59 protein-coding genes, 2 tRNA genes and 1 pseudogene (2 of these 62 running past the window's edge) are annotated in these 55317 nt (G+C 66.9%); 35 read left to right on the top strand and 27 right to left on the bottom strand.

From position 1 onward, the window contains the following. The 5 genes and pseudogenes from AB0P21_RS09075 to proB form a co-directional block, all read left to right on the top strand. Positions 1-507: the 3' end of an Rne/Rng family ribonuclease gene (locus AB0P21_RS09075; RefSeq protein WP_363695059.1), read on the top strand. It extends 2859 nt beyond the left edge of the window; 507 of the gene's 3366 nt are visible here — the last part of the coding sequence; its start codon lies beyond the left edge, outside the window; the stop codon is at positions 505-507. Positions 508-637: 130 nt separating this feature from the next. Continuing rightward, complete coding sequence (gene rplU, locus AB0P21_RS09070) at positions 638-955, top strand: 50S ribosomal protein L21 (protein WP_270139142.1); 318 nt, start codon at positions 638-640, stop codon at positions 953-955. A 12-nt stretch (positions 956-967) separates the two neighbouring features. Further along, positions 968-1228, top strand: a complete 261-nt coding sequence (gene rpmA, locus AB0P21_RS09065; protein ID WP_020388387.1) for a 50S ribosomal protein L27 — start codon at positions 968-970, stop codon at positions 1226-1228. 124 nt (positions 1229-1352) lie between these two features. Next, a pseudogene (gene obgE / locus AB0P21_RS09060) lies at positions 1353-2783 on the top strand (GTPase ObgE); the annotation flags it as partial. Between the two features lie 287 nt (positions 2784-3070). Further along, a complete protein-coding gene (gene proB / locus AB0P21_RS09055; RefSeq protein WP_363696465.1) occupies positions 3071-4183 on the top strand; it encodes a glutamate 5-kinase in 1113 nt (370 codons plus the stop codon). Between the two features lie 487 nt (positions 4184-4670). On the opposite strand, the gene AB0P21_RS09050 is transcribed toward proB, so the two are convergent. Further along, entirely contained in the window at positions 4671-5756 is a 1086-nt protein-coding gene (locus AB0P21_RS09050) for a family 43 glycosylhydrolase (protein WP_363695057.1), read from the bottom strand. Positions 5757-5864: 108 nt separating this feature from the next. Here AB0P21_RS09050 and AB0P21_RS09045 point away from each other — a divergent pair, with 108 nt between their 5' ends. Further along, complete coding sequence (locus AB0P21_RS09045; protein ID WP_363695056.1) at positions 5865-7175, top strand: glutamate-5-semialdehyde dehydrogenase; 1311 nt, start codon at positions 5865-5867, stop codon at positions 7173-7175. A gap of 49 nt (positions 7176-7224) precedes the next feature. Here AB0P21_RS09045 and AB0P21_RS09040 read toward each other — a convergent pair whose 3' ends face one another. Continuing rightward, on the bottom strand, positions 7225-7914 hold the full coding sequence (locus AB0P21_RS09040; RefSeq protein WP_363695055.1) for a 4'-phosphopantetheinyl transferase superfamily protein: 690 nt from the start codon (positions 7912-7914) through the stop codon (positions 7225-7227). Beyond that, the gene (locus tag AB0P21_RS09035; RefSeq protein ID WP_363695054.1) at positions 7911-8783 is read right to left on the bottom strand and encodes a winged helix-turn-helix transcriptional regulator; all 873 of its coding nucleotides are present in this window, start codon (positions 8781-8783) and stop codon (positions 7911-7913) included. Before AB0P21_RS09035 ends, AB0P21_RS09040 begins: the two co-directional genes overlap by 4 nt. A gap of 80 nt (positions 8784-8863) precedes the next feature. Here AB0P21_RS09035 and AB0P21_RS09030 point away from each other — a divergent pair, with 80 nt between their 5' ends. Continuing rightward, positions 8864-10102, top strand: a complete 1239-nt coding sequence (locus AB0P21_RS09030) for an MFS transporter (protein ID WP_363695053.1) — start codon at positions 8864-8866, stop codon at positions 10100-10102. On the opposite strand, the gene AB0P21_RS09025 is transcribed toward AB0P21_RS09030, so the two are convergent. Further along, the gene (locus AB0P21_RS09025) at positions 10023-10472 is read right to left on the bottom strand and encodes an Lrp/AsnC family transcriptional regulator (RefSeq protein WP_363695052.1); all 450 of its coding nucleotides are present in this window, start codon (positions 10470-10472) and stop codon (positions 10023-10025) included. The genes AB0P21_RS09030 and AB0P21_RS09025 overlap by 80 nt on opposite strands. 141 nt (positions 10473-10613) lie before the next feature. On the opposite strand from AB0P21_RS09025, the gene AB0P21_RS09020 reads away from it, so the two are divergent. The 7 genes from AB0P21_RS09020 (at position 10614) to AB0P21_RS08990 (ending at position 13575) form a co-directional block, all read left to right on the top strand. Next, positions 10614-10742 (top strand): hypothetical protein, encoded by a 129-nt coding sequence (locus AB0P21_RS09020; RefSeq protein ID WP_363695051.1) that lies wholly within the window; start codon positions 10614-10616, stop codon positions 10740-10742. Positions 10743-10824: 82 nt separating this feature from the next. Next, entirely contained in the window at positions 10825-10983 is a 159-nt protein-coding gene (locus tag AB0P21_RS09015; RefSeq protein ID WP_363695050.1) for a hypothetical protein, read from the top strand. An 18-nt stretch (positions 10984-11001) separates the two neighbouring features. Beyond that, complete coding sequence (gene nadD / locus AB0P21_RS09010) at positions 11002-11622, top strand: nicotinate-nucleotide adenylyltransferase (protein WP_363695049.1); 621 nt, start codon at positions 11002-11004, stop codon at positions 11620-11622. Between the two features lie 27 nt (positions 11623-11649). Beyond that, a complete protein-coding gene (gene rsfS, locus AB0P21_RS09005) occupies positions 11650-12156 on the top strand; it encodes a ribosome silencing factor (protein ID WP_363695048.1) in 507 nt (168 codons plus the stop codon). After that, positions 12153-12797 (top strand): histidine phosphatase family protein, encoded by a 645-nt coding sequence (locus AB0P21_RS09000; RefSeq protein WP_363695047.1) that lies wholly within the window; start codon positions 12153-12155, stop codon positions 12795-12797. Before rsfS ends, AB0P21_RS09000 begins: the two co-directional genes overlap by 4 nt. 364 nt (positions 12798-13161) lie before the next feature. Beyond that, positions 13162-13234: transfer RNA gene (locus tag AB0P21_RS08995), tRNA-Ala, on the top strand. A gap of 146 nt (positions 13235-13380) precedes the next feature. Beyond that, entirely contained in the window at positions 13381-13575 is a 195-nt protein-coding gene (locus tag AB0P21_RS08990) for a hypothetical protein (RefSeq protein ID WP_363695045.1), read from the top strand. A gap of 2182 nt (positions 13576-15757) precedes the next feature. Here AB0P21_RS08990 and AB0P21_RS08985 read toward each other — a convergent pair. Continuing rightward, the gene (locus AB0P21_RS08985) at positions 15758-16165 is read right to left on the bottom strand and encodes a hypothetical protein (protein WP_363695044.1); all 408 of its coding nucleotides are present in this window, start codon (positions 16163-16165) and stop codon (positions 15758-15760) included. Between the two features lie 392 nt (positions 16166-16557). Here AB0P21_RS08985 and AB0P21_RS08980 point away from each other — a divergent pair, with 392 nt between their 5' ends. Next, positions 16558-17289 carry a VOC family protein gene (locus AB0P21_RS08980; protein ID WP_363695042.1) on the top strand — a complete coding sequence of 244 codons (732 nt, stop codon included), beginning with the start codon at positions 16558-16560 and terminating at the stop codon, positions 17287-17289. A gap of 68 nt (positions 17290-17357) precedes the next feature. Next, positions 17358-18353, top strand: coding sequence for a DUF4037 domain-containing protein (locus tag AB0P21_RS08975; protein WP_363695041.1), 996 nt, complete (start codon positions 17358-17360; stop codon positions 18351-18353). Here the strand turns inward: AB0P21_RS08975 and AB0P21_RS08970 are convergent. Beyond that, the gene (locus AB0P21_RS08970) at positions 18336-19541 is read right to left on the bottom strand and encodes a hypothetical protein (protein WP_363695039.1); all 1206 of its coding nucleotides are present in this window, start codon (positions 19539-19541) and stop codon (positions 18336-18338) included. The two genes, AB0P21_RS08975 and AB0P21_RS08970, sit on opposite strands and share 18 nt — an antisense overlap. A 45-nt stretch (positions 19542-19586) precedes the next feature. Beyond that, complete coding sequence (locus AB0P21_RS08965; protein WP_363695037.1) at positions 19587-20222, bottom strand: histidine phosphatase family protein; 636 nt, start codon at positions 20220-20222, stop codon at positions 19587-19589. A gap of 89 nt (positions 20223-20311) precedes the next feature. Between AB0P21_RS08965 and AB0P21_RS08960 the strand changes: the two genes are divergently transcribed. After that, positions 20312-20629 carry a hypothetical protein gene (locus AB0P21_RS08960; RefSeq protein WP_363695036.1) on the top strand — a complete coding sequence of 106 codons (318 nt, stop codon included), beginning with the start codon at positions 20312-20314 and terminating at the stop codon, positions 20627-20629. 3 nt (positions 20630-20632) lie between these two features. Here the strand turns inward: AB0P21_RS08960 and AB0P21_RS08955 are convergent, their stop codons facing one another. Further along, positions 20633-21028: a helix-turn-helix domain-containing protein gene (locus AB0P21_RS08955; RefSeq protein WP_363695034.1), complete on the bottom strand. Its 396-nt coding sequence runs from the start codon at positions 21026-21028 to the stop codon at positions 20633-20635. Between the two features lie 59 nt (positions 21029-21087). On the opposite strand from AB0P21_RS08955, the gene AB0P21_RS08950 reads away from it, so the two are divergent. Then, positions 21088-21879 (top strand): alpha/beta hydrolase, encoded by a 792-nt coding sequence (locus AB0P21_RS08950; protein ID WP_363695032.1) that lies wholly within the window; start codon positions 21088-21090, stop codon positions 21877-21879. A gap of 40 nt (positions 21880-21919) precedes the next feature. Here the strand turns inward: AB0P21_RS08950 and AB0P21_RS08945 are convergent, their stop codons facing one another. The 4 genes from AB0P21_RS08945 to AB0P21_RS08930 all read right to left on the bottom strand — a co-directional run bounded on the left by AB0P21_RS08945 (position 21920) and on the right by AB0P21_RS08930 (position 24787). Beyond that, a complete protein-coding gene (locus AB0P21_RS08945; protein WP_363695030.1) occupies positions 21920-22276 on the bottom strand; it encodes a putative quinol monooxygenase in 357 nt (118 codons plus the stop codon). After that, on the bottom strand, positions 22273-23028 hold the full coding sequence (locus AB0P21_RS08940) for an MBL fold metallo-hydrolase (RefSeq protein ID WP_363695028.1): 756 nt from the start codon (positions 23026-23028) through the stop codon (positions 22273-22275). The genes AB0P21_RS08945 and AB0P21_RS08940 overlap by 4 nt, the downstream gene beginning before the upstream one ends. A gap of 29 nt (positions 23029-23057) precedes the next feature. Beyond that, complete coding sequence (locus AB0P21_RS08935; protein ID WP_363695026.1) at positions 23058-23852, bottom strand: alpha/beta hydrolase; 795 nt, start codon at positions 23850-23852, stop codon at positions 23058-23060. 71 nt (positions 23853-23923) lie between these two features. Continuing rightward, positions 23924-24787 carry a sigma-70 family RNA polymerase sigma factor gene (locus tag AB0P21_RS08930; protein WP_363695025.1) on the bottom strand — a complete coding sequence of 288 codons (864 nt, stop codon included), beginning with the start codon at positions 24785-24787 and terminating at the stop codon, positions 23924-23926. 81 nt (positions 24788-24868) lie between these two features. On the opposite strand from AB0P21_RS08930, the gene AB0P21_RS08925 reads away from it, so the two are divergent. From AB0P21_RS08925 to AB0P21_RS08915, 3 genes are all read left to right on the top strand, one after another. After that, complete coding sequence (locus tag AB0P21_RS08925) at positions 24869-25252, top strand: DoxX family protein (protein WP_363695023.1); 384 nt, start codon at positions 24869-24871, stop codon at positions 25250-25252. Positions 25253-25329: 77 nt separating this feature from the next. Then, complete coding sequence (locus tag AB0P21_RS08920; RefSeq protein WP_363695022.1) at positions 25330-25782, top strand: SRPBCC domain-containing protein; 453 nt, start codon at positions 25330-25332, stop codon at positions 25780-25782. After that, positions 25779-26144, top strand: coding sequence for a helix-turn-helix domain-containing protein (locus AB0P21_RS08915; RefSeq protein WP_363695021.1), 366 nt, complete (start codon positions 25779-25781; stop codon positions 26142-26144). Before AB0P21_RS08920 ends, AB0P21_RS08915 begins: the two co-directional genes overlap by 4 nt. Positions 26145-26420: 276 nt before the next feature. Here AB0P21_RS08915 and selB read toward each other — a convergent pair whose 3' ends face one another. The 3 genes from selB to AB0P21_RS08900 all read right to left on the bottom strand — a co-directional run bounded on the left by selB (position 26421) and on the right by AB0P21_RS08900 (position 29532). Beyond that, complete coding sequence (gene selB, locus AB0P21_RS08910; protein ID WP_363695019.1) at positions 26421-28133, bottom strand: selenocysteine-specific translation elongation factor; 1713 nt, start codon at positions 28131-28133, stop codon at positions 26421-26423. Next, a complete protein-coding gene (gene selA, locus AB0P21_RS08905; RefSeq protein WP_363695018.1) occupies positions 28124-29425 on the bottom strand; it encodes an L-seryl-tRNA(Sec) selenium transferase in 1302 nt (433 codons plus the stop codon). The genes selB and selA overlap by 10 nt, the downstream gene beginning before the upstream one ends. Positions 29426-29437: 12 nt before the next feature. Next, positions 29438-29532, bottom strand: a tRNA-Sec gene (locus tag AB0P21_RS08900). Positions 29533-29600: 68 nt separating this feature from the next. Between AB0P21_RS08900 and selD the strand changes: the two genes are divergently transcribed. Then, on the top strand, positions 29601-30599 hold the full coding sequence (gene selD, locus AB0P21_RS08895) for a selenide, water dikinase SelD (protein ID WP_363695017.1): 999 nt from the start codon (positions 29601-29603) through the stop codon (positions 30597-30599). Here selD and AB0P21_RS08890 read toward each other — a convergent pair. The 6 genes from AB0P21_RS08890 to AB0P21_RS08865 are packed head-to-tail and all read right to left on the bottom strand — an operon-like array spanning position 30583 to position 33549. Further along, entirely contained in the window at positions 30583-31098 is a 516-nt protein-coding gene (locus AB0P21_RS08890; RefSeq protein WP_363695015.1) for a MauE/DoxX family redox-associated membrane protein, read from the bottom strand. The genes selD and AB0P21_RS08890 overlap by 17 nt on opposite strands. Before the next feature lie 10 nt (positions 31099-31108). Beyond that, positions 31109-31618, bottom strand: a complete 510-nt coding sequence (locus tag AB0P21_RS08885; protein ID WP_363695014.1) for a hypothetical protein — start codon at positions 31616-31618, stop codon at positions 31109-31111. A 48-nt stretch (positions 31619-31666) separates the two neighbouring features. Continuing rightward, a complete protein-coding gene (locus AB0P21_RS08880; RefSeq protein WP_363695012.1) occupies positions 31667-31825 on the bottom strand; it encodes a hypothetical protein in 159 nt (52 codons plus the stop codon). Next, the gene (locus tag AB0P21_RS08875) at positions 31822-32337 is read right to left on the bottom strand and encodes a hypothetical protein (protein WP_363695010.1); all 516 of its coding nucleotides are present in this window, start codon (positions 32335-32337) and stop codon (positions 31822-31824) included. The genes AB0P21_RS08880 and AB0P21_RS08875 overlap by 4 nt, the downstream gene beginning before the upstream one ends. Beyond that, entirely contained in the window at positions 32334-32864 is a 531-nt protein-coding gene (locus AB0P21_RS08870) for a hypothetical protein (protein ID WP_363695008.1), read from the bottom strand. Before AB0P21_RS08870 ends, AB0P21_RS08875 begins: the two co-directional genes overlap by 4 nt. A 1-nt stretch (position 32865) precedes the next feature. Further along, a complete protein-coding gene (locus AB0P21_RS08865) occupies positions 32866-33549 on the bottom strand; it encodes a hypothetical protein (RefSeq protein ID WP_363695006.1) in 684 nt (227 codons plus the stop codon). A 194-nt stretch (positions 33550-33743) separates the two neighbouring features. On the opposite strand from AB0P21_RS08865, the gene AB0P21_RS08860 reads away from it, so the two are divergent. Then, entirely contained in the window at positions 33744-35180 is a 1437-nt protein-coding gene (locus tag AB0P21_RS08860; protein WP_363695004.1) for a GuaB1 family IMP dehydrogenase-related protein, read from the top strand. Between the two features lie 48 nt (positions 35181-35228). Here the strand turns inward: AB0P21_RS08860 and AB0P21_RS08855 are convergent, their stop codons facing one another. Both AB0P21_RS08855 and AB0P21_RS08850 read right to left on the bottom strand, forming a co-directional pair. Beyond that, positions 35229-37298, bottom strand: a complete 2070-nt coding sequence (locus AB0P21_RS08855; protein WP_363695003.1) for a PQQ-dependent sugar dehydrogenase — start codon at positions 37296-37298, stop codon at positions 35229-35231. 145 nt (positions 37299-37443) lie between these two features. Further along, the gene (locus tag AB0P21_RS08850; RefSeq protein WP_363695002.1) at positions 37444-38454 is read right to left on the bottom strand and encodes an NADPH:quinone reductase; all 1011 of its coding nucleotides are present in this window, start codon (positions 38452-38454) and stop codon (positions 37444-37446) included. A gap of 68 nt (positions 38455-38522) precedes the next feature. Between AB0P21_RS08850 and AB0P21_RS08845 the strand changes: the two genes are divergently transcribed. Together AB0P21_RS08845 and AB0P21_RS08840 are read left to right on the top strand one after the other, a co-directional pair. Continuing rightward, positions 38523-38936, top strand: coding sequence for an NUDIX domain-containing protein (locus tag AB0P21_RS08845; protein WP_363695000.1), 414 nt, complete (start codon positions 38523-38525; stop codon positions 38934-38936). 81 nt (positions 38937-39017) lie between these two features. Further along, positions 39018-40007 (top strand): TerC/Alx family metal homeostasis membrane protein, encoded by a 990-nt coding sequence (locus AB0P21_RS08840; RefSeq protein ID WP_363694999.1) that lies wholly within the window; start codon positions 39018-39020, stop codon positions 40005-40007. 122 nt (positions 40008-40129) lie between these two features. Here the strand turns inward: AB0P21_RS08840 and AB0P21_RS08835 are convergent, their stop codons facing one another. Beyond that, positions 40130-40834, bottom strand: coding sequence for a GNAT family N-acetyltransferase (locus tag AB0P21_RS08835; RefSeq protein ID WP_363694997.1), 705 nt, complete (start codon positions 40832-40834; stop codon positions 40130-40132). Between the two features lie 59 nt (positions 40835-40893). Here AB0P21_RS08835 and AB0P21_RS08830 point away from each other — a divergent pair, with 59 nt between their 5' ends. The 7 genes from AB0P21_RS08830 to AB0P21_RS08800 all read left to right on the top strand — a co-directional run bounded on the left by AB0P21_RS08830 (position 40894) and on the right by AB0P21_RS08800 (position 49975). Beyond that, positions 40894-41487 (top strand): GNAT family N-acetyltransferase, encoded by a 594-nt coding sequence (locus AB0P21_RS08830; protein WP_363694995.1) that lies wholly within the window; start codon positions 40894-40896, stop codon positions 41485-41487. Next, positions 41480-42490, top strand: a complete 1011-nt coding sequence (locus AB0P21_RS08825) for a Gfo/Idh/MocA family oxidoreductase (protein ID WP_363694994.1) — start codon at positions 41480-41482, stop codon at positions 42488-42490. Before AB0P21_RS08830 ends, AB0P21_RS08825 begins: the two co-directional genes overlap by 8 nt. A 392-nt stretch (positions 42491-42882) precedes the next feature. Beyond that, on the top strand, positions 42883-43884 hold the full coding sequence (locus AB0P21_RS08820; protein WP_363694993.1) for an ABC transporter permease subunit: 1002 nt from the start codon (positions 42883-42885) through the stop codon (positions 43882-43884). Then, positions 43881-44792: a carbohydrate ABC transporter permease gene (locus tag AB0P21_RS08815; RefSeq protein ID WP_363694991.1), complete on the top strand. Its 912-nt coding sequence runs from the start codon at positions 43881-43883 to the stop codon at positions 44790-44792. The genes AB0P21_RS08820 and AB0P21_RS08815 overlap by 4 nt, the downstream gene beginning before the upstream one ends. 46 nt (positions 44793-44838) lie before the next feature. Further along, positions 44839-46506, top strand: coding sequence for an ABC transporter substrate-binding protein (locus AB0P21_RS08810; protein WP_363694990.1), 1668 nt, complete (start codon positions 44839-44841; stop codon positions 46504-46506). 78 nt (positions 46507-46584) lie between these two features. Then, positions 46585-48864, top strand: a complete 2280-nt coding sequence (locus AB0P21_RS08805) for a glycoside hydrolase family 95 protein (protein ID WP_363694988.1) — start codon at positions 46585-46587, stop codon at positions 48862-48864. A 79-nt stretch (positions 48865-48943) separates the two neighbouring features. Further along, on the top strand, positions 48944-49975 hold the full coding sequence (locus AB0P21_RS08800) for an iron-siderophore ABC transporter substrate-binding protein (protein ID WP_363694986.1): 1032 nt from the start codon (positions 48944-48946) through the stop codon (positions 49973-49975). A 33-nt stretch (positions 49976-50008) separates the two neighbouring features. On the opposite strand, the gene AB0P21_RS08795 is transcribed toward AB0P21_RS08800, so the two are convergent. Next, the gene (locus tag AB0P21_RS08795) at positions 50009-50623 is read right to left on the bottom strand and encodes a hypothetical protein (protein WP_363694984.1); all 615 of its coding nucleotides are present in this window, start codon (positions 50621-50623) and stop codon (positions 50009-50011) included. Between the two features lie 123 nt (positions 50624-50746). Here AB0P21_RS08795 and AB0P21_RS08790 point away from each other — a divergent pair, with 123 nt between their 5' ends. Continuing rightward, positions 50747-50926: a YegP family protein gene (locus AB0P21_RS08790; RefSeq protein ID WP_363694983.1), complete on the top strand. Its 180-nt coding sequence runs from the start codon at positions 50747-50749 to the stop codon at positions 50924-50926. A gap of 156 nt (positions 50927-51082) precedes the next feature. Next, positions 51083-52114 (top strand): endonuclease/exonuclease/phosphatase family protein, encoded by a 1032-nt coding sequence (locus tag AB0P21_RS08785; RefSeq protein WP_363694981.1) that lies wholly within the window; start codon positions 51083-51085, stop codon positions 52112-52114. 60 nt (positions 52115-52174) lie between these two features. Here the strand turns inward: AB0P21_RS08785 and AB0P21_RS08780 are convergent, their stop codons facing one another. Then, positions 52175-52819, bottom strand: coding sequence for a response regulator transcription factor (locus AB0P21_RS08780; RefSeq protein WP_363694980.1), 645 nt, complete (start codon positions 52817-52819; stop codon positions 52175-52177). After that, positions 52812-53927 (bottom strand): histidine kinase, encoded by a 1116-nt coding sequence (locus tag AB0P21_RS08775; protein ID WP_363694979.1) that lies wholly within the window; start codon positions 53925-53927, stop codon positions 52812-52814. Before AB0P21_RS08775 ends, AB0P21_RS08780 begins: the two co-directional genes overlap by 8 nt. Positions 53928-54096: 169 nt before the next feature. On the opposite strand from AB0P21_RS08775, the gene AB0P21_RS08770 reads away from it, so the two are divergent. Further along, positions 54097-55317, top strand: the 5' portion of a protein-coding gene (locus AB0P21_RS08770) for a sodium:solute symporter family protein (protein WP_363694978.1). 462 nt of this gene lie beyond the right edge of the window; only the first 1221 of its 1683 coding nucleotides appear in the window; its start codon is at positions 54097-54099; its stop codon lies off the right edge, out of view.

Below are 55317 nucleotides of genomic sequence, written 5' to 3'. Positions count from 1 at the left end.
GGCAAGGGCCGTCGCGAGGGTGGCGAGGAAGCCGAGCCGGCCAACAACGGTGACGCGGCCCAGCGTCTCGCCGAGATCGCAGCGGCTTCGGCCGCGGCCAACGGCGACACCACCGCGACTCACACCGAAGAGGTCCGCCAGGAAGAGCCTCAGGCTGTTCAGGTCGAGAGCTCAGAGGTCAACGAGCACACCGAGCCCGAGCAGACCGAAGGTACGAGCCGTCGGCGGTCCCGTGGTCGGCGCTCCAACCGCGGTCAGGGGGACCAGCCCGAGGCCGAGCAGGCCGCCAGTGAGCCGCAGGGCGAGCAGGAGCAGGCTCAGGGCGAGCAGGGTTCCGATGACGGTGAGAAGGCCCAGCAGAACGGTTCTGGGCGCAATGGCAGCACCCGCCGGCGGCGCAGCAGCCGTGGGCGGGGCAAGGTCGGCGACGGCAACGACAGTGATTCAGGCAACACCGGATCCGACCCCGGAGTGAGTACTCCGGAGCTGGCTTCGACCCCAGTTTGACCGGCTCGTGACGCGCGCCGTATTCTTACCTTTCGGCGCGCGTCTCGCGTGCCTCCTTTGTGTGGGCCGCAGTAGGTTCGTGCAGGCCCCGCTTGTTAAGACTTCCGAACAATAGAGAGTGAGATCCACGGTGTACGCGATCGTGCGCAGTGGCGGCACCCAGCAGAAGGTCGCCGTCGGCGATGTCATCGAGATCGACAGCCTGACTGATCAGGTCGGCGACACGGTGTCGCTGTCCGCAGTCCTCGTCGTCGATGGCGACACCGTGACGGCCGATGCCGCCGCACTGGCCAAGGTGGCCGTGTCAGCTGAGGTTCTCGGCCGCACCAAGGGCCCGAAGATCCACATCCTGAAGTACAAGAACAAGACCGGTTACCGCAAGCGCCAGGGGCACCGCCAGCACTACACCCAGGTCAAGGTCACCGCGATCGACGCGAAGAAGAAGTGAGCTGATCAACTAATGGCACACAAAAAGGGAGCAGCGTCGACCCGTAACGGTCGCGACTCCAACGCGCAGCGGCTCGGCGTGAAGCGCTTCGGCGGCCAGCTGGTCAACGCCGGCGAGATCATCGTTCGCCAGCGTGGCACCCACTTCCACCCGGGCACCCTGGTGGGCCGTGGCGGCGACGACACCCTGTTCGCGCTCGCCGAGGGCAAGGTCGAGTTCGGTGTCCGTCGTGGACGTCGCGTCGTCAACATCGTCCCGGCCCCGGCGGAGTAGTACCGCCACCCGGTTCGAAGTTTTCACAGCCTTTTCGAAGGGCGGGTCCGCGGAATAGCGCGGCCCGCCCTTCGGCTGTGTACAGCAGAAGTACGTTCTCCCAGCAGGAAGTTGAGATCCACCGATGGCGATCCCCAGCTTTGTCGACCGGGTCACGGTGTTCGTCGCCGGTGGCAACGGCGGAAACGGCTGCGCCTCGGTGCACAGCGAGAAGTTCAAGCCGCTCGGTGGTCCGGACGGCGGTAACGGCGGTGACGGCGGCAGCATCATCCTGCGCGTCAGCAGCGACCAGACCACGCTCGTCGACTACCACCGCTCCTCGCACCGCACGGCCACCAACGGCATGCAGGGCAAGGGCGATCACCAGGCCGGCAGCCGAGGCGGCGACATCATTCTGCCCGTCCCCGAGGGCACCGTCGTCAGCACTCCGGAAGGCGAGATCCTCGCCGATCTGGTCGGCATCGGCTCGGAGTACGTCGCAGCCGCCGGTGGCAAGGGTGGTCTCGGCAACGCGGCCTTGGCCAGCTCCAGCCGCAAGGCCCCCGGCTTCGCGCTGCTCGGCGAGGACGGCGAAGAGCGCACGATCGTGCTCGAGCTCAAGGTCGTCGCCGACATCGGCCTGGTCGGCTTCCCGAGCGCCGGCAAGTCCTCGCTGATCGCGGCGATCAGCCGGGCCCGCCCGAAGATCGCCGACTACCCCTTCACCACCCTGATCCCCAACCTGGGTGTCGTTGTCGCCGGTGAGAACATCTTCACCGTCGCCGACGTACCGGGCCTGATCGAGGGTGCGAGTGAGGGCCGCGGCCTCGGCCACGACTTCCTGCGCCACGTCGAGCGCTGCGCCGCGCTGGTGCACGTGATCGACTGCGCGACGTACGAGCCCGGCCGGGACCCGCTGAGCGACCTGGACACCATCGAGGCGGAGCTGAAGGCCCATGGCGGCTTGGAGGACCGGCCGCGGCTGATCGCGCTGAACAAGGTCGATGTGCCGGACGCCAAGGAGATCGCCGAGATGGTCACGGCCGATCTCGAGGCGCGTGGCCTGAAGGTGTTCTCGATCTCGACCGCGAGCCACGAAGGCCTGGACGGGCTGAAGTTCGCGATGGCCGAGATCGTCACCAAGCGCCGCGCCGAGGAGGAGAAGCCGGACACCACCCGGATCATCATCCGGCCGCGGGCGACCGGTGGCGTCGAGTTCAAGGTCAAGAAGACGCTCGAGGGCGGCTGGCTGGTGCAGGGTGACAAGCCCGAGCGCTGGGTCCGGCAGACCGACTTCCTGAACGCCGAGGCGACCGGGTACCTGGCCGACCGGCTGAACCGGCTCGGGGTCGAGCGTCAGCTGCTCGAGCTGGGCGCGGTGGCCGGCGACGAGGTAACGATCGGCGACGGCCCGAACGCGGTCGTCTTCGACTTCGCCCCCGAGGTGCAGGCCGGTGCGGAGCTGCTGTCCCGCCGTGGCGAGGACCAGCGGCTGGACGAGGACCGTCCGGCGGCCCAGCGCCGCAAGGACAAGGACTACCAGTACCACGCACTGCGGGAGGGCGAGATCGAACGCCCGGCCGACCTCTCGGAGTACGGGCAGGGCTGGGTCGAGGACGTGGTCGACCTGACCCCGGCCGAGGCGAAGGCGGCTCAGAAGGCCGCCGAGCGGCTGGCGCGCAAACAGGCGCGCGAGGCCGAAGCCGCGGCCGAGCTCGAGGCCGAGCGGCTGTACCGGCTCGGCGAGGTCATCGACATCGATGCCGAGAGCAACAACCAGAACGCGTGACCGGAGGCCGTCGACGATGCCGGCCGTACCGATGACGCGTTAGCTCCCACGAGTCAGGAACACTGATGCGGGACATGAAACAACGCCCGGAGGTCGTCAAGGCCGGGCGGATCGTCGTCAAGGTCGGTTCGTCCTCGCTCACCCAGCGCGGCCGGATCGACCTCGAACGGCTGCGCCTGCTCGTCGACGCGATCGCGGCGCGCCGGGTCGAGGGCACCGAGGTGGTGCTGGTCTCCTCCGGGGCGATCGCGGCCGGCCTGACCCCGATGGGACTGCGGTCGCGACCGCGTGACCTGGCCACCCAGCAGGCAGCCGCGTCGGTCGGGCAGGGCCTGCTGATGGCCCGCTACAGCGACGCTTTCGCCGCGCACGGACTCCGCGTCGGCCAGGTGCTGCTGACCGTCGACGACGTGACCCGGCGCAGCCACTACCGCAACGCCTACCGGACCTTCGCCCGGCTGCTTGAGCTCGGCGTGGTCCCGATCGTCAACGAGAACGACACCGTGGCGACCACCGAGATCCGGTTCGGCGACAACGACCGGCTGGCCGCGCTCACCAGCCACCTGGTGCACACCGACCTGCTCGTTCTGCTCTCCGACGTGGACGGCCTGTACGACGGCGACCCGCGCAAACCCGGTACGACGATGATCACCGACGTCCGCGGACCGGGCGACCTCAAGTCCCTCCAGATCGGCAAGACCGGCAGCTCCGGTGTCGGCACTGGTGGTATGCAGACCAAGGTCGAAGCAGCCGGAATCGCTACCGAGGCAGGGATTCCGGTGGTTCTCACTTCGGCTGCCCGGGTCGGGGAGGCGTTGCGTGGTGATGCTGTTGGCACGCTGTTCCACCCGACCGGCCGCCGCCGCAAGACGCGTCTGCTCTGGCTCGCCCACGCGACTTCAGGTCAGGGTCGTTTGGTGCTCGACGAAGGCGCAGTTCGTGCGGTGACCGAGCGCCGTTCCTCTTTGCTCCCGGCAGGTATCAGCGCTGTCGAGGGCAACTTCTCTGCCGGCGATCCGGTCGACTTGGTCTCGGCCGCAGGCGTGGTGATCGCTCGCGGGCTGGTGAACTACGACGCCACCGAGCTGCCGGAACTCCTCGGCCGATCGACCCGGGACCTTGCCCGCGAGCTCGGCCCGACGTACGAGCGCGAGGTCGTCCACCGCGACGACCTGGTACTGCTCTGATCTGACAACAAGAGCAAAGAACAAGAGCAAAGAACAAGAGCAAAGAACAAGAGCAAAGAACAAGAGCAAAGAACAAGAGCAAAGAACAGTTATATTGCTGTGGTGCCGGTCGGCTTGAGCCTGCCCGTTGTGCCTGGCTGGGCACGCGAGCAAACTCGCAGGCTGGCCAAGTCGACGATGCCGCCGCAGGGCCCGATGGCGGTGATCGGCCGCTGGGTCTGTCGCGGGATGCGCCGCCGACGTCGGCGACACGGCATAAGACACAAGCTGCGCGACCCAACTAACCGGCTACGCATTCAAATGCCACCTCGAGCCGACCACCTCACCAACGTAGATCTGGGCACGCCCGCCTTCGATCAGGAGACCTTCGGTCTGGCCGCGGCAGTAACCATCGGGTGGATACGGAGAAGGTGCCTGCGTTGGCCAGCAGTACGTAGTACGAGCTGAGTTCTGAGCGTTTGGTCAGCTGCGCAAGGGGTGGCCGACTTCAGCTGACGTAGAAGCCGGTGCCGGTTCGGCGGCCGAGGAAGCCGGTGATCGGGTAGCGGGGACCGCCGTTGTTCTTCCAGTAGTGGTAGACGACGCGGAAAGTGCCGTCGGCGGCGTTGAAGATGTCCATGCCGCCCGGGCCGGTGTGGTTCGCGGGCAGGGTGGCGAAGGGATCCAGGTCGCCGGCGCCGCTGTAGCCGAAGTACGGGCGACGAGCGCCGTCCTGCAGCGGTTGGCAGCGGGTGGCGGGGAGTGGGTTGGCGCCGCAGCTGGCGATGCCGGTGGCGTAGCGGACGCTGTTGTAGTTGTTGCCGGAGTACGCGACGTACCAGATGCCGTCGTTGTGGCGGAACATCGACGGGTTCTCGACCAGGTGGGTGCCACTGCCGTCGGTACCTCGGGTGTCCCAGGTGATGTCGGTGCTCAGCAGCAGGCTGCGCCGCTGGCCCCACAGCCCCCAGCCGTTCGCGTCAGTCGGTACTACGGACAGCCCGGTCTCAGGGCCCGATGCGATCGAGTCGTCCCGGAATGCGACGTACAGCTTGCCGCCGGAGACAAACGGGTTGGCGTCGATCGCCCAGCGGCCGCCGGCTGGGCAGTGCCACAGTCCTGCGTTGCGGAAGGGGCCACCGGCGTTCTCCGAGACCGCGCGCCCGATGCACTTGTGGCCGTTGCCGCCGCCGCTCGCAGTACCGGCCTTCGTGGCGGTGTAGTAGAGGTAGAACTTGCCGGCGAACTTCACCACGCCTGGGGCCCACACAGCTCCCTCGGCCCAGGCGCCGACTCCGTCGGGCATGGCGTCGCCGGAGGCGCAGTTGGCCATCCCGACAGAGCTGCCGGAGCCATGTCGCAGTACCGGCAGCAGTAGTTGCCCTGTTGCGCCACAGCGGGCTCCGACGCCGGCCCCGACGGTAGTGCCGTAGGTGACGTACGAACCGTCGTTGGCCAGCACCGTGTCCGGGTCGGCCAGCGGGAACGTCGGCTCGCTGGTCGCCGCAGCGGGGGCGGCGCCTGTGGTCAGCAGGACGGCGACGGCGCTCAGCGCGACCACGCCGGCAGCCAGTGTGCTCTTCAGTCGTCTCATCGTCGCAACTTTCGATCGGCGGAACGTCCGCCTCACAGTGCCTGCCGAACCGGACAGTGACCAGGGTTTCGATCGAAATCGATCACTGATGGTCCTCAGGCCAACTCATTGCGTAACAAGTGGCCGGCTGAGACGACTGCGCAGAGCCTCGGGGGATCGTCCTACGATGGGACGGTGAGCGAGATCATCGAGCTGTGCCGCAATGCCCGCGAAGCCTCTTACGCGTTGGCGGCGGCATCACGAGGGACCAAGGACGCCGCGCTGCATGCCATGGCGGCGGCGTTGCGGAGTAGCACCGAGCAGATCGTCGCGGCCAACGCCAAGGATGTCGCCGCGGCGCGCGAAGCCGGTACGCCGGAGTCGACTGTTGACCGCCTCGCGCTGGACCCGTCCCGGGTTGACGCGATGGCCGCCGGCCTCGAGCAACTCGCCGGGCTGGTTGACCCCGTGGGCGAGGTCGTCCGTGGCTACACCCTGCCGAACGGTCTCGAGCTTCGCCAGGTGCGCGTGCCCTTCGGCGTGGTCGGCATCATCTACGAGGCCCGGCCGAACGTGACGGCTGACGCGGCCGGCATCTGCCTCAAGTCGGGCAACGCGGTACTGCTCCGCGGCTCCTCATCGGCTGCCGAGTCCAACGCCGCGATCGTCGCCGTACTGCGCTCCGCAGTGACCGAGGTCGGTCTGCCGGCCGACGTGATCCAGGGCGTGCCGGGCGACCGGGCGGCCGTCAAGGACCTGATGCAGGCGCGCGGCCTGGTCGACGTACTGATCCCGCGCGGCGGCGCCGGCCTGATCCAGACCGTGGTCACCGAGTCGACCGTGCCCGTGATCGAGACGGGCGTCGGCAACTGCCACGTGTACGTCGATGCGGATGCCGATCTCGACCTCGCCCTGACGATCCTGCTCAACTCGAAGACCCAGCGCCCGAGTGTCTGCAACGCGGCCGAGTCGCTGCTCGTGCACGCGGAGGTCGCGGACGAGTTCCTGGCGAAGGCACTGCCGGCGTTGGCCGCGGCTGGTGTGACGGTGCACGGCGATCCGACGGTTGTTGCTGCGGGCAAGGATATTGTCGCGGCGACGGAGGAGGACTACGGCACGGAATACAGCTCGCTGGATCTGTCGGCCGCGGTGGTGCCTTCGCTGGAGGCTGCTGTCGCGCACATCCGCAAGTACAGCTCGGCCCACACCGACGCGATCATCACCCGTTCGCAGGCGGCGTCGCGGCGGTTCGTGCAGGCGGTCGACTCGGCGGCGGTGGTGGTCAACGCGAGCACCCGCTTCACCGATGGCGGCGAGTACGGCTTCGGCGCCGAGATCGGGATCTCGACCCAGAAGCTGCACGCCCGCGGGCCGATGGGGCTGCCGGAGATGACCTCGACGAAGTACGTGGTGATCGGCGAGGGGCAGATCCGCGGCTGATCGGCATGGCCGCCGAGTAGTCAGGACCTGAGCATCGCCGCCGAGTGAGTCAGGATCTGAGCAGCGGCGCCGCGTCGAAGGAACGGACCTCGGGGGTGTGCTCCGAGAGGATCGCGAGCGCGGCGGCGTACTCGACCCCGGCCGGCAGGTCCACGAGTCGCACCGGTCCGTCGTACTCGGACCACTCGCGCAGCGCCGGCGGCTGATCGGGCGCGCTGACGATCACCTTGCGCAGGTCCGCGCGGATGCCGTCGCCGGTCGCCTTCACGACGGCTTCCTTGCGAGTCCAGTACTGCGTGAAGGCGCGGGCGCGGGCCGTTGGTTCGAAGGCGGCCAGCTCGGCCGCCTCCAGATCGGACAGGCTGACCGAGGCGAGCGACTCGGGGTCGATCGCGGGGTTGATCAGTTCGACATCGATGCCGACGGCATCGGTCGGGTGGAAGGCGACGACGATGCGATCGCCGGAGTGCGACACCGAGAGCTGCATGCCGTCGACAGTGACCTTGCCGTGCTGGCGACCGCAGTCGGGGCAGGTGCGGTCGAGTTGGACGGCTGCCGGTGACAGCTCGAGCTTGTCGGCCAGTACTCGCCTGACGATCGTGGCGCCGACCAGGAAGCGGCTCTTGTCCTCGTCCCGCGCGTAGGCGTTGAAGCGGCTCTTCTCGGCTGCGGTCAGCTCGCCGACCAGGCCGGGGCGGGCGTCCGCAGTACGGCCCCACCAGACCTCTACCGCCGTCACAGCGCGCGGGCCGTGTCGTAGGCCCAGCTGACGGCTTGGGGGATGTCAGTGATCGGGTAGAGGACGGCCTTGATCTCGCGGGTGGGGGCGACGACCAGAGTGAGCCGCTTGAGTCGCTCGTAGCCACCTGCCCGGAAGGTCGGCAGCCGGAGCGCGGCGGTGAAGGTCAGGTCGGTGTCGGACAGCAGCACGTGCGGGATCTTCTCCAGTTCGGCAAAGGCCTGTTGCTCGTCCGGGCGCTGGGTGCTCACGCCGTGGACGGTGATTCCGGCCGCGGTGAAGTCTGCGGCGCGTTCGGCGAACAGCTTGTTCTCCAGGGTGCACCCGGTGGTCCCTGCGATGTTCTCCCACCCCTCCGGCAGCTTGCTCGGCCGTCCAGTGGCCGGGTAGCCGAAGATGACGGTCGCTGTGGCGTCGGGGTCGACCACGTCCCGCAGTACTGCGCCTGCGGGGAGCTTCAGGTCGTCGGGGACCTTCTGGCCGACCAGCTCGTGGATGCGGTGCGCCGGGGCGTCCTCGGGGGAGTTGGTGCCTGTCAGCTCGCCGTCACCGAGGAGCCAGCGGTCGCCCCAGTCCTGCAGGGCGACCAGTACGGGCAGTAGCGCGCTGCCGCGGGGTGTCAGCTTGTACGAGTGCCGCGTGGGGCGCTGCTGATAGGCGACCCGCTCCACGACGCCGCTGTCGAGCAAGCTGTTCAGCCGTTCGGTCAGCACCTTCCGGGAGATCCGCAGCGACTCGGCCAGCAGCTCGAACCGATCCAGTCCCCGCGCCAGGTCGCGGACGATCAGCAACTCCCACCCGTCCCCGACCACCCCGAGCGACTGGGCGATCGCACAGTCAGGCTCGGGGGAGTAGCTACTACGCCGCACGACAGCTCCCTCCGCTTGCGCCTACGCTATCCGGCTAGGTAAGTTCCTCTTAGGAACTTACTGTACCTGGGGGTGGGCGGATGTACTGGCGACGCGTGATGGAGCTCCCTGGCTGGCTCAAAGCGGTGATGCTCGGCCAACTGGTCAGTTCGGCCGGCGCGCTCGCCTGGATCTACCTGACCCTCTACCTGGTCGAGGACCGGGGGATGTCCCCGCAGCAGGCCGGCTTCGCCGCGGCGGCGTACGGCGTGGGCCTGCTGCTCGGGAACCTCTCGGGCGGCTGGTTCGGCGACCGCTTCGGCCTGCGCGGCGCTGCCGTCACCAGCCAGCTCACCTGGGCGCTTGCCTGTCTGGCGATGTCTGTCGTCCCCACTGCTGGACTAGCGGCGCTAGCTGCCGTCGCCGGTCTCTGTGGCGGCGCCAGTCGCCCCAACCTGAGCGCCCTTGTCGCCACTGCGCTCCCTGCCGACCGGCGACGCGAGGGGATCGCCCTGTCGCGCTCAGCCAGCAACGCCGGCTTCGCTGTCGGTCCTCCGCTCGGCGGGCTGCTGGCGGCGTATGACTTCTCGCTGGTGTTCGTGGTTGATGCAGTGTCGAGTGTCGTCCTCGCGGCGGTCATCTGGCGATGGGTGCCTGATGCGGTGCGAGTCGTGGCGGCGCAGGCCTCTGGCGTGTGGCGGGCGCTGCTGCGTGACCGGTCGGTGTTGGTGCTCCTGCTGGCGATCGTGGTGGTCGACACCGTCTATCGGCAGCTCTTCGCGACCCTGCCGCTGCTCCTGCGCGATGCAGGCTCGCCTGCGGTCGCGTACGGCGTACTGATCGGTGCGAGCTCAGTAGTGATCGTCCTGCTGGAAGCACCGCTCGCCATCCGCCTCCGCGACCACCACTCATCCCGAGTCATCGCCATTGGCTTTGCCCTGGTTGCTGCGGGCCTGGCCGTCATAGGCGCCTGGCCCGCCTTCGCTGGAGCGGCCATCGCGGTAGCGATCATCACCGGCGGCGAAATGCTCTACAAGCCCACTGCCACTGCCCATGTGGCCGACGCTGCTCCGGAAGGCATGACCGGCCGCTTCTCCAGCCTGTACGCCGCTGCCTCCATCTCAGGCATGTTCCTGGCCCCGGCGCTCGGTGGCACCACCTACCAGCACCACCCGGATCTGCTGTACCCCGCGGCCGCCGCCCTGGCGCTTGCGGCCGCTGTGGTCGTCTACCTCAGCCAGCGGTCCGTAGTACGGGCTGCTACTCCGGGAGTGGCGCCGGACGCGCCTCCCAGCGAGTCGACAGCACAACAGTCGTCCGCGTCCGTACCACGCCATTGACACGCCGCAGGCTGGCCACCACCGCCTCCAGCTGAGTCACGTCCGGCACCCGAACCTTTACCACCAGCTCCTGATCGCCGGCCACGAACCAGCAGTCCTCCACAGCCGGGATCTCGCGCACCCCGGCGACGATCACGTCCGTCTCCACGTCGTCGCGCTGGAACAGCCCCACCAGGGCGCTGGTCCCGAGCCCGACCTGGTCCGGCGCGACCACCGCGCGGTACCCGAGCAGCACCCCGCGCTCCTCCAGCCGCTTCACCCGCTCCTGGACGCTCGGCCCCGACAACCCGACCACCCGGCCCAGTTCGGCCCAGCTGGATCGCCCGTTCGCCCGCAGCGCCTCGACGAGCTGCCGATCGATCGCGTCCATGCCATCCTCCGTTTACCGCAGATTCGTAGGGAGATCTTCTGATCTGCCTTCAATTCGTTTGAGTCTTTGCTGTTTTCAGCGTACAATTTCAACTATCGGAGCCACCCGCTCCGAGCTCTACGACAACCCTGTGAAGGAAACATGATCACCCCCGAAGTTGCCCGTGCCCACATCGACGAGATGCGCCGTGTCGCCGCGATCCACCAGCGCGACTACACCGGTCCCTCTGCTTGGCGCAGGCTGCTGACCCGCTACTCGCGGCACAGCTGACCTCACCTCCCGCGCGACCGGTTGTGGCTACGGGCCCCACCGGTCGCGCTTGCATGAGTAGGCAAGAGATAGGCTTCGCCTCATGCATGCCTACCTCCTGCCGCAGCTCGCGGCCGCCGAAGAAGCCGCCAGCGAGGCTTCGCACATCTCGCCTTGGTGGTACGGCGGGTTCACCCTGTTCGTCCTGGTCGTGATGGTGCTCGTCACCGTCATCATGGGCAAGGGCCGGCCGCACAGCTGAGCGGCTGAACGGGCTGACGTGGATTCTTCGGAGCGGGCCAGACCGGGTCGCCGCCTGGGCGTGATGGGTGGCACCTTCGACCCGATCCACCACGGTCACCTGGTCGCGGCGAGCGAAGTACAGGCGTACTTCGATCTCGACGAGGTGATCTTCGTCCCGACCGGGCAACCCTGGCAGAAGCTGGACCGCGCGGTGTCGCCACCCGAGGACCGGTACTTGATGACGGTCATCGCGACCGCCTCCAACCCACGGTTCTCGGTCAGCCGGGTCGACATCGACCGGCCCGGACCGACGTACACGATCGACACCCTGCGCGACCTGGCCGGCCTCTACCCGGACGCGGAACTGTTCTTCATCACCGGCGCCGACGCGCTGGCCCAGATCCTGACCTGGCGCGACGTCGACGAGATGTTCAAGCTGGCCCAGTTCGTCGGCTGTACCCGGCCCGGGTACAGCTCGCAGGAACTGCCGCTCGACCGGCTTCCGATGGAGCGGATCACCCTGCTCGAAGTACCGGCGCTGGCGATCTCGTCCACCGAGTGCCGCCAACGCGTCGCGAAGGGCAACCCGACCTGGTACCTGGTGCCGGACGGGATCGTCCAGTACATCGCCAAGCGCGATCTCTACACCAACCACTAAGCCCGCAGTACTGATCAAAGGACCGCAATGCCTGCCACCGAACGCGCCATCGAGCTGCTCACCGCGGCCGCCGAGGCGGCTCACGACCGGAAGGCCGAGAACGTCCTGGCCTTCGACGTCTCCGAGCAGCTCGCCATCACCGACGCGTTCCTGGTCGCCTCCGCCTCCAACGACCGCCAGGTCCGCGCGATCGTGGACGCGATCGAGGACAAGCTCCGCGAGGACTTCGACGCCAAGCCGGTCCGCCGCGAAGGCGCCCGCGAGGGCCGCTGGGTGCTGCTCGACTACCTGGAGATCGTCGTCCACGTGCAGCACGACGAGGAGCGCAACTTCTACTCCCTCGAGCGGCTCTGGCGCGACTGCCCGATGATCCCGCTGCCGGGTGCCGACGGGACTGTGTCGGTACCGGTTGTTGCCGACCGTACTGCGGACGAGGACCCGGCGCCGGGTGCCGGCTCTGACTCGGATTCCGCCTCCGCCTCGGACGACTCTGCTGGCTCGCCCGCCACCGATTCCCCCACCGCGGCCGAATGACAGCGGGCCGGCTGATCGTCTGGCGCCACGGCCGGACCGAGTGGAACCTGCAGGACAAGATCCAGGGCCAGGCGGACATCCCGCTGGACGACGTAGGCATCGCCCAGGCGCGCGCAGCAGCCGCGCGCCTGGCGTCCCTCGCCCCCACCCGCCTCTTCTCCAGCGACCTCCAACGCGCCGCCGCCACAGCCGGTGAACTAGCCGCCCTGACCGGCCTCAAGGTCGAGTACGACGAAGCCCTCCGCGAAATCAACGTGGACGACTGGGCCGGCATGACCATGGACGAACTGGCCGCCATCCACCCCGAAGCAGCCCTCCGCATCCGCTCCGGCGAACCCCAACGCCGCGGCACCGCCGGCGAAACCGTCGAAGAGGTAGCCGAACGCTTCGCCCCCGCCCTGACCCGAGCCATCGAGTCCGGCGCCCCCTCCGACACCATCGTGGTAGCCACCCACGGCCTCGCAGCCCGAGTAGGCATCTGCCTCTTCCTAGGCATCCCCAAAGCCCACTGGCCCGCCTTCGGAGGCCTCTCCAACTGCAACTGGGTCTCCCTCCTCCCAGGCCGCCACGGCTGGCGAATCGAAGAGTGGAACGCCGGCTCCCTCCCCGAACCGGTCATGAGCGACGACCCGCAGCGTTAGTTCCCCCGCGCACCCGCCGCCCGCTCGCTCCTCCGTCGCTCCCAGCTCTGGGTGCTCCCGCCCACCCTTCCTCGAGTACACGCTCCTACGTCGCGCTGTGTGCGCTCCTGCGTCGCGTGGGTGCCCGGGTACGCCTTGCATCCTGCCGGGGGAGGCGGGCCGCCTCTGGCGTGCGCCCACGGCCTCGCATCTGCTTGCAGCCTTGGCGCGTTGGGAACCTCAGCCGACCTATCACCAACAGACCTCACGACCCGCCACAACCCACCCACCCCCACCGTGCTCTTCCTCACCCCCCTCCCCACCCCACCCGATTTTTCTTTCCACCCCTCCATCCGCTAATATTTCGGAGTCCGCAAGACACCGCGGGGCTTTGGCGCAGTTGGTAGCGCGCTTCCATGGCATGGAAGAGGTCAGGGGTTCGAATCCCCTAAGCTCCACAAGAACTATCAGCAGGCCAGAGGCTTTCGCCCTCTGGCCTGTTTTGGTTGGCGGTGCCAGTCGGCAGAAATCTGGGAGATCCACTCGCCAGAGGAGCAACGGCAAACGCCAGGCGAAGGACCAGCTCCAGAGCTACCCTGGCGAGATGGCCCTAGGGCGAGGCAAGACAGAGCACGTTGGCCCCCGCGACATGTCACGTAAGCACGGCCACTGGGGACATACCGAAGAGGCCAAGGAGTGGGCATCGAGGGCACGCCGGCGTGACGAGAAGACCGAGCTCGCTGAGGCTCTCCGCCAAATGATCGAGCCGATCGATCCCGACCAGCCAGGTCGCGACTGAGACGAGCGCCCGACTCTGTGTCCGCGACCAGCACGCTCCCTGACGGACGAGCGTTGCCCACCAGTGTCCGGGTTGATCTGACAAGTTTCTCTACGTCTTCAGGACAGGCCCCTTCAGGGCCCGAAAGCGCGCCGCCACTCGAAGGACGGGCCGACTGCCCGCCACTTACGCCAGCGCTCCGCTCTGGGCGCGGCCCTTGGCTTGGCGCGCACGTGCCAACAGGGTGCCGGGTCGAAGACAGCAGCCCTCGCCATCATCGATCGACACCCTGTGAATGTAGCTACTCCCCAATCGGCCGACTACCCGCCGCCGTTCAGGTGGCCTGGCATCTGATTCTTGGCTGGCGCATCGTCCCGCTAGCATTCATGGGAGTGACGGCCCGGCCCACCCGCGTCAAGGGCGCCTCCGGCGTCGTTCCGCGATCGAGCAAGCTCGCACCTGGACCCGCACCGCACCGAACCTGAGGTCGGCAGCTATCGGGACGATGCGGAAGAATTGTCTGCGCGGCTGATATGTAACTGTCGGTCCTGGCTTGCGCCTCATTCATTATTCTTTGACTTGATTCCTTTGAGTTTGCATTCGGCGGATAGCGCGCCTCGTGGAGTTGCGCGTAAATGGAGTCCATATGCTCAACTCACGTCTCATCGCGAGCATGCAAACATCCCACTCTGCGTCACTGGAATGTCGGTATTTCTCGGGTAGTTCTGCGTCCGCGTCCTCCTCGATCAGTGGCGATGCCCACGCCTCCATCCGGTGCGACTCGCCATAAGTTATTGACCGCTTCGAGAGGCTCAAGTACGCAAGACCAACTTCGTTGGAATCAATCTGTAACCAGGACCTATAGAACGAAATTGTTACGAATGCATCACTGATGAATTTTCCCAGCGACTCTCTCGTGGCGCAATCTGACGCACCTCTACGCAGTATCCGGTATGGCAGCTCTTCAATTTCTCGAACGGCTTTCAATGCCTCGGCATATACTTTTGCCTTGCGTTCACTGCGAGCCAGTTGTTGATTAACTGCGAATCCGATAAGTGCTGCTACTGCTGCGATCAGCCCAGCGAATATTGGGCTCCAGTTGGTCATCTCTCTCCCCTCCTAGTTTGGTTGCCGTCATCGTTCGAGGCGACCCTAGCCGGGACACTGCTTTCTAGTAAGGCGATCGACTGCCCATGTCGGCTGGAGCGGGGACGCCAGTCCTATAGCCACGTCGACAGGGCATGCAGATAAGCGGCGACTGAAAACCGCCCATTGACGCGCCGAACCCTCGCAGTGACTGCATGGGGCGCCAATGAGAGCGATATGGGAGGCGGCCGCGCTCAAAACGGCTCGAAATCGGATGCAACGCGCTGCAATCCGAAGGGCTGGATCGCCTTACAGGAAGGGCATCGAGTGCTGTGCCGCATAGAGGGCTGTGGTGACTCTCGTCCATGGCATGAAAGGGGTCAGGGTTTCGAATCCCCGAAGCCCCACCGCAGGTCAGTTGCCCTCCCCTCCGGGAGGGCAACTGTTCATGACCTGAGCGTCTTGTTGAGTGACTACCGGTTCTGACGCATTAGGCTGTCCATCGCTATACGTTGCCCATGGACCTTTGGGCATTAGATAGTTGGCTGTGTCAGCTAAAAACTCGGGATCAGTATTCACTATTTCTTTGGCGGCGCGGTCACGCGAAGCTCTCGATGCCCGGTTCGCCGGCCGTGTGCCAGTCCTCGATAGCACGCCTTACTGATCCTATGGTCGACTTGGTCCGCACTGTTCAACGGTCCAGCTGCCGCGATGCCTGCGCTAGGCGCGGCCGTGGAGCGTAACGAAACGAACATGTCGTGATGATGCGTTCACGCCGGGTTGAGCTGTTGCCGTCTATGAGTGCCGCACATTATTTTCCGCCGCTAGGCGGCTCCTTCGCGATTTATGGTCGGTTTAACGGGCCATCGCAGCCGGTGAGTGACACCACGTTTAGGGCTTTTTCTCTCCGTCGACACTGCCGCAGTTCATGTCGGCGGACTTTCTCCGCGATGGCGTGCTTGCCGGCAGTGGCAAGATTTTCGATTCGACGGCCGCTTTCGAAGGCAATACAGCGGCCTCGATCACCCCTGGAACGTAAGAGCACATGTTCGAGGCGTATGGGTTCCAAATCTTCGGAAATAAACAAGCTCAAAGTTTGGCCGGCTGGGTGCCGTGTTCAAAGTCGTTTGTCAGGGGTGTTGTCATCCAGCAGCGTGGCATCCCTCTTGGCGTTCGGTTGGCCCGGGCGGAACGGCTCGCGCACGATCTGTTCGGTCCCGTCTACCCAGATTCTGATATGGCCGTGGCCGCTGCCGTCGGGAGCGCCGACGCCTCCAAAATAGACATCGGTATAGCTCTGGTCGGGCTTAAAGACCACCTTCATGTCGTTGGAGCGGCCGTCTCGGAACCTCATCTGCCACTGTTCGACCTGGTTGCGCTGATGGGCGTTGAGGTGCTGCTCTCTGGCCAGGCGGTCTGCCTTCGCGGCCTCCATGGCCGCCTTGTTGTGGCGGTAGGAGGTAGATGCTCCGTACTTGAATGCTCCGACTGCCTGGTCGCGTAGAGCGTTCTTGAACTCATCCATAAATCGTCCCATGGCTCCCCCTCATGCACGCGCTCTTTTGGAGCGCTCGGTTCCCCTTGTGGGCTCTATCGCAATTTCGGCCAGGGTGTTACATCATGTTCTAAGATTACGAATTTCCAAGACACATGGTCAGTTAGCTCCGGCCGTTGACGTTCGGACTCCATGCGTGCATCGGAAAATCGGTGTTTTCAGTCGGTCTTAGGTCATTCCTAAGGCAACGGCCTAATCTTTTGGGTCTGAGAGGCTGCGGCTTCTATTTTGTCTCGTTGCCGCCCTGGTCGAGAAGATCTCGTCTATCTTCTTGGGGCCCGGAGTGAGCACCGGGCAGTTCGTGTCAGTAGATCTTCTCTGGCACGCATGCTCGCGATCGAGCAACCGTTAGCATCGGCGGCATGGCGACGCGGCTTGTTCAGATCAATATGAAGGCTCGGGACGACTCTGCGCTGGGTAGGTTTTGGGCGGAGGCGCTTGGTTGGGGGATGTCCAGCGAGGGGCCTGGGGTGACCAACCTTGAGCCCGAGGGCTTCGTTTATCCAGATCCCGTTGCTGTTTGCATCGATCTCGTGGCGTCCACCGAGCCCAAGACGGTAAAGAACCGTGTGCACGTTGATCTCGCTGCCAGGTCTGCGGCCCATCAGGCGGAGCTGATAGCGCGACTTAAGGATCTCGGTGCAACAGCCGTCGATATAGGTCAGGGTGACGTCTCGTGGACAGTGATGGCGGATCCGGAGGGCAACGAGTTTTGTGTGCTGGACTCGCTCTACGAAGAGACCGGGCCGATCGCCACGGTCGTGTTTGACTGCGCGGATCCGCGGGCTATGGCTCGCTTCTGGGGCGAAGCCATGGACTGGACTCTGCAGAAGGTGACCGACGACAACGCAGTACTGCGCTCCGCCAAGGACGTCGGCCCGTATCTGCAGTTCCTCCGCACGCCCGACGTGAAGACGGTGTGGAACCGAGTGCATCTCGATGTCCGCCCATACCCAGGTGACGACCCAGAGGCGGAGGCGGCCAGGCTGCGGGCTCTCGGGGCCACCGCTATCGACCTGGGCGAGGACGATGTGCCGTGGACAGTTATGGCCGATCCGGAAGGCAACGAGTTCTGCCTGCTCGCCCCTGGCTGACGGAAACCAGGCTTGAGAACCGCCAAAGAGCCTGGCACTCTGTCCGCTCTTCCAAAGGAGGTCGGGCGATGAGCGCATTCATTTCTGGGCAGGAGCTGAGTCGCCTGTACTACGCCGAGGCGGTCCGGCCGGCCCTCGATGCCGCCTTCCCCGGGCTGCCGCACAGCGCGGCGCTACTCGGGCGTGGGTCCGAAGTACTGGGGTTCGACGACGAGATGTCGACCGACCACGACTGGAAGCCGCGGGTGCTGCTCTTCCTTGCCGAGGACAACGAGCGGGTCAGCGAGGTACTGCGACGCGAGCTCCCGTCGACGTACCGCGACTTCCCGACCGACCTCAGCGTCCACACGATCCGCGGCTACTTCCAGAAGCAACTGGACTTCGACATCGCGGGCGAGATCGCAGTACGGGACTGGTTGACGTTCACCGAGCAGAACCTGCGGATGATCACGGCGGGAGCGGTTCACCACGACGATCTCGGTCTCCAGGCTGTCCGCGACCGGTTCGCGTACTATCCGCGCGACGTCTGGCTCTACTTGTTGGTCGCCGGCTGGTGGCGGGTCCATCCGGAGATGAATCTCGTCGGCAGGGCCGGAGCTGTCGGCGACGAACTCGGCTCGGCACTGATCGGCTCGCGACTCGTCACCGATCTGATGCAACTGTGCTTCCTGATGGAGCGGCAGTACGCGCCGTACCCGAAGTGGTTCGGTACCGCGTTCTCCCGCCTCGCGTGCGGGCCAACGCTGACTCCGATCCTCTCGGAGGTGGTGAAGGCCGATACCTGGCAGGCACGCGAGGCTGCGTTGATGATCGCGTACGGCGAACTCGCGAAGATGCACAACGCGTTGCAGCTCACCGCCCCGGTCGCCACGGAGATCGAGCAGATGTGGGATCGCCCGTTCAAGGTCGTCTGGGCAGACTTCCCCGGACTGCTCGCCAGCCTGATCGAGGACCGTGAGGTCCAGCAAATCGCCGACCGGTGGCGCTTCGGGCCGATCGACCGCTTCCGGGATCTGCTGTGGCCTCGAGACACTCGCCCGCGTTTGCTACGCCTCTTCGACTGACTCCGGTACTGCGTTCGCCGGCGGCCAGAGCTGTTGGTCGTTGGCGTCGATGACGCTCAGCAGTTTGTCGCCGTGCAGGAAGGCCATCGTGCCGTCGGGCAAGGCGAGCAACTGCATCGCGGTACGGCGCAGGCGAAGCAGGTCGGCGACTCGGCAGGCGCGCAGTTCGCCGCGTACGTGGTCCTGTTCGGAGATGCCCAGGTACCAGCCGGAGTCGTCGTCGCGCTCGACTGGGATCCGGTGCAGGTAGACGGATTCTGCCGACTCGGCGCCGGCTTCGATGATCACCCGATCGCGGAAGCTCGGCGTACTGGCGCCCGTTGGCAAGCCGATCTCGGCTAGGAGCGTCGACTGCTCGGCGAGGACCCGCAGCGGGAGGCTGAGGTCGCGGGTCCAGCTGCCGTCGAGCGCGAGCAGGTCGGGCGTGATCAGATCGAATGCCGCCGGGCCGGTCTGGTGCACGATGATCGGGACCCAGCCGAACCAGAGCGAGTAGCCCTCGCGCAGCGACGCCGGTGCGAGCTGCTCGATCTGGTGTACCACGGAGGTCAGGCGGGCGAATTCCTCTGCGGAGGCGGATGCTTCGACCGTCGCGTTGCCGATCGGCGTGGAGGCGACCAGGTTGCCCGCCGGCGCCGGGTGGATGACAGGCGCCGGAGCGGGGGATGCAGGAGCATGAGCATGAGCTGGCTCGGCCTTCTCGGCGCGTCCCGCACCCGCACCCGCACCCGCCGGCGCCGGACCGCCCGCTTGGTCTCCTCGGGGGCGCGCCCCAGCGTCGAGCTCGCCGTCGGCGGTGGCGGTGGCGTCGCGCTGCCCGTCCCGCCGGAGACTGCCCTTGAGGCGAGCGATGGTCTCAGGATCAATGTGCAACCCACCGTCCTCGGCCGCGACGACGGTGAGCCCGACACCCGGCTGCAGGCCCTCGATAACCCGGCGACCTGACAACGTGATCGACCGGTCAGCGCGACTGCCGACCATCGCAGCCCGCTCCAGCGTGGTGAACACCGACATGTGCGGTACTCCGTCGACCTCCGTGACCACCGGCATCGCGGCGATACCTTCACCCGACATCGGCACAACCAGATCGGCCCCGATCACGCCCCACAACACCTCAGGCATCGACACCTCGCGGCGACGGCCGCGGGCGATCAGTTCGTCGAGCTTGGGGGAGGAGGTGTCGGCCATCCGCCAAGCGTTTCACATGGCGCGATCACCCGCGGCTCGCGCGGCTCATCTGTTCTCACCGAGATGTGAGGTGTTGCTCAGAGACTCGACGGTTCGGTAGTGGTAGCGGTCGTCTTCGCGGAGAAGTGTGATGCCTCCGCTGGCTGAGCGGAACGAGACGTAGTCGGCGGATTCGATGGGCATCCGGATCCAGGCGGCGACAACGAAGGTCAGTGCTGTGCCGTGGGTGACGATGATCTGGTGCCGGCACTCGCGGGCGAGGATCTGGTCGACGGCACGATAGGCGCGCTGGGCGAGTTCGGCTCTGGTTTCTGCGCCTTCGATGCCTTCGTCGTGGTGCATTCGTTCGCCAATGGCGGGCGGGAAGATGAAGCGGTCATTGAGCCATTGCTGGGGTTTGCCGCCGGCGATGCCGTACGACTTCTCGCGGAGGTCGCTCACGGGGATCGGCGTGAGATCGAGTTTGGTCGCGATCGCCTCGGCGGTTTGGGCGGTTCGTTTGAGGTCGGACGTGAAGAGTTCTACGTCGACGTCGGACGGAATCAGCTCGGCGAGACGGTCAGCAATAGCCGAGGCCTGGCGTTGTCCGAGTGCGGTGAGGTCCGAGTCGAACTGGCCTCCGACGACCCCGTCGAGGTGATGCGTGGCTTCGGGGTGCGTTACGACGTACAGGGTTCTCATGAAGTGGCCTCGTTCAACCTTTAGGGTGTCGACGGTGGGGTTGTCTCGGGACCGGCCACCTGTTGGTAGAACGCTGATACGGAGAATGTGTGAATCAGAACTGGCTGTTCGTGATCCCGATTGTTGCCCTCGTACTGATCGTAATCGGTCCGATCGCCGTGCTGAGGTTGCAGAAGAGGTCTCTTCGCGCGGTCAACGAGCTCAGCTCGGTACCGCGTACCGCGGCGCTGACCGGATTCCAGCAGTCGCCGGAGGAGACTCGCGAGGAGTTCGTACGGCGGCATTGGCAGCGACCCGGTGTGGTTGCCGACGGGGTGACCCTGGTCGATCTCTACGACCGCATCCGCGTGCTCGAGGAACGTCTGGCGCGAGCCGAGCAGCAGTCGGCGACGCCACCACAAGATTGAGTCTTAGCTCTTGCTGCGCAGGCGATCGATCTCGGGCATGTGGGTCTCGGCCCAGTCGCGCAGCGCCGCGAGCGGCTCGTCGAGGGTCTGGCCCAGGGGAGTGAGCGAGTAGTAGACCGACGGCGGGATGCTGGCCTCGACGCGGCGGAGTACGAGACCGTCGTCTTCGAGGCCGCGGAGGGTCTGGGTCAGCATCTTGGCCGAGACGCCGGGCGTACGGCGCTTGAGGTCGGCGTACCGGAGTTCGCCGGCTTCGGCGAGCGTCTTGACGATCATCGCGACCCACTTGCTGCCGACCCGGTCGAGGAGCCGGCGGGTCGGGCACAGCGGGCTGAACAGATCGCCGCGCTGCGGGGTCACCTCGGGGTAACCAGGTGTCGGGGAAGTGCTGTCTTCCATGCTGCCCTCCTGGTTTCTAAAGTCGTCCAGGTAACCAAAGGTAACCGAGGAGGACTCTGGTGATCGACACCGGTACTGGGCCCGCGGTCGTGCTGCTGCATGGCTTCCCGCATACAGAGCGTTTGTGGGAGCTCGTCGTACCGCGATTGGCTGAACACCACCGGGTGATCGCGCCCGAGCTTGTCGCGGGAGGATCCGCGGTCGAGTTGGCTGCGCGAGTGGCTGAGTTGCTCGACGGGCTTGGCGTCGAGCGGGCGGCTTTGGTCGGAATCGACGCAGGTGTCCAGGCGGCGCTGGGCTTCGCCTTGCGCTACCCCGATCGGACCGAACGGTTGGCTGTCATGGAGGCAGTCCTGCCCGGGGTGGCAGGAGCGGAGGCTTTCGCTGCAGGCGGTCTGCCGTGGTGGTTCGGCTTCCACCAGGTGCCCGGGCTCGCGGAGACCGTGCTGGTCGGACACGAGCGCGAGTACGTCGACTTCTTCCTGCGCGCCGGGACCGCCGATGGTGCCGGAATCGGTCGTGAACTCACGGACGCCTTCGCCGCCGCCTACACAGGAGGCGCGGCGTTGACTGCGGCGTTCGAGCACTACCGAGCCATGCCCCGTACTGCGGATGAGCTCGCCGCGTTGACCCCTCAGCGATTGAAGCTGCCAGTGCTTGCGATCGGCGCGCACCCGGTTGGTCAGGTGTTGGCGTCGCAGCTCGCCACTTTCGCCGACGACCTCACCAGCATCCAACTCGAGAACTGCGGACACCTGATCCCGTTGGATGCACCCGATCGGTTGCTGGAGGCACTCATTCCGTGGCTTGACGGCCGGCTGACGAGCCTGGGTGTGGCTCATCCTTCGTGACGTCCTCCGGTCGAGCAAGAGGTTCCGTAGGTAGTACGGGTCAGGGAAGTTCGATGAGTTGGGTCAGGGCGCCGGCGTCCGTGGAGCTGTGGGCGGCCAGTTCGTTGAAGAAGTGGGCTACGTGGTCGGTGGTCAGGTGCAGGCGGAAGGCGGCTGTGTCGGTGTAGATCTCGTAGAGGTAGAAGACGCCTGGGTTGGTTGCGTCTTGGAAGGCGCGGAACTCGCGGCAGCCGGGTTCGCGGCGTACGGCGGTGGCGAGGGTGGTGATCGCGGCGGCCAGTTGTGGTTCGTGGGTTGGGATTGCGCGGATGACGGCGATCATGGGGCGTTCGCCGGGTGGGAGAGCGTCGCTGACTGTCGGCATGAACTCGCGGTCGTCGGCGGGTGGGGTGCTCACGGGACGGTGACCAGGGTGCCTGGCAGGACCACCCGTACGGCGACCTCGGGCGCGAGCCGCCCGACCGCGTCGGTGAAGTGGCGGGGGTCGTGGTCGGCCTTGGTGATCATCTGGTCGCCGAGCCGGCCGCTGTGGAAGGCGTAGTGGTGGGGGATGGCCAGGGTCGGTTTGAGTACTGCGGTCAGGGCGGCTGCTTCTTCGGCGTTCATGACGACCTGCTTGAGGTTCATCGGGCGGAGGCAGAGACCGTTGGTGGGGAGGATGGCCAGGTCGATGTGGCCGAAGCGGTCGGGAATGGTGTCCAGTTCCGGGATGCGGAGCGAGTCGCCGCCGAAGAAGACGGTGCGGCCGCCGGCCTGGATGATGAAGGTGACCTCGTGGACGCCGTGCTGGCCGGGTGTCGCGGTGACGAGTAGGTCGCCGACGGTGGTGGACTCCCAGGCCTCGATGGCGTGGACGTTGCGGAAACCCTTGCCTCGGGCAATGGTCGCGACGGTGCCGGGGCCGATCAGCGGTACGTCGAGGTCGAAGCCGCCGGCAACCAAAGCGTCCAGGTCGCAGTGGTCGTAGTGCTCGTGGGTGATGACCAGGGCATCGATCTTGCCGAGGCCGGCGACGGTCGAGGTGACTGGTTCGCCCTGGTAGTACGTCGCGGTCTGGGTGAACCACGGGTCGGTGAGGACGCGCAGGCCGTCGATCTCGATCAACTGGCAGGCGTGGCCGATTCGGGTCACGTTGAGGGTGCTCTTCACAGTGGGTTCTTCCTTGCCTGGTTGGAATATCACCGGGTGCCGAGGTCGAGGAGTTCGCCGAGGATTTCCTCGGGGGTCTCGACCTGGGGCAGGTGGCCGGTGCGGGGGATCAGGGTGAAGGTGGAGAGCGGGATCGCGTCGGCGTACGCCTTGCCGTACTCCGGGCTGACGATGCCGTCGCTCTCGCCCCAGAGCACGTGCACCGGGATGTCGATCTCACCGAGTCGCTTGGCGAGGGTCGGGTCGGACATGGTCGGGCCGGTGTAACCGATCAGCGCGGCCACGTCCGGGCTCGGACCGGCGCTGCCACTCGTCGCCGGCGGTACGGGCGCCTTGCTCGGGTCGTGGAAGGAGTACGCCATGATCTCGGCCGCCGACAACCCGCTGACGTCGGTCACCGGGTGGCCTTCGACCTCGATCCCGATGCCGTCGATGATCACCGCGCCGCTGACCCGCGGGCTGGCCAGGATCGCGATCTCGGCGGCGAGCCAGCCGCCGAACGAGTTACCGATCACGGTCACGTCGGCGAGGTCGAGTTCGTCGAGCAGAGCGACGTAGGCCTGGGCGAGGTCGGTGACGGTGTTCAGCCCATCAGCTTTCGGCGTACCGCCGAAGCCGGGGTGGGTGGGCAGGAGCACCCGAGAGTGGGTGCGCTCGGAGAGCAGGTCCGCGAAACCGGCCATCGTGCGGACCCCGCCGCCGCCGTGCAGCAGCAGGAACGGTCGGGTGTGGTCGCGGTTCTGAACGGTGATCTCGAAGGAGCCGACGGGGATCGTGTCGGTGCTGGTCGGGCGGAGGGTTCCGGCGGTGATCGGGGGAGTCATATAAGGAACCTTAGATCAGGATCTTTATATAAACAACTTGTGACCGAGGAGTGGTCGAGTGCGAGTCCGGCTCAGGCGGGCGGTGCGGGCAGGTCCAGCTGTGCCAGCCGGGCTGGGTCGGTGACAGACACCATCTCCGTGATGCGGCCGTTGACGATCGTGCAGGACATCACGCTGCGGATGCGGCTGGATTTGTCCCAGGCGACCAGGCCGGGGTTGCCGTTGACGACTGCGTTGCGGGCGGTGAGTTTGGCGTTCTTGCCGTGTTGGGCCTTGGTGGCGACTTCGGTGGCGCCGAGGCGGATGGTGGTGCCGCGGGCGGTGTGGACGCGCCACGTGACGTCGGGGTCGAGTACTTGGAGTAGGCCTTCGAAGTCGCCGGTGCGGGCGGCTGCTAGGAACGCGTCGAGGACTGCGCGCTGGGGGGTGTGGTCCTCGGTGGGGAGTGGGGTGCCGTGGATTTTGCGGCGGGCGCGGCTGGCGAGCATCTTGGTGGCGTCGGGGGACTTGCCGAGGATCTGGCCGATCTCCTCGTAGGGGACCGCGAACAGGTCGTGCAGGACGAAGGCGAGGCGGGCCGATGGGGTGAGGGTTTCGAGGATCACCAACAGGGCGAGCCCGACTGAGTCGGCGAGTACGGCGTCGTCTTCGGGGCCGTCGTCCAGGGTGACCGTCAATTCGTCGTACGGTGTCTCGGGCTTGGCTTTGCGGGTGCGGAGTACGTTGATGCAGACCCGGCCGACGACTGTGGTCAGCCAGCCGCCGAGGTTGTCGATCGAGTCGGGCTCTTGGCGCGCGAGGCGGAGCCAGGCTTCCTGTACTGCGTCCTCCGCGTCCGCTCGTGAGCCGAGCATCCGGTGGGCCATGCTCACCAGGCGGTCGCGCTGCTGCTCGAAGGCCTGCGCTACTGCTTCCTGTGGACCGGTCTCGGTCACGGTGTTACCTCCTGCCGGCGAATCCCGTCATCACCCATGACGGGCCCGGGCGGGCGGACGTAACACTGGCAGGAGAAAAACATGAATCTCGCTCTGTGGATCATCGCCGGGGTGCTGGCGAAAGTCTTCCTGGTGGCGGGTGCGAACAAGCTGTTCATCCCGCGGCGCAAGCTGGCGAAGGCTCCTGGCGGCGGCTGGGTGCTGGACTTCAGCCCGGCCTTCCTCAAGACCCTGGGGGCAGTCGAGATCCTCGGCGCCATCGGGCTGATTCTACCGGCGGCGGTCGGCGTCGCGCCGATTCTGGTACCGGTGGCTGCGGTTGGTCTCGCGGCGGTCATGGTCGGTGCGGCGATCGTCACGACGCGGCGGCACGAGCGCATGCATGCTGCTCTCAATCTGACGTACTTCGCGCTGGCGGCCTTCATCGCCGTCGGGCGCTTCGCGGTGGAGTCCTTCAGCCGATAGGCAACCGATGGTTGCATAAGCACCCGGGGTCGGTTAGCTTATGTGCAACACAAGGTTGCAGATAAAGGAGTTGGACCATGGAGTTCGAGAAGATCGAGCGGGAGATCTACGTCGACGCGTCACCCGAAGTGGCGTTCGAGGTGGTCAGCAGCGCGGAGCACATCTCGGAGTGGTGGAGCGACGACGCCACCTTCGAGGCGGCGCCGGGCGCGGTCGGGGAGTTGGTCTGGGGTGACCGGGTGGACGTCGTACCGCTGGTCGTGGTGGAGGTCGAGCGGCCGCGGCTGTTCTCGTTCCGGTGGGCGCATGCCGGCGGGGACGTCGAGAGCGGCGAGGCGTTGCTGGTTTCGTTCGAGCTCACGCCGTCGGGTGCGGGGACCACGGTGCGGATGCGCGAGACCGGGTTTCGGGAGATGGGGTGGGAAGCCGCGAAGCTCGAGGCGCAGTACCGGGATCACGTTGCCGGGTGGGACCACCACCTCGCGGTGCTCGGCGAGTACGCCGCGCGGGTGGTGGTGGCGGTGCGATGAGTGCCGCCGTCGACGACGAGCTGTGGTCCGCGGTCGGGGACCCGATGCGTCGACGGATGCTCGATCTGTTGCTGGCGGACGGATCCGGTACTGCGACCACCCTGGGCGGGCGATTGCCCGTGACGCGCCAGGCGGTCGCGAAGCATCTCGGCGTACTGGATCGGGCCGGGCTGGTGCACGGTACGCCGGCCGGCCGGGAGCGGAGGTATCGGGTGGATGAGGCGCAGTTGGCCCGTGCGGTCGCTCAGCTGTCCGAGGTCGGAGCCGGGTGGGACGCGCGGCTGCGGCGGATCAAGCGGATCGCCGAGGCGATTCAGCGCAAGCGGGACTCAAGCACAGAAGGAAATAACGGGCACGGTTGACATCTCGCAGCGGGCGACGGGTGCCGAGGTCTACGCGGCAGCGGGCTTCGGGTGGGTTGTAATGACGGTATGACTGTGGATCTGTTTGCTGGTGTGGCTGTGAAGGACATCGCGGCGGCTTCCGAGTGGTACGGGCGGTTCTTCGGGGGCGGGAGACGTATGAGGACGGCGTTCGGAAGGTCACTTATCGCGATCCTGATGGGAACGAGCTTGGCTATGGCGGCGGTCCGGTCGAGGGTGACTAGCCGGCAGTCGGACGTAGGGTTGAGGAGAGCGTCAGCGGCGGAGGCGGGTGCCGTCGGGGAGACGGTGGGTGATGCCTTGGGTGTCGAGGTGTTCCAGGAGCGGTACGGCGACTCGGCGGGTGGTGTTGAGTGCTTCTCGGACGGCGCTGACTGTGAGCGGCTCGGGGAGGTTGGTGATGATCGACGTGGCTTGCGCGATGGCGTCGGCGCGGAGGATGACGTTGCCGGGCAGAGAGGTTAGGCGGCCGGCGCGTGCTGCGGCGGCTAGTTCGCGTGGGCCGAGGGCCAGTGCGGTGAGTCGTTCGGTGGAGGGCGCTTGGAAGGGGGACTCGGTCCACTCGGCCTCCAGGGCCCGTACTGCGGCCTCGGTTGCTGCGGTTAGTACGTTGTCGGCTCGGTAGACCAAGGCGCCGACGCGCTCCAGGTTGGCCGCGTCCAGCAGGGGGTCGATCAGGTCCGGTGGGAGGGATTGGCGGAGGGTCTCTACCGTTACCGGGCCGGAGGTGGTCAGGGCGCGAGCCTGGTCGATGGTCGATGCCCATGCGAGGTCGTCGGCGTACCAGTCGCCGGCCCGTGGTGGGCGGTCTGGCTTCAAGCCTTCGGCGCGGAGGACGGCGCCGTTGATGAAGCCGGCGGAGCGCAGACGTAGTGCAGTGCCGAGCGCTACTGGGTCGTCGACAACCTCGGCGAGTTCATTGCCGCGGGCAACGGCTGCGCCGCGGCGGTCGAGTGGGGGAGGGCTGACCGAGAGTACGACGAAGCCGGCGATCTGGCGGGTGGACGGATCTCGGACCAGTCCGCGATCGCCTACCCGCAAAGGCAGCGGCGAGGCCAGCGTCAACCGTGCAAAAGACCCGAGCGATCGCAGCCGCACAGCAACTGCCGCGGACCCGACATGCAGCACCAGATTCCGCGACGACCGGTCATGCACCTCCCGCAGCAGTTGCACATCGATCACCTCAGTCAACCGCCAAGCGTCCGGAGTCAGCAACGCAGTACCGCGCCCGACGGCGAGCTTCTCGACCCGACGCAGGTTGACCGCCACCCGAGCAGTCCCGACCACCCGGTCGACCTCCTCGCCCAGCGACTGCAACCCACGCACCACCACCGGAGTGCCCGTCGATGTGACCAGCGAGTCCCCGACCCGCAGCGTGCCGTCACCCAACGTCCCCGTGACCACCGTCCCGGCACCCTTGATCGTGAACGCCCGATCAGCCCACAACCGCACATCACCCGAAGGATCCCCAACTCCAGACGCGAGCGACACCAACGACTCCCGCAGCACATCAAGCCCGCGCCCGTCCACAGAGCTGACCGCCACCGCAGCAATCCCCGCCAGCGAAGTCCCCGCCAGCCGATCCCGCGCCTCAGCGATCACCGGAGCAGGATCAGCAAGATCAGCCTTGGTCACGACAAGCAATCCAGAGCGAACCCCAAAACCATCAAGCGCCGCCAGATGCTCACTCGACTGAGGCATCCACCCCTCATCAGCCGCGACCACGAACAACACCGCCGGCACCGGCCCGGCACCAGCCAGCATCGACACGACGAACCGCTCATGCCCCGGTACGTCGACAAACGCCACCACCTCGCCACCCGGCAACGCAGTCCAGGCGAATCCAAGATCGATCGTCAACCCCCGACGCCGTTCCTCCGCCCACCGATCAGGCTCCATCCCCGTCAATGCGCGCACCAGACTCGACTTGCCGTGATCGACATGCCCCGCCGTGGCGATCACCTGCATGCGTCGTGCACCTGCTCGACCGCCATCCGAACCAGCTCGTCCTCAACAGCCTCAACCGCCCGCAGATCAAGCAAGCACCGATCCGCCACGATCCGGCCGACCACCGCGACAGCACCCGAAGTACGCAACGGCACCGCGTACGACGCAGGCAAGCTCACCGCCCAGCTAGCAAACTCGACCCCAGGCGCCGACCCGCCACCAACAGTCGACCGCGACTCCACTGCCGCCGCATCAACACCGCGTGACACCAGCCCGGCAACGAGCGCCTCCACCCGCTGACGCAGTACGAGAGAAGAGGTCTCAAGCGCCAGACGCACAGGTGGCAACGCGCCACCCAGCGTGGCCTCCAACGCAGCCAAGGTCAGCTTGTCCACCCGCAACGCCCGCGCCGACGGATGCCGCCGCAACCGCGCGATCGCCTCCGCATCACCAAGCAACAACCCAGCCTGTGGCCCACCAAGCAACTTGTCCCCACTCGCCGTCACCACGGTCGCCCCGGCCCGCAGCACAGAAGCCGCATCAGGCTCATCAGGCAACAACGGATGCGGCTCGAGCAATCCGGACCCGATATCCACCACCACCGGTACGCCGAGACCCGCCAGCTCCGCGACCTCCACCGCAGAGGTGAAGCCGCTGACGACGAAGTTCGACGGATGCACCTTCAGAATGAACCCGGTCTCCGGTCCGATCGCATCGCGATAATCAGCCAGCGACGTCCGGTTCGTCGCCCCGACCTCGCGCACCACCGACCCGGCCGACGCGATCAACTCCGGTATCCGGAATCCGTCGCCGATCTCGACCATCTCACCCCGGCTCAGAATGATCTCCTTGCCAGGGGCAAGCGTCAGCGCGGTCAGCAGCAGCGCCGCGGCGTTGTTGTTGACCACATGAACGTCACCGGCCTCCGGTACGGCGGCCGCCAGCGCGGCCAATGCGCCGCGCCCCCGCCGAGCCCGCTCACCGGTCGCCAGATCGAACTCGACATCCGTGCTGCCGGCCGCGAGAGCGACCGCCTCCCGGGCCGCGCGCGACAGCGGCGCCCGCCCGAGATTGGTGTGCACGATCACCCCGGTCGCATTGACCACCACTCGCGCCCCGCTCAACGAGAGCTCGTCAACCACAGCATCCACCACCCCCGAAGGAGCAAGGAGACCTTCCCGCGCACGCTGCTGAGCAGCGCTGACCACAACCTTGACCCGCTCCCGCCCGAGCCGCTCCACCGCCGAGCCCAGCCGAGGATCAGCCAGTACGTCGTCCGTCCGCGGAATCCGCCGCCGGGGATCCTCCGTCATGACCGGACCTGATGGCGGAGGCGGACGGGAATCGAACCCGCCAGCGACAGGTACTGCCGCTCACCGGTGTTGAAGACCGGGCCGGCCACCAGGCCGAGTACGCCTCCAGGACTCATCGACACATTCTTGCAAAGTTCGGGAAGCGACGGACCCGAAGCTGCGGCAAAATCGTGCAATGACGCTGAAACGCCTGACCCAGTACGCCCATGGCGGCGGCTGCGCCTGCAAGATCCCGCCGGGCGAGCTGGAGGGCATCGTCGGCGACCTGCTCGGTTCGGTGCCGCTGAAGGAGCCGGCCGGCGAGCTGATCGTCGGTCTGGACGACGGCGACGACGCGGCCGTGGTGACGATTCGCGAAGGCCTCGCGACCGTGCTCACCACCGACTTCTTCACACCGGTCGTGGACGACCCGTTCGACTGGGGCCGGATCGCCGCGGCCAACGCGCTGTCCGACGTCTACGCGATGGGCGGTACGCCGGTGGTCGCGGTCAACCTGCTCGGCTGGCCCCGCGATGTCCTGCCGCTGGAGCTCGCCGCCGAGGTACTGCGCGGCGGCATGACCGTCGTGCACGAGGCGGACTGCCACCTGGCCGGCGGTCACAGCGTGGACGACCCGGAGCCGAAGTACGGGCTGGCGGTGACCGGTATCGCGGACCCGGACCAGTTGATGCGCAACAACGCCGGCCGGGCCGGGATCCCGCTGTCGTTGACGAAACCGCTCGGCCTGGGCGTGCTCAACAACCGGCACAAGTCCACCGGTGAGGTCTTCCCGGAGGCGATCGCCACCATGACCCAGCTCAACCGAGAGGCATCGAGGCAGGCACTTGCCTCAGGGGTGGAGTGCGCGACCGACGTGACCGGCTTCGGGCTCCTGGGCCACCTCTACAAACTGGCGAGAGCCAGCGGGGTCAGCGCGGTCATCGACTCGGCCGCGGTCCCTTATCTGGAAGGCGCTAGGGAGGCGCTGCGCGACGGCTACGTCAGCGGCGGAACCCGCCGCAACCTCGACTGGGTCGCGCCGCACACCGACCTGAGCGCCGTGGACGGCGACGAGGCGTTGTTGCTGGTCGACGCTCAGACCTCGGGAGGTCTGCTCATCGCGGGTGAGATCCCCGGAGCCCCTGTCATCGGCGAGCTGGTACCGCGAGGCGAGCACGTCATTTCGGTCCGCTGACCAGCTCCGCCACCTGGTCGGTGGTGGTCAGCAGCAGCACGACAAACCCACCCAGTACGACGTACAGCAGCCGGAACCCAAGACCCGACGGAGCCTCCAACCCAGCAGCCAGTACTACGGACGCAACCGCGAGCAGCCCCGCACGACCGACCTTGAGCCGCGACACGGGGCTCTTGTCGTCGAGGCAACCGCAGGGGACCGGTCCGCGTTTCCGGAGCAGCACCGCGAGGTAGATCGCCAGCAGCAGGTACCACCCGGCAACCACGGCGGCAGCAATTCGCAGTACGCCGGACAGGCCGGCCAGCCAGGCAACGATGACCGCCAGACCCGCGACGGCTTCCAGCGCAGTACCGAGTGGGGCTTGTCTGGCAAGGCGATCCGGCAACAACCCGTGCTGCCGAACGACCTCCGTCAGGCCACCCGAACCAGTTGCTCGCCTGGACGCGGCAAGCAGGAGCAACAGCGCGGCAGCGAGCCCGAAGGTCGCGATCAGCTCCATCTCGGGCTCCTCATGGCAGGAACAACATCGCGACCGAGCAGATGAAGCCGATCGCGCTGGTCCGGCCGATCCGCGTCATCTTGCCGAGCATCGCGTTGTCCCAGCCTTCCGGGTCGCCGCTGTACGTTCGGGCCAGCGGCATCAGCGCCCGGCCGATCCCGAAGCCCAAGCCGGCCAAGAGTCCCGGGCCGAGCCCACCGATCAGCAGCACGACCAGCACCAGCGCGTGCGGCAGCGCAGTCGGCGTGAAAGTACGGACGCCGGTGCCCATCTCGAAGCCGAACTGCAGCGGTCCGCGGAAGTCCGCGTGCGGGATCACGCTCTGCGGCACCAGCCGGCGGTTCTGCGGCAGGGACAACGGTCTGCCCAGCAACTCGAAGACCAGGATCACCGCCAGGGCAGGCGCCAGCAGCCCGACCCGCAACCAGTACGGCAGCGGCGAGGCGATCCCACCGAGCGCACCGGTGATCACCCCGGAGAACAACGCGCCGATCAACAGCCCACCGACGAAAATGTGCAACTTGTCCCGCCAGACCGACGAGGTCAGCAGATCTGCTGAGTTCAGGCTTCAAACGGAGCCGGACAGCGAGAACGCCGAGATCATCCCGAGCAGCACCCAGGCCACCGGGTCCAGCGAGCCGCTCCAGACCTGGTGCGCCGCCAGTACCGCAGCGGCGCTGATCGCCAGGCCTGTCGCGACCCGCGTGGCAGGGAACCTCAGGATCAAGGATTCGACCAGTTGCAGATGTAGAAGCCGCTGCCACCGCAGACGTCGATCTTGCCGTCGGCACACCGGTACGGCGTACCGCCGTGGGTCCAGCGCCAGGCGTTGCGCTGCGACACACCGTTGCCACAGGCAACCACGGCGTACGAGTTCCAGCAGGTGCCGGAGCCGCGGTTGAACCAGCCGTCGGCGCCGCAGTAGCCCCGGTTGTAGGTCGCTCCGACACAGATCTTGGTGTTGTTGTTGTAACCGTCCCAGCCCGAGTAGCCGGCACAGTCGGTGTACTCCGTGCCGCGGACGGCGGCCGCCGTACTGCCCTTGGTCTTCGGCAGCGACGAGATCACGTTCAGCGCGAGCGCGCCGCCCAGGATGCCGGCCGACTTGAACATGGTCCGGCGGGACGGCCGCAGCTTCTTGAGCTTGCCGCCGGTCTTCTCCAGCACGTCGGCAGCCATCGGGGTGTTCTCGTCCAGGGACGGGACATTCGCCCAGTACTGGGCGACATCGGTAGTCATGCGTCAACCTCCGTCGGTGCAGGGGTCGGTGGTGCTGTGGTCAAGGTGTTGAGGCCGAGCAGGTCGTCCAGGTCCTCGTCCGCGCCGATCACCCGGCGCCACTGCTCGGTGCCGTCGGCCTCGTACCGGATCAAGGACGGGGTGGCGCCGATGCCGATCGAGCCCAGCAGGTCCGAGTCGGTCAGCGCCTTCACCGGACTGCCCGCCACCCAGTCCGCGCACGCGCCGCCACACAGCACCAGGACGTGGCCCAGCGGCGAGGTGCCGGCTGTCTCGACCAAGTGACGGGTGCGGTCGATGCAGTTGGCGCAGTTCTCGGACACCACCAGAACGAAGGTGGGCCGGCCGTCGTCGGACTTGAACCGGGCCACCGACCTCGGGGTGTTCGGCGCCGGCGCACCCGACTGGGCCCGGACCAGAGCGGACTGCAGTTCGCGCACCGTCCGCAGCAACGCCGCGAAGGCGAAGAACAGCAGGACGGTGCCCAGGAAGGCCAGCACGGCCAGCGAGTTCAGCAGGTTCTGCATCTCAGCCGCTCAGCGAACACGTGAGGGACTCCACCACGGAGATGAACTTCGGGTCGGTCGGCCGGTTGGCCACCACGGTCGTCGCCGTCGAGTTGTTGACCACGAAGGCCGAGCGGACCCGCACGTCCCCGGCCTTGTCGAGTTCGTCGAAGCGCCACATCGCGCCACCGGTCACGCCCTTGCCCTTGGTGGCGGGGATCAGTCCGTGCGCGTCGGCGACCGGCTTGATCTGCACCGAGCAGAGTTGGTCGATCGCGTTGGTGGCCAGCAGATTGGTGAGCCGCAGCCCGGAGCCGGCCCGCGGCAGCATGGTCACGCCCTCGGGTGCGTCCCGCAGGTCGAACTTCGCCAAGGTGTCCATGAACAGCTCGAGCGGAACCCCGGTACCGCTGACGAAGGTGCCGATCTCGTTGTGCGGGCCGATCCACAGCAGCGTGGTGCCGCCGTGCACCTTGTCCTCGTGGGACTGGATCCGCGCGCCGTTCCAGCTGATCTCACGCACCTTGAGATCGGCCCATTCGCCGGTCTGCTTGGCGATCAGCTCGGTCGACCCGGCCGGCGTGATGTTGAACCGGGTGCCGCCACCCTCGCCGTAGGCCCAGACGATGTAGGACCAAGGATTCATGAACGGCCACGGATTTCCTTTGACCGTGAGTTCGCGGCCGTCAGGTGCTCGTACCTGCATGTTCCCCACCTCTTCGTGTGTCGAAGACCCAGCCCCACATTTTCAGTCAGAGTGAATTGACCGTCAGTGCCTGTCAAGATGCAGAGCGTTCCTTTCTGATCCGGCCGAAATCATCGGTTCCGAATCCGTAGGTCAGGACCGGCCGGTCCCGTAATGTCCAGGGCATCTGACGCCTGAGCAGTGAGGTGAGTGCTTTGCGGTTCGTACGGGGGCAGCAGCCGGAGCAGGACCTGACCTTCAACGACGTCTTCCTGGTGCCGAACAGATCCGCGGTGCAGTCGCGGCTGGACGTCGACCTGGCGACCCGGGACGGCAGCGGGGCCTCGATCCCGATCGTCGCCGCGAACATGACCGCGGTCTCCGGACGGCGGATGGCCGAGACGATCGCGCGCTGCGGCGGGCTGGCGGTGATCCCGCAGGACATCCCGGTCGAGGTGGTGACCGAGGTGGTCTCGTGGATCAAGCAACGGCACACCATCTACGACACCCCGCTGGTGATGACGCCGAGCGGCACGGTCGGCGAAGCGCTGAACCTGTTGCCGAAACGCGGGCACGGCGCGGTGATCGTGGTCGAGAACGGCCGCGCGGTCGGCGTGGTGACCGACGCGGACTGCGAGGGCGTCGACCGCTACACCCAGCTCGCAGGCATCATGTCGCGCGAACCGCTGACCCTTCCGGCCGGCATCGCGGCGGAGGAGGCATTCAATCAATTGCATGGTGGACATCACCGGCTGGCTCCGGTGATCGACGCGGACGGCAGCATCGTCGGCATCCTCACCCGGCAACGTGCCCTCCGCGCCACGCTCTACGAACCTGCTCTGGATGCCCAAGGCAAGTTGCGGGTCGCCGCGGCCATCGGCATCAACGGTGACGCCGAGCAGAAGGCGAAGGCGCTGCTCGACGCGGGTATCGACCTGCTGGTGATCGACACCGCCCACGGCCACCAGGAACGCATGCTCGACGTACTGCGAACTGTCCGCGCGCTGCAGCCCGAAGTACCGATCGTTGCGGGCAATGTGGTGACCGCCGAAGGTGTCGAGGACCTGGTCGAAGCGGGTGCCGACATCATCAAGGTGGGAGTCGGCCCGGGCGCGATGTGCACGACCCGGATGCAGACGGCGGTGGGCCGGCCGCAGTTCTCCGCAGTACTGGAGTGCGCGACCAGGGCCCGCGAGCTCGGCAAGCATGTCTGGGCCGACGGGGGAGTGCGGCATCCGCGGGACGTCGCGCTCGCCCTCGCCGCGGGAGCTTCCAGCGTGATGATCGGCTCGTGGTTCGCCGGCACCTACGAGTCGCCCGGCGACCCGCATCGCGACAGCGATGGCCGCATCTACAAGGAGAGCTTCGGGATGGCGTCGGCCCGCGCGGTAAGACTCCGTACTGCGGACGACACCGCCTTCCAGCGTGCCCGCAAGGGCTTCTTCGGCGAAGGCATCTCGACCGCCCGGATGTACCTCGACCCCGAACGCCCGAGCGTCGAGGACCTGCTCGACTCGATCGTCTCCGGCGTCCGCAGCTCCTGCACCTACGTGGGCGCGACCACCTTGGAGGAGTTCCACCACCGCGCTGTCGTCGGCGTGCAGAGCGCCGCCGGGTACTCCGAGGGCAAACCGCTCAACACCAGCTGGTGACGCGACGACTGCCCTCCCCGAGAAAGGGAGGGCCGTCGTTGTATTGGGTTACGGAGTGGGGAACTTCAGCCGGACGATGACGTTGTCGATGCCGTTCGGGCTGCCACCGTTCATGTCGTCGTTGGTGGAGCTGAGCCACAGCGCGCCGTCGGGGGTCTTGGTGACGCTGCGGAGCCGACCCCAGCGACCGGAGAAGACGGCCTGCGGAGTACCGACACCGTTGCCGGCGGCATTGATCTGCGCGACCCAGAGCTGGCGGCCGGTGACGCCGGCGATGTAGACCCAGTCGTTGACGATCTCGACGCCGCTCGGGCCGGCCTGGGAGGTCGACCAGGTGCGCTTCGGCGCGATGAAGCCGCCGCAGTTGCCGATCGTCCCCTCACAGGAGGGCCAGCCGTAGTTGCCGCCCTTCTGCACCAGGTTGAGTTCGTCCTGGCTGTTCTCGCCGAACTCGGCGGCCCAGAGCTGGCCGCGGGAGTCCCAGGCCAGGCCCTGCGGGTTGCGGAAGCCGAGACCGAAGACGTACCGCGCGTTGCCGCCCTCACTGAAGAACGGGTTGTCGCTGGGCGCAGTACCGTCCGGGTTGATCCGCAGGATCTTGCCGTTCAGCGAGGCGCGGTTCTGCGAGTTGCCGCTGTTCTTGGCGTCGCCGACGGCCGCGTAGAGCTTGCCGTCCGGACCGAACCGCAGCCGGCCGCCGTTGTGGTACCGGTTCTTCGCCAGCCCGGTCAGCACCGGCGACGAGGTGGAGGCCAGGACGCCGTTCTCGTACTTCATCCGCACGACCCGGTTGTCGTTCGCGGCCGTGTGGTAGAGGTACACCCAGTGGTCGGTGCTGAAGGTCGGCGACAGCGCGATGCCCAGCAGGCCGCCCTCTCCGGTGGTGGTGACAGCGCCCGGAACCGTGCCCAGCGTGGTCTTCTGCCCGGTCGCGGTCACGAGCAGAATCTCGAACCGGTCCCGCTCGGTGACGAGCGCGGATCCCGAGTTGTCCGGCAGGAACGCGACGCTCCAGCCCAGGTCGACCTTGGCGATGTCCCGGTCGTACCCCGGGATGCCGCCGGTGCCCGAGCTGGCCGTCCGCACGGACACGGTGTTGCTGGCCGCCGACGCGTTGCCGTCGGGGTCACGGGCCTTGACCGTGAACGAGTACTGCGTGTTCGGCGTCAGGTTCGTGATCGTGGCGGTCAGCGAGCTCGTCGTCGACACCTTGGTGGCGCCCTGGTAGACGTCGTACCCGGCGATGCTGCCGCTGTTGTCCGTCGACGCGTCCCAGGCCAGCGACACGCTGTTCGACGAGGTCGCGGTCGAGCGCAGGTTGCCCGGCGCGGTCGGCGGCGTGGTGTCGCTGCTCGGCGGGGTGGTGAAGGCGACCACGTTGCTCTGCTGCGAAGCGTTGCCGGCGGCATCGAAGGCGCCGATCGACACGTCGTACGCCGTGTTGGAGGTCAGCGTGTCCACAGTGGCGGACAAGGTGTTGGCGTCGACCACCTTGAGCACGTTGCCGCCGCGGTTGATCTCGTACCGGACCACGCCGACGGCGTCGGTGGCCGCGGTCCAGGTGAAGGTCGCGGCGTTCGACTTGATGTTGCTGACGGCAAGGTTTCCGGGGGCCGTCGGTGGGGTGGTGTCGGCGCTGGTCGGGTTGACCGTCAGCTTGTCGGCGTTCGGGCCGCCGTCGGCGGTGGTGGCGCGGGCGCGAATCTTGTTGGTCCCCGCGGCCAGCGTCAGCCTGACCGTCTTGGTCGCCCAGGTGGTCCAGGCGCCGGTGCCGGGGAAGGAGATGCCGACCGCGCCGGCCACGCCGTTCACGGTGAAGTCCAGCGGCCGCTGGGCCGCGGTCCCGTTGGCGTAGCGCAGCGTCACGTCGGCCGGGCCGGCCGGTGCCGTCACCGTCCACTCGACGTAGCTGCCGACGAGGTTGTCGTAGTTGACGAAGCCGGTGCCGGTGTAGCCGGCATGGTTCGACTCGACCACGCCCTGGGAGATCGTCGCGACCTCAGCCTGGTAGTCGGTCGGCGCCGCGTTCGCGGTCGGGGTCAAGGGGGCGAGGGCGAGCGCGACGGCCGCGGCCGTTAAGCCACTGAGCAGCGCACGCCGCAAGGATCGACGGGTCATCGAGGGTCTCCTGATCTCCGGGGCGGGAGGAGTGCCAACTGATAGTTAGGAAAGCTTCCTATTCTAACTATCAGTTGGCATCACACCACCCTGCGTCAGAGCCTGTCAACACTTCGGGAATGCGCTTGCCCGCTTGTTGTCCAGGTCAGAGGTCGGCGACCTGGATCAGCACCTTCCCGGTGGCACCCGACTCGACCGCCTGGTGGGCATCGACGGTCTGGCCGAGCGAGTAGCGGATTAATGGCAGCCCGGCGTCCTCGCCGACCGGCAGTGCGCCGGCCGCGATCGCCGCGTTGATGTCCTCCGCGGCGGCGGTCAGGATCTCCCAGCCGACGGAGTACAGGAGCACGAACTGGTACCGCGCGTTGAGGCCCATGTTGGCGCGCACGTCGAGCTCGAAGGGCTGGTTGCCGTCGTTCGCGTAGATCGCGATGGTGCCGCGCGGTCGCAGTACGGCGAGGTCCAGGGCGTTGTTCGCGCCGGCCGCGACCTCGACGATCAGGTCGACTCCTTCGGGGGCGAGGCCGCGGATCTGCTCGGCGGCGTCCTCGTCGCGGTAGTTCACGACGTGGTGCGCGCCGGCGGTCTCGGCGTACCCGGTCTTGGTGGGGCTCGTCGTCGCGATGACGGTCGCCCCAGCCCAGCGCGCCAGTTGCACGGCCGCGTGGCCGACCGCCCCAGCGCCACCGGCCACCAGAATCACCTTGCCCTCAAGGGCTCCGGGGGACAGGCGAGTCGGTCCGCCCTCGGCGACCGTCAGCGCGCGATGCGCGGTGATCGCGGGGATGCCGATACTCGCGCCCAGGTCGAACGACGCGTCGTCGGCCAGCGGGAACACCCGCTGGACCGGCACGACCGTGTACTCCTGGGCCGTCCCGCTCAAGGGGCGCTGGTACGCCGCCAGGGTCACCCAGACCCGGTCGCCGACTGCCACGCCCTCGACGTCGGCGCCGAGAGCGTCGATGACCCCCGCGCCGTCCTGGTTCGGGACCGACTCGACGGTTTCGCCGCCGTACAGGCCGGTGCGGGCCTTCCAGTCGGTCGGGTTCACGCCCGAGACCGCGACCCGGAGGCGGACCTCGCCGGCGCCGGGTTCAGGGAGATCGCGGTCGGCGAGGCGGAGGACGGAATCGGCCGCGCCGAGCTGGTCAAACACGATTGCCTTCATGCCCAGGTACAAGGCCGAGGCGTCGGCAACTTATTCCGATCTGATCTGATGGGCCCATGGTCGTGCGGAGAAGTGTCGAATGCTGGATGACGAGCGCTGACGGCGAGGTGCTGTTGCTGCACGTGCCGGCGTCCGCCCGGCTGGCGACGGGATTCTGGCAACCGCTGACCGGCGGGATCGAGGCAGCCGAGAAGCCGCTCGAGGCCGTCGTCCGGGAGGTGTGGGAGGAGACCGGCCAGCAGGTCGAGCCGACCGCTTTCCGGTTCGTCGACGACGGTGTCCGGCTGCAGATCGGCTCGGACTTCGAGGTGGTCAAGACGCTGTACGTGGTCGAGCTGCCGTCGCGGGACGTGGTGACGGCACCCGCCGAGCACGACGACCACCAATGGGTGACTCCGGCCGAGGTCGAGCCGCTGCTGCACTGGCAGAGCAACCGGGAGACGTGGCAGCGGATCAGCGCGCTGCTGTGACCTGCCGTACGGCGCCCAAGTGCGGCGACGGGTAAGGTCGATGCGTTTGTCCAGGGAGTAACCACCGTCCGGAGGTTTGTCGTGGTCTCTGCCGTGCCCGCTCACGTCTGGGTGCTCACCGTCGTCGGTCTGCTGGCGATCGTGGCCTTCGACCTGATCGTGATCGCCCGGCGCAACCACACCGTGACGATCAAGGACGCGACCCGGTGGGTGCTGTTCTACGTCGGCCTGGCCGGCCTCTTCGCGGTGCTGTTGTTCGTGTTCGAGCCGGGCGACGCCTCCGGCTCGGAGTTCGTGGCCGGCTACATCACGGAGTACAGCCTCAGCGTCGACAACCTGTTCGTCTTCGTCATCATCATGGCCAGGTTCGCGGTGCCGGCGCTGGCCCAGGACAAGGTGCTCTACATCGGCATCGTGGTCTCGATGCTGCTCCGGGCCGTCTTCATCCTGGCCGGCGCCGCAGCGATCGCCGCGGCGAGCTGGGTGTTCTACATCTTCGGCGCGTTCCTGGTCTACACCGCGGTCCGGCTCGCGCTCGAGGGTGAGAACGAGGAGACCGACTTCCAGGAGAACGCGGTGATCCGCGGCCTGCGCCGGATCCTGCCGCTGCAGCACGACTACGACGGCGCCAAGCTGGTCACGCGGAACGCCAACGGCCGGAAGATGGCGACCCCGCTGGTGATCGTGATCTCCGCGATCGGGATGGCGAACGTGATCTTCGCGCTCGACTCGATCCCGGCGATCTTCGGCCTGACCCAGGACGCGTACGTCGTACTGACCGCGAACGCGTTCGCGCTGATGGGGCTGCGGCAGCTCTACTTCCTGATCGGCGGCCTGCTGGAACGCGTCATCTACCTGAACGTCGGCCTGTCGGTGATCCTCGCCTTCATCGGCGTGAAGCTGATCATCGAGGCGCTGCACGGCTCGCACATCGACGACATCGGCGCGATCCACCTGCCGCACATCGGGATCGCGACTTCGCTCGGCTTCATCGCCGGCACGCTGCTGGTGACGACGGTCGCCAGCCTGATCAAGACCAGCTACGACCGCCGGCGGGTCGAGACGGACTGACCCCGCCGCCCGCTGCGTTCCCGCCGTGGATTCACCCCGGTTGGAGCTGCTACTTGGGGGTACCATCGGAGTTAGCCCGGCCCGGCCGTTCCCCCGTGATGGTCGGGTCGGGTCTTACCGGTTCAGACCGCTTTGCGATACCGCGGCTGACGCGCCTCGATGCGGTAGCCGAGACCCTCGTACAACGCCACGCTGCCGGTCGGGTTCTCGGCGATCGTCCAGAGCCGCGCGGTGCGCACACCCTTGCTCCACAGCTCATGGTGGTTCATCCGCAGCAGTGTCGAAGCTAGCCCTAGCCGTCGCCACGCAGTACGGACTCCGACCCAGGGTGTGTCCGCGGTGCCGTCACTCTCGACTCCACTGATCACCCACCCGGCCAACTCGTCGCCCGCCCAGGCCAGCTGCCACAACGAGTAGTCCGGGAAGTCCTCGGCCACGTCCTTCTCGAACTCCTCGAAGGTGTCCTGGGTGTAGCCGAGTGAACGCTCCCGGAAGACCTCCGCGTTGCCTTCGAAGACCGCACGGTGGTCCTCGGGACCGGCCGGCCGCAACTCCAGCCCAACAGGCAGTTCCACTCGCTCGGCGTCGGTCAGCTCTATCGCCAGCTGCACCCGGCTGAAGGCGATTCCGAAGCCTGCCGCGAGCACGATCTCCCGCTCGGCTTCGTCGAAGACGTTTGCTCCCAAGACCGGCCGCTGCGTGGTCGGATTGGCGGCGAGGTGTTCGCGAGCCTGCTGCTCAGCCGACTGCAGCGTCGCCAGGTCGGTCCAGTCGGTGAGGAGGTAGAGCCGGGTCCCGTCGGTCTCGTCCCACCACGTGAAGGTCATGCGGACGAGTATCGCCGCGGGGGATCTGGGCCGCACCGGATTTGTTCTAGGCTCCAGCCATGCCTGTCCTCGTCGAACCGGCCCTGCCCTCAGGAACTCTCAGCTCGCTCGAGCAACCAGGTCTCGTGGTCGATGGCGAGGTGCGGTTGCGGCCGTGGTGTGACACCGACGCCTCGATGGTGCGGGAGGCGTTCGGGTGTCCGGAGATCCAGCGGTGGCATGTGAGGCGGCTGGACAGCGCGGAGGAAGCGATCGAGTGGACCGCGCAGTGGGGGCCGCGGTGGAGTGACGAGAGCGCGGCGAGTTGGGCGATCGTCGGCGCGGATGACGAGCCGCTCGGGCAGGTGGGGCTGCGGGGGATCTCGTTGGCCGAGGCGTCCGGCGGAGTTTCGTACTGGGTGACGCCGGCGGCCCGTGGCCGGGGGCTTGCCGGTCTCGCGGTCGATGCGATGCGCAAGTGGGCCTTCGAGGAGGTCGGCTTCAACCGCCTGGACATCCACCACTCCACAGCCAACGAAGCGTCCTGCAGAGTTGCCGCCAAGACCGGGTTCGCCTACGAAGGCACGCTGCGCCAGGCGATCCAGCACGCCGACGGATTCCACGACTGGCACCTGCACGGCCGCCTCAGCATCGATGGGAAGAACCATGATTGAACCTCTGCGGGTGATTCAGGTCGGTGCCGGTGCGATGGGGCGGGCCTGGTTGCACAACCTCGCCGGCAACCCCGACGTCGAGCTGGTCGGACTGGTCGACCTCGATCTCGACCTGGCGCAACGGGTGAACGAGGAGGAGTTGGCTGCCCTGGTGCCGGTGGCTGCCTCGTTGTCGGAGCTGACGGCCGTGACCGGCGCAGAGGCGGTCATCAACGTGACCGTGCCGGCCGCGCACAACCCGGTCAACGAGGAGGCGCTGCGAGCCGGGCTGCCGGTGCTCTGCGAGAAGCCGATCGCGCCGACGGTGGCCGAAGCGCAGTACATCGCGAAGGTCGCCGAGGAGACCGGGCAGCTGCTGATGATCAGCCAGTCGCGGCGCTACCTCAACCAGTTCACCGCGTTGTGCGAGACGGCCGCGAAGCTCGGCCCGATCTCCGTGGTGTCCTGCGAGTTCGCCAAGGCGCCGCACTTCGGCGGCTTCCGCGAGGAGATGGCCTTCCCGCTGCTGCTGGACATGGCGATCCACCAGTTCGACTCGGCCCGCGCGCTGCTCGGCGAGGATCCGGTCGCCGTGTACTGCGAGTCGTTCAACCCGGGCTGGAGCTGGTTCGCCGGCGACGCCGCGGCGACCGCGATCTTCGAGTTCCCCGGCGGCGCCCGGTTCGTCTTCAACGGCAGCTGGGTCAACCCCGGTCTGGAGACGCCGTGGCACAGCCGCTGGCGGGTCGGCGCCGAGCACGGCACAGTGCTGTGGGACGGCGAGAACGCCCCGCGGACAGGCGATCCCGAGCAATCGATTGCCGTTGGCAACGCACCGGAGGAGATCGCCGGCTCGCTGGTGGAGTTCGTCCGGTGTGTGCGAACTGGTGAGGCGTCCAGTACGCCGGCGAGCAGTAACGTGCAGAGCCTCGCGATGGTCGAGGCCGCCGTCCGGTCCGGTACCGCGAAACGCCGGGTCGAGCTGGCCGAGGTCCTCGGCGGCGCTGGAGTATCCACGTCTTGACATAAGCGGCGGAGCACAGTTGACTGCCATATAGTTCACGCAGGAAATAAATTCTCGCACCAGTCGGGGTCGCAGCTCAGAGTGACTCCGCCTGGCGCTGATGGCCGCCCAGGTCCCGTGGTGATCCACGGGACCTCGTCGCATTGATTGCTTTAGGCAACTGATCTGCCCGCTTCCGGAGTGGGCCGGAAATCCCTTCTGGGCAAGGCCGCAGCGCCGTCGCCGGCCGCATGGTCAAGGTCCGATATCGACAGTCGTGGCGGCTCTTCCACTCCCCGGGGTTCTGTGCCATCCTCCCGGTGGTGAGCCAAAATCCTATCGGATATCGGTTTGGCTCCAAGAAGTGACGGCTTGTCACAGCACGTGCAGAGCTGGCCGAAGGGACTGTGGGAGTGAGCGGAACGATCGAGGTGAAACCGGCGCCGACCGCGCCGGTGCGCAAGCAGGTGGTGACGCCGACCCGCAGGATCAAGCGGCCGAGCCGCTGGACGGAGGCCAGACGCAGCTTCCGCCGGCACTGGCAGCTGTACCTGCTGATCATCGTCCCGCTGGCGTACTTCGTGATCTTCAAGTACATCCCGATCTCCAACGCGGTGATCGCGTTCAAGGACTACAGCCCGATCAAGGGGCCGTGGGGCAGCGAGTGGGTCGGCTTCAAGAACTTCGAACTGTTCTTCCAGAACCCCGTGTTCTGGTCCCTGGTGAAGAACACGTTCCTGCTCGCCGCCTACACCGTGCTGGCCAGCTTCCCGATCCCGATCATCCTGGCGATCGCGCTGAACGAGATCCGGACCGGCTTCTTCAAGAAGACCGTCCAGCTGGTCACCTACGCGCCGTACTTCATCTCCACCGTGGTGGTGGTCTCGATGACCATCCTGGTGCTGTCACCGCAGATCGGCTTCTTCGACGACGCCCTCGGCCTGTTCGGGATCCCGGAGGCCGACTTCCTCGGTGACCCGAACTACTTCCGGCACATCTACGTCTGGTCCGACGTCTGGCAGACCACCGGGTACTCCGCGGTGATCTACCTGGCCGCCTTGGCCGGCATCGACCCCGCGCTGCACGAGTCGGCCAAGATCGACGGCGCCAGCCGGGTCAAGCGGATCCTGAACGTCGACCTGCCCGGCATCATGCCGACCGCGGTGATCATCCTGGTGCTCGGCGTCGGCAACATCATGTCGATCGGGTTCGAGAAGGCCTTCCTGCTGCAGAACCCGCTGAACCTGGCCCAGTCCGAGATCATCGCCACCTACGTCTACAAGACCGGCCTGCTCAACGCCGACTTCAGCATGGCGACCGCCGTCGGTCTGTTCAACTCCGTCATCAACCTCTGCCTGCTGGTCTTCGTCAACTTCGCCGCCAAGCGGATCACCGGGAACGGACTGTGGTCATGAGCGCCGCGACAAAGGAACAGAAGTCCACCATCGCCGAGACCACCACCGACCGGATCTTCCTGATCGGCGTCAAGGTGATGCTCACCGTCGCCCTGGTCGCGGTGCTGATCCCCTTGGTGTACGTGGTCGCCAACTCGTTCAGCAGCGCGAACGCGGTCAGCTCCGGCCGGGTCTTCCTGTGGCCGATCGAGCCGAGCCTGCGCGGTTACCAGGAGGCACTCAGCGACCCGCAGATCCTCAAGGGCTACTACAACTCGCTGATCTACGCCGTCGGCGGCACCTTCATCAGCGTCTCGTTGACGATCGCGATCGCCTACCCGTTGTCCCGCAAGACCTTCTTCGGCCGCAACGTGATCATGAGCGGCCTGCTGTTCACGATGCTGTTCTCCGGCGGCCTGATCCCGACGTACCTGGTTGTCCAGGACCTGCACCTGCTCAACACCCGCTGGGCGATGGTCATCCCCAGTGCCATCGGCGTCTGGCAGGTCATCATCGCCCGGACGTTCTTCCGCAGCACCATCCCCGACGACCTGTACGAGGCTGCCGTCCTGGACGGCGCGAGCGACCTGCGCTTCCTCTGGTCGGTCGTACTGCCGCTGTCCAAGCCGGTGATCGCCGTGATCGCCCTGATGTACGCGATCTTCCAGTGGAACACGTACTTCGACGCTCTCATCTACCTCAAGGACCCGGGGCTCTACCCGCTGCAGATCGTGCTGCGGAACATCCTGATCCTGAACACCAACGCGGGCGCCGCCGCCGATGTGGCCGCGACCCTCGAACGCCAGCAGCTGGCGAACGTTCTCAAGTACGCGCTGATCGTCATCTCGAGCCTGCCCGTACTCCTCATCTATCCGTTCATCGCCCGGCACTTCACCAAGGGCGTGATGGTCGGCGCCGTCAAGGGCTAGCAGTCAGTCAGTCAGCAGCAAGAAGTTCCAGAGAGGAAACACAGAAATGCGCTCAACCAAGAGCAGGGTGGTGGCCGCCCTGGTGGCAGCCACCGCGCTGGCTGTCGCGGGCTGTAGCTCGGACAAGTCCGACGAGGCCGCCAAGAACGAGGTGAGTGCCGACGGCAAGGTCGTGATCGACACCTTCGCGCCGCAGGGCACCGACGACAACCTCGACACCAACCTGGTGACCAAGGCGATCAGCGACAAGTTCAAGATCCAGTTCCGCTGGCAGACCACCACCTACGACGCCGGGCCGGCCAAGGAGAAGCGCCAGATCGCGCTCGCCAGCGGCGACTACCCGGACCTGTTCATGCTGATTCCGTGGGTGGACGGCATCACCCAGGCCGAGGTGCAGAAGCTCGGCACCCAGGGCGTCGCGCTGCCGATCGAGCAGCTGATCAAGGACAACGCGCCGAACATCCAGAAGCAGCTGGACTCGAACAAGACGCTGAAGGAGATGTCGACCGCGCCGGACGGCCACATCTACGCGCTGCCGCAGTGGTCGGACTGCTACCACTGCACCTACCCGGACAAGCTGTGGATCAACTCGGCCTGGCTGAAGAAGCTCAACCTGCAGATGCCGAAGACCACCGAGGACCTGCGCACCGTACTGCGCGCCTTCAAGACCCAGGACCCGAACGGCAACGGCAAGGCCGACGAGATCCCGATGGTGACCGACGTCCAGGACAGCAGCCTGATGGGCTTCCTGATGAACGCGTTCGCCTACAACCCGGTCGGCGGCAACAGCAACCGCTCGCTGCTCGCGCTGGACGGCGACAAGGTCGTCACGCCGGTCAACTCCGATGCCTGGAAGGAGGGCCTGAAGTACATCAACTCCCTCTTCAAGGAGGGCCTGATCGACAAGGCCTCCTTCACCCAGAACGCGGAGGCGCTGAAGGCCACCGCCAACAACCCGAAGGCGATCACGGTCGGCTCGTCGCCAGTGCTGTGGCCGGGCATCTTCGTCCAGCTCGGCTCCAAGGACGGTCGCGACAAGCAGTACGACTCGGTGCCGCCGCTGACCGGTCCCGACGGCAAGAGCTACACCGGCTACAACTTCCCGAGCTCGACCGGCTACACCTTCATGCTGACCAACAAGGCCAGCAAGGAGGCGCAGGTCGCCGCCGTCAAGATGCTCGACTACCTGTACAGCGACGAGGGCCGCAAGGTCGGCGTGATGGGTCCGGAGGGTGTCGGCTGGTCCAAGCCGCGTCCGGGTGACATCGCGCTCGACGACAAGACCCAGGTCGGCTACTACCGGTTCGGCGAGTCCGAGCACAAGAAGAACATCTCCTGGGACGCGATGGCGCAGTACAACATCACGCTCGACTACCGCAACCAGCAGGCGGTACCGGCCGACATCTACTCGGACGCCGGTCTCGAGCGGCGGCTGTTCCAGGCCACCAAGCAGTACGAGCCGCACGCCGACAAGTCGGTCTGGTTCCCGTCGGCCTCGGTCTGGGTGGACCCGAGCCTGAGCGCCGAGCTGGCCACGCTGCAGACCAACCTGAACAGCTACATCACCCAGAGCCAGCTGGCCTTCATCACCGGCACGAAGAACATCGACACCGGCTGGGACGCCTATGTGAAGGGCCTCGACAGCACCGGTATGACCCGGTACCTCGAGCTCGAGCAGAAGGCCTACGACAAGTACAAGTCCGGCTCCAAGTAGTCCAGTAGATCCAGCCGTGCCGAGGGCTACCGTCTTAGCCCTCGGCACGGCTTCCCTGCGTCTTGAAGGATGCTCCGTATGTCGCACGAACTGTGGTTCCGTACTCCGGCCCCGGACTGGTTCGAGGCCCTGCCGATCGGCAACGGGCATCTCGGCGCGAAGGTGTTCGGCCGGGTCGACGAGGAGCGGATCGCGCTGAACCTGGATGATGTCTGGTCGGGGGCCGGTCCGCGCAAGCTGGAGGTGACGGACGGCCCCGAAGTACTGGCCGACATTCGCCGGCTGCTGCTTGACGAGGGTGATCGGTACGCCGCTTCGGAGCGCTCGCGGGCGCTGCAGGGTCCGCTGGTCGAGTCCTACCAGCCACTGGGCGACCTGCTGATCACGTCGCCGGGCAGCTCCTCTGAGTACCGGCGTTCTTTGGACCTCCGGACCGGAATCGTGGCGGTCGGCTACACCCGGGGAGACGTGAGGTTCCGTCGAGAGACTTATGTGTCCACGCCGGATCAGGTGATGGTCTGGACGATCGAGGCCGATCAACTGGGTTCTGTTGATCTCGATCTCGCGCTGACCAGCCAGCACCCCTTCATCACCGCGGCCGACGGATCGACCGTGACGCTGACCGGCCACGCGCCGTCGGACCTCACCATCGAGTACCGGCAGAGCCCGGAACCGATCCGGTACGAGGAAGGCCGGGGGATCGGCTTCGGTGTAGCCCTGCGCGCCTTCACGACCGGCGGGACAGTCACCCCAAGCAACGCCGGGCTCAGCGTGCGCGGCGCTGACGCCCTCACCGTGTTGTTGTCAGCAGCAAGCACCTTCGAAGGCTGGTCAGTTGCCCCTGGCTCCGATCCGGCGACCGCGTTGCGCGAGGCAACAGAGCTGCTCGACGCCGTCGACCTCGGCAAGCTCAAGCAGCGCCATCTGGAGGACCACACCACCCTCTACGACCGCGCCGAACTGACCCTCGGCGAGCCCGTCGACCTCCCCACCGACGAACGCATTCGCGCCGTCGCCGCCGGCGGCACCGACCCCGGCCTGGCCGCCCTGATCTTCGGCTTCGGCCGCTACCTCCTGATGGCGTCCTCTCGTCCAGGAACGCAAGCAGCGAACCTGCAAGGCATTTGGAACGAGGACCGCCGCCCGATGTGGGCGAGCGACTGGACCAACAACATCAACACCCAGATGAACTACTGGCCCGCCGACGTCGCCGGCCTGCGTGAATGCTTCGACCCGCTCACCGACAACCTCGTCAACCTGGCCGGGTCCGGCGCCGAGACCGCCCGCATCCTGTACGACGCCCCCGGCTGGGTCTCGCACCACAACTCCGATCTCTGGATGGCGAGCTGGCCGGTCGGCGCAGGCGGCGACGATCCCGTCTGGTCGATGGCCGCCACCTGCGGGGTCTGGCTCTCCGCACACCTGATGGAGCATCACCGCTTCCACCCCGACGCAGATTTCCTCCGTGCCAAGGCCTACCCCGTACTCCGAGGCGCGACCGAGTTCGTCCTCTCGATGCTGGTCGAGGACCGCGACGGCCGACTGCAGTTCATCCCCTCAACAGCACCCGAACACCACTTCTACGTAGCATCCGGCGAGAAGGCCTCCGTGGACCTCACCACGACCTACGACAACTGGCTGATCCGCGAACTGGTCGCCAACCTGCAGGAGGCCGAAGCCGAGCTCGGCCTGGCGAGCGAGGTCGCCGCCCGCGGTCAGGCGGCGCTGCTCAGGCTGCCCGAGATCCAGGTCGCCGACGACGGCCGGCTGATGGAGTGGCAGACCGACTGGCCGCCGTCCGAGTTCGATCACCGCCACCAGTCGCACCTCTATGGGCTCTACCCGGGCGCGCAGATGGACCCGGCCAGTACGCCGGACTGGGCGGCGGCCGTGCGCGCGTCACTCGCAGTACGGACCTCCGGTCGTCCGCCGGGTGGCTGGACGAGTGCGTGGCTTATCGCTTTGTGGGCAAGGCTTTTCGATCCCGAGAAGGCCGCCGCGGTACTGCGTGACTACACCAGCCGGCTCGTCTCGGACAACTTACTGCACCGCGACGGCGACATCTTCCAGATCGACGCGAACTTCGGGCTCACCGGCGCGATCGCCGAGCTGCTGATCCAGAGCCATACCGACGTGATCCAGCTGCTGCCGGCTCTGCCTGCCGAGTGGCCGGACGGCTCGTACCGCGGGCTGCGGGCGCGTGGGGGACTGGCTTTCGACGTCACCTGGGTCGGTGGTGAGGTGACGTCGGCTGTGGTGACGGCGGATGTGGCGGGCGCGTACGCAGTACGGATTGCTGGTGGTGCGCCGGTCGAGCTCACCTTGGCGGCGGGCGAGACGGTGGCGCTGTCCGGTTGACGGTAGCGAATAGTTCAGTGAGTGCCCGTGTCGTATCATCGGTTTCGATTCGGTTAGGCATACCTAACTTCTCGATGAGATGGGACAGCTTGTGATGGGATCGGCTCGGCGGGTGGCCGCCGGCGCGGTGTTGATGGCCGTACTGCTGGCAGGGTGTGGCAGCAGTGACAAGTCGGCGAACACCGGGGTCGGTGACACCGAGGTGGCCACTGGCGGCCGGCTGTTCTCCACGGCTGACGAGGCGACCGCGAAGCTCGGTTCGGACGCGGAGCCGGGCGTCTTCCCGCGGACGGTCAAGCACGCGCTGGGTGAGACCAAGCTGGAGAAGAAGCCCGAGCGCGTGGTGGTGCTGGACAGCGGTGAGCTGGACGGCGTGCTGGCGCTCGGCATCACTCCGGTCGGGATGGCGACGAACGCCGGGCAGAGCGGCGTACCGAGCTACCTGGCCGACAAGGCGCAGGGCATCAAGACCGTCGGTGGGGTGAGCGAGCTGAACCTCGAGGCGATCGCCGCGCTGAAGCCCGACCTGATCCTGGGCAGCAAACTGCGCGCCAACGACCTGTACGCCGAGCTGACCGCGATCGCGCCGACCGTCTTCAGCATCCGTCCGGGCTTCCCGTGGAAGGAGGACTTCCTGCTGGTCGCCGATTCGCTCGGCGAGGAGAAGAAGGCCACCGAGCTGCTGAACGACTACCAGAAGCGTGCCGACGAGGTGAAGAGCAAGGTCTCCGGTACGCCGACGATCTCGCTGGTCCGGTTCCGGCCCGGCGACATCCGGCTCTACGGCAACCTGTCGTTCATCGGCGTGCTGCTGAAGGACATCGGCCTGCCGCGGCCGAAGGTGCAAGACATCAAGGAGCTGGCGCTGGAGGTCTCCCAGGAGAACATCGGCCAGGCCGACGGCGACTGGATCTTCTACTCCAGCTACGGCAAGCCCGACCAGACCGCGGAGAACACGGTCGTGAACGGCAAGATCTGGCAAGCGCTGCCCGCGGTCAAGGCCGGCAAGGTCGCCCGCGTCGACGACGAGGTCTGGTTCCTCGGCCTCGGGCCGATCGGCGCGATGGCCACCCTGAACGACCTGGAGAGGCTGCTCGGCGGCAAGAGCTGATCAACTCCTGACGCACCGGCCGGCCGCGGACTCTCAGTCGAGGACGCGGCCGCGGTCGGTGACCGGCACGTGGGGCGCGTGCCGCTGGACCGCTTCCACAAGTGCTTCGAAGGCGAGTGGTTTGCCCAGCAGGTCGGAGCTGCCCGGCCAGTCACGGGACGGGCCCCAGGCCTTGGAGTTGGTGGCCAGCTCGGACTCGGGATGGGTCAGCACGATCAGGTGCTGGTCCCAGCTCTCGTCGCCTTCGGGGTCGACCTCGTGACGCTCGACCCGGCAGATGCCGTGCACCTGGTCCCACGACAGGGTCTGCGGCTGGTCACCGCCGAGGTACACGCGGTTGCTGTCGATACAGAGCAGTACGTCGTCGGAGTCGGCCTCCCGGCGTGACTCCGAGGTGGTGATCGCCCCCACCGCGACCAGGATCGGCAGGCCGATCGCGAAGATCAGCGGCATGCCGCCCCAGGACAGCCAGACCGCCTCGAGTGGTCCGCGCATCGGCTCGTCGCGCACCTGGGCGACGACCACGCAGGCCAGTGTCACCAGCAGCTCGAGCGCGACGAGCAGCCCACCGACGGACAGGATCGAGGTCGTCGTCCCCAGTCCGGTCCGGCGGACGACGAACGGTTCGGTAGTTGTCTGGTCACGCATATCCCGCATTGTCGGCGTCCGGCGAGAACTACGCCAGAACTCGCGGCGATTCGTGGTAACACCGATGCCTTCTGGACAGATACAGCAGGGGTAGGACGACCTGACGCACCAGGAGGGTGGATCGTGGCGGCCAAGTTCGAGGTCTACAAGGACGGGCGGGGTGAGTACCGGTTTCGGCTGAAGGCGCCGAACGGGCAGATCATCGCGAGTTCTGAGGGGTACAAGAGCAAGGATTCGGCGCTGAACGGCGTCGCGTCGGTGAAGAAGAACGCCGCCGACGCGGTCGTCGACGACCAGAGCTGACCCGGCGCGGCTCCAGATCTGTTGCCTGGAGCAACAGGTCTGGAGCCGTCCGTTCGGACCACCGCGGTGGTACCAACGGATGAAATGGGTCCGCCGTCGGGATGATCAGGGTCGACCCGGCTTTGGTCCGGACCCGGCGTGGGCAAGAATCAGACCATGTCCGACCGCCAGACACTGCCCAACCGCCGCAAGTCCGGGACCGGCCGCCGTAAGCCGGCCACCGGGTCGAGTTCCGGGCGGGCCGCCGCACGCCGCGATCGCAAGGGCGGTAAGTGGCGCCGTGGCTGGTTCATCGCGGTGCTGGCGATCCTGACCGCGCTGCCGTTGCTGTTCCACCGGCACGTGCCGAACTCGTTCGGCAACCTCGGCAGCCTGCTGGACACCTTCCTGCCCTGGGTCGGCGTCGCCATTCCGGTGCTGATCGTCGCGGCCGTGGTTCGCCGATCGGCGACCGCGGGGATGGCGCTGCTGGTCCCGACGATCATCTGGGGCGTGATGTACGGCAACCTGGTCATCCCGGGCAAGAGTGGTGGCCCGTACGACCTGCGGGTGCTGTCGCACAACGTCGACGCGGCCAACAAGGATCCGCAACGGACCGCGCGGGACCTGCTCACCGCCGACGCGGACATCGTCGCGCTAGAGGAGCTCACTTCGGGCGACCTTAAGGTCTACAAGGCCGAGCTCGCGGCGACCTACCCGTACATGGTCACCCGCGGCACCGTCGCGCTCTGGTCGAAGTACCAGGTCGAGGAGAGTGAGTCGGTCGACGTCGGCTTCAAGTGGACCCGCGCGCTGCGGGCCGAGGTAGCCACGCCGGAGGGCAAGGTCGCGGTGTACGTCGCGCACCTCGCGTCGGTCCGGATCGGCACCAGCGGCTTCACCTCGAACCAGCGCAACGACACGATCAAGCAGCTCGGCGAGCAGATCGCGCAGGAGAAACTGGCCGGCGTGATCGTGATGGGCGACTTCAACGGTACGGCGAACGACCGCAGTCTGGCGCCGCTCACCTTCGGTCTGCGGTCGGCCCAGGGGGCGGCCGGCCACGGCTTCGGCTTCACCTGGCCGGCCAGCTTCCCGATGGCCCGGATCGACCACATCATGGTTCGCGGCGTCACCCCGACCAAGGCCTGGGTGATGGAGTCGACCGGCAGCGACCACCGTCCGGTCGTCGCCGAGCTGCGGATCTGAGGTCCGCAAGGTCTGCAGGCCTGAGGTCCGCAGGGTCTGCAGGTCTGAGGGGCTGAAGGTCTAGGGCGCGGCGAGGCCGTGCCGGTAGGCGTACCGGACGGCCTCGGCGCGATGCCGGGCGCCGATCTTCGCGAACGTGTTGTTGATGTGCGTCTTCACCGTCGTCTCCCCGATGAACAGCGACGCGGCGATCTCGGCGTTGCTCAGCCCGCGCGCGATCAGCTGCAGTACTTCGCTCTCCCGCGCGGTCAGCCCGTCGGTGCGTGGCGCCGGTATCGACGGCAGCCCCGCGATCAGCTTGCGGGACACCTCCGGATCGAACGTCGACTGCCCGGCCGCAGTCGCATGCAGAGCCGCGCCGATCTCCACCCGGCCCGCGTCCTTGGTCAGGTAGCCACGCGCCCCGGCCCGCAGCGCGAGGGCGATCGACTCGTCGTCGGCATACGTCGTCAGCACCAGCACGGCGACCCCGGGGTACTCCGTGGTGATCCGCGCGGTCGCCTGGATTCCGTCCAGCACCGGCATCCGCAGGTCCATCAGCACGACGTCGACGTTGCCGCCAGCAACGAGCTCGACGGCCTCGGCGCCGTTGCCCGCCGAGCCGACCACCTCGACCCCGGCGATCAACCCGAGCAGCGCCACCAGGCCTTCGCGCACGACCTGCTGATCATCCGCGACCACCACTCGTACTGGACTGTCAGGCATCCGCCACCTCCGCAACGACCAGCCAGCCGTCGCCGTCCGGTCCGGCCTCCAGCTTGCCACCGACCAGGGCGAGCCGCTCCCGCATGCCGGTCAATCCGAAGCCCTGGCCGATCGAGTCGGTGGTGCCTGGTGTGCGAACCATCAATCTGACCCCCTTGCGGTAATCGAGCCGTACCTCGACAGCCTGCCCGGACGCATGCTTGCCGGCATTGGTCAACGCCTCCCGAGCGGCCCCGAGCAACGCGACGGTGATCCCCGAGGCGATCGGCCGCGGCGTACCGGAGTTCGTCATCGTCACCTCCGTCTGATGATCCTTCTCGTGCTGCTCCGCCATCGCGGCGAGTGCCTCGGGCAACGCCGGTACTTCGTCCGTACGCAACGCGGCGACCGCGCTGCGGGCCTCCACCAATCCCTGCACGGCCAGCTTGCGCGACCGGCGTACCCGATCGAGAGCACCCGCCGTGTCGTTGCGATCGGCAAGCAGTCCCTCGGCGACCTCGAGCTGCACCGAGAGGGCCCCGAGCGAGTGGGCCAGTACGTCGTGCAGCTCGCGTGCGATCCGGCCGCGTTCGTCCAGCGCGGCGGCGCGGGCGTGCTCCTGCTGAGCGAGCTGGGTCTGCTCCAGCAACTGCGCCGTCTGCCGCGCCTGCACCTCGTACTGGCGGCGGTTGAGCCCGAAGGCGACCAGGATCCCGGTCCACATCAGCTCGGTGAAGAACCAGGAAGCGGGGCGATCCCAATGCCAACCGGACAGGGCATAGGCGAACGTGCAAGCGACGCCGACGACGATGATCGGCCGGTTCCGCCAGGGGTGCGCCATGACCGCGATGTCGGTGATCGCGATCAGGACCACCACCAGCGCGTTGGACTTCGGTACACCGGTGACGAACGCCGAGCTGATCGCGGCATAGGCGAGCAGGCCGACGGCCCAGGTCGGGCGCAGCGTCATCAACGCGGTACCGGCGAGGAAGGTGAGCAGACCCGCTCCGAGGACGGCCCAGACCCACTGCTCAGACGGACGCGAAGTCGCCAGGACCCCGATCGCCACGGACGAGGTCATCGCCCGGCCGAGCCACCCGGTCTCCCCGAAGATCGCCTTCGTGTTCACCTGCCCGAGGTTAGGAGACGGGGCCGACGTTTCAGTCCATCCTGGGATGGAGATCGGGATGGAGACAGTCCGCCCGGCGCGGCCGGGTGCGGTTCTGTCGGCGAGGAAGAGTAACGTTCCTCACCGGTAGCGTCACTAAGCGTCATATCGACGATGCGGAGGCCGGCTTGTGCTAGCGCAAGAATCGATCCTGCGGCTGGATGCCACAGCGATCGACTACATCATCATCGCGTTGTACTTCTCCTTCGTCCTCGGCATCGGCTACCTCGCCAAACGCGCGGTCTCGAACAGCCTGGACTTCTTCCTCTCCGGCCGGTCGCTGCCGGCCTGGGTGACCGGGCTGGCCTTCATCTCGGCCAACCTCGGCGCGATCGAGATCATGGGCATGTCGGCCAACGGCGCGCAGTACGGGATGCCGACCGTGCACTACTTCTGGATCGGCGCGATCCCGGCGATGCTGTTCCTCGGCGTCGTGATGATGCCGTTCTACTACGGCTCCAAGGTCCGCAGCGTGCCGGAGTTCATGCTCCGGCGGTTCGGCAAACCGGCGCATCTGGTGAATGCGATCAGTTTCGCCGTGGCCCAGGTGCTGATCGCCGGTGTCAACCTGTTCCTGCTGGCCACCATCGTCAACGTGCTGCTCGGCTGGCCGATCTGGCTGTCCACCATCCTGGCCGCGATCATCGTGCTCAGCTACATCACCCTCGGCGGGCTGTCGGCCGCGATCTACAACGAGGTGCTGCAGTTCTTCGTGATCGTGGCGGCGCTGCTGCCGCTGACCATTATCGGTCTGCACAAGGTCGGCGGCTGGCAGGGGCTGGTGGACAAGATCTCCGCGTCGCCGAAGGGTGGCGCCGAGCAGTTGCACGCCTGGCCCGGCAACGAACTGAGCGGTTTCGGTTCGGACTTCCTGTCGGTGATCGGGCTGGTCTTCGGCCTCGGCTTCGTGCTGTCGTTCGGCTACTGGACGACGAACTTCGTCGAGGTCCAGCGGGCGATGGCCAGCAAGAACATGTCGGCGGCCCGGCGGACCCCGATCATCGGGTCTTTCCCGAAGATGTTCATCCCGTTCATCGTCATCATCCCCGGCATGATCGCGGCGGTCGCGGTGCCGGAGTTGCAGCAACTGAAGGAGACCGGCAACGGGTCGGTGACCTACAACGACGCGTTGCTGCTGCTGATGCGCGACCTGTTGCCGAACGGCATGCTCGGGCTCGCGATCACCGGTCTGCTGGCCTCCTTCATGGCCGGTATGGCGGCGAACCTCAGCTCCTTCAACACGGTCTTCACCTACGACCTGATGGAGCGCTACGTCATCAAGGACCGCGACGACGCGTTCTACCTGCGCCTCGGGCGCTGGGCGACCGTCGGCGGCACCATCGTCGCGATC

The sequence above is a fragment of the Kribbella sp. NPDC056861 genome, assembly GCF_040687575.1.
GTDB lineage: Bacteria > Actinomycetota > Actinomycetes > Propionibacteriales > Kribbellaceae > Kribbella.
Note: the sequence above shows the minus strand (reverse complement) of the source record. Positions and strands in the feature narration are given on the sequence as shown.

Bases quoted from the DNA above. Each gene is read 5' to 3' on its own strand.
- selD (WP_363695017.1), top strand. From the start codon at position 29,601: ATGACGCTGAAACGCCTGACCCAGTACGCCCATGGCGGCGGCTGCGCC.
- proB (WP_363696465.1), top strand. From the start codon at position 3,071: ATGAAACAACGCCCGGAGGTCGTCAAGGCCGGGCGGATCGTCGTCAAG.
- AB0P21_RS08890 (WP_363695015.1), bottom strand. From the start codon at position 31,098: ATGGAGCTGATCGCGACCTTCGGGCTCGCTGCCGCGCTGTTGCTCCTG.
- AB0P21_RS09050 (WP_363695057.1), bottom strand. From the start codon at position 5,756: ATGAGACGACTGAAGAGCACACTGGCTGCCGGCGTGGTCGCGCTGAGC.
- AB0P21_RS08865 (WP_363695006.1), bottom strand. From the start codon at position 33,549: ATGCAGGTACGAGCACCTGACGGCCGCGAACTCACGGTCAAAGGAAAT.
- AB0P21_RS08810 (WP_363694990.1), top strand. From the start codon at position 44,839: ATGCGCTCAACCAAGAGCAGGGTGGTGGCCGCCCTGGTGGCAGCCACC.
- AB0P21_RS09000 (WP_363695047.1), top strand. From the start codon at position 12,153: ATGACAGCGGGCCGGCTGATCGTCTGGCGCCACGGCCGGACCGAGTGG.
- selB (WP_363695019.1), bottom strand. From the start codon at position 28,133: ATGCAGGTGATCGCCACGGCGGGGCATGTCGATCACGGCAAGTCGAGT.
- AB0P21_RS09015 (WP_363695050.1), top strand. From the start codon at position 10,825: ATGCATGCCTACCTCCTGCCGCAGCTCGCGGCCGCCGAAGAAGCCGCC.
- AB0P21_RS09025 (WP_363695052.1), bottom strand. From the start codon at position 10,472: ATGGACGCGATCGATCGGCAGCTCGTCGAGGCGCTGCGGGCGAACGGG.
- AB0P21_RS08785 (WP_363694981.1), top strand. From the start codon at position 51,083: ATGTCCGACCGCCAGACACTGCCCAACCGCCGCAAGTCCGGGACCGGC.
- AB0P21_RS08835 (WP_363694997.1), bottom strand. From the start codon at position 40,834: ATGACCTTCACGTGGTGGGACGAGACCGACGGGACCCGGCTCTACCTC.
- AB0P21_RS08855 (WP_363695003.1), bottom strand. From the start codon at position 37,298: ATGACCCGTCGATCCTTGCGGCGTGCGCTGCTCAGTGGCTTAACGGCC.
- AB0P21_RS08780 (WP_363694980.1), bottom strand. From the start codon at position 52,819: ATGCCTGACAGTCCAGTACGAGTGGTGGTCGCGGATGATCAGCAGGTC.
- AB0P21_RS08975 (WP_363695041.1), top strand. From the start codon at position 17,358: ATGAGCGCATTCATTTCTGGGCAGGAGCTGAGTCGCCTGTACTACGCC.
- AB0P21_RS08825 (WP_363694994.1), top strand. From the start codon at position 41,480: ATGATTGAACCTCTGCGGGTGATTCAGGTCGGTGCCGGTGCGATGGGG.
- rpmA (WP_020388387.1), top strand. From the start codon at position 968: ATGGCACACAAAAAGGGAGCAGCGTCGACCCGTAACGGTCGCGACTCC.
- AB0P21_RS08815 (WP_363694991.1), top strand. From the start codon at position 43,881: ATGAGCGCCGCGACAAAGGAACAGAAGTCCACCATCGCCGAGACCACC.
- AB0P21_RS08920 (WP_363695022.1), top strand. From the start codon at position 25,330: ATGGAGTTCGAGAAGATCGAGCGGGAGATCTACGTCGACGCGTCACCC.
- AB0P21_RS08875 (WP_363695010.1), bottom strand. From the start codon at position 32,337: ATGACTACCGATGTCGCCCAGTACTGGGCGAATGTCCCGTCCCTGGAC.
- selA (WP_363695018.1), bottom strand. From the start codon at position 29,425: ATGACGGAGGATCCCCGGCGGCGGATTCCGCGGACGGACGACGTACTG.
- AB0P21_RS08805 (WP_363694988.1), top strand. From the start codon at position 46,585: ATGTCGCACGAACTGTGGTTCCGTACTCCGGCCCCGGACTGGTTCGAG.
- AB0P21_RS08985 (WP_363695044.1), bottom strand. From the start codon at position 16,165: ATGGATGAGTTCAAGAACGCTCTACGCGACCAGGCAGTCGGAGCATTC.
- AB0P21_RS08800 (WP_363694986.1), top strand. From the start codon at position 48,944: ATGGGACAGCTTGTGATGGGATCGGCTCGGCGGGTGGCCGCCGGCGCG.
- rsfS (WP_363695048.1), top strand. From the start codon at position 11,650: ATGCCTGCCACCGAACGCGCCATCGAGCTGCTCACCGCGGCCGCCGAG.
- AB0P21_RS08870 (WP_363695008.1), bottom strand. From the start codon at position 32,864: ATGCAGAACCTGCTGAACTCGCTGGCCGTGCTGGCCTTCCTGGGCACC.
- AB0P21_RS08955 (WP_363695034.1), bottom strand. From the start codon at position 21,028: ATGGAAGACAGCACTTCCCCGACACCTGGTTACCCCGAGGTGACCCCG.
- AB0P21_RS08830 (WP_363694995.1), top strand. From the start codon at position 40,894: ATGCCTGTCCTCGTCGAACCGGCCCTGCCCTCAGGAACTCTCAGCTCG.
- AB0P21_RS09030 (WP_363695053.1), top strand. From the start codon at position 8,864: ATGTACTGGCGACGCGTGATGGAGCTCCCTGGCTGGCTCAAAGCGGTG.
- AB0P21_RS08845 (WP_363695000.1), top strand. From the start codon at position 38,523: ATGGTCGTGCGGAGAAGTGTCGAATGCTGGATGACGAGCGCTGACGGC.
- AB0P21_RS08980 (WP_363695042.1), top strand. From the start codon at position 16,558: ATGGCGACGCGGCTTGTTCAGATCAATATGAAGGCTCGGGACGACTCT.
- AB0P21_RS08970 (WP_363695039.1), bottom strand. From the start codon at position 19,541: ATGGCCGACACCTCCTCCCCCAAGCTCGACGAACTGATCGCCCGCGGC.
- AB0P21_RS09020 (WP_363695051.1), top strand. From the start codon at position 10,614: ATGATCACCCCCGAAGTTGCCCGTGCCCACATCGACGAGATGCGCCGT.
- AB0P21_RS08935 (WP_363695026.1), bottom strand. From the start codon at position 23,852: ATGACTCCCCCGATCACCGCCGGAACCCTCCGCCCGACCAGCACCGAC.
- AB0P21_RS08965 (WP_363695037.1), bottom strand. From the start codon at position 20,222: ATGAGAACCCTGTACGTCGTAACGCACCCCGAAGCCACGCATCACCTC.
- AB0P21_RS08925 (WP_363695023.1), top strand. From the start codon at position 24,869: ATGAATCTCGCTCTGTGGATCATCGCCGGGGTGCTGGCGAAAGTCTTC.
- AB0P21_RS08990 (WP_363695045.1), top strand. From the start codon at position 13,381: ATGGCCCTAGGGCGAGGCAAGACAGAGCACGTTGGCCCCCGCGACATG.
- AB0P21_RS08915 (WP_363695021.1), top strand. From the start codon at position 25,779: ATGAGTGCCGCCGTCGACGACGAGCTGTGGTCCGCGGTCGGGGACCCG.
- AB0P21_RS08795 (WP_363694984.1), bottom strand. From the start codon at position 50,623: ATGCGTGACCAGACAACTACCGAACCGTTCGTCGTCCGCCGGACCGGA.